42 protein-coding genes (1 of these 42 cut by a window edge) are annotated in these 46,374 nt (G+C 67.6%); 30 read left to right on the plus strand and 12 right to left on the minus strand.

Going from position 1 to position 46,374, the window contains the following annotated elements:
• Nucleotides 1–623 carry the 3' portion of a TIGR04063 family PEP-CTERM/XrtA system glycosyltransferase gene (locus tag ACFX59_RS12030; protein ID WP_387432501.1) on the plus strand. It extends 592 nt beyond the left edge of the window, so only the last 623 of its 1,215 coding nucleotides appear in the window; its start codon lies beyond the left edge, outside the window; the stop codon is at nucleotides 621–623.
• On the plus strand, nucleotides 620–1,294 hold the full coding sequence (locus tag ACFX59_RS12035; protein WP_309693151.1) for a hypothetical protein: 675 nt from the start codon (nucleotides 620–622) through the stop codon (nucleotides 1,292–1,294). The genes ACFX59_RS12030 and ACFX59_RS12035 overlap by 4 nt, the downstream gene beginning before the upstream one ends.
• 349 nt (nucleotides 1,295–1,643) lie before the next feature.
• Here ACFX59_RS12035 and acnA read toward each other — a convergent pair whose 3' ends face one another.
• On the minus strand, nucleotides 1,644–4,331 hold the full coding sequence (gene acnA / locus ACFX59_RS12040; RefSeq protein WP_387432503.1) for an aconitate hydratase AcnA: 2,688 nt from the start codon (nucleotides 4,329–4,331) through the stop codon (nucleotides 1,644–1,646).
• 393 nt (nucleotides 4,332–4,724) lie between these two features.
• Here acnA and ACFX59_RS12045 point away from each other — a divergent pair, with 393 nt between their 5' ends.
• From ACFX59_RS12045 to ACFX59_RS12070, 6 genes are all read left to right on the plus strand, one after another.
• Nucleotides 4,725–4,922, plus strand: coding sequence for a hypothetical protein (locus ACFX59_RS12045; protein WP_307103224.1), 198 nt, complete (start codon nucleotides 4,725–4,727; stop codon nucleotides 4,920–4,922).
• Nucleotides 4,923–5,074: 152 nt separating this feature from the next.
• On the plus strand, nucleotides 5,075–5,620 hold the full coding sequence (locus tag ACFX59_RS12050) for a helix-turn-helix transcriptional regulator (RefSeq protein ID WP_309698954.1): 546 nt from the start codon (nucleotides 5,075–5,077) through the stop codon (nucleotides 5,618–5,620).
• Nucleotides 5,621–5,673: 53 nt separating this feature from the next.
• Nucleotides 5,674–6,021, plus strand: a complete 348-nt coding sequence (locus ACFX59_RS12055) for a hypothetical protein (protein ID WP_307103229.1) — start codon at nucleotides 5,674–5,676, stop codon at nucleotides 6,019–6,021.
• 50 nt (nucleotides 6,022–6,071) lie between these two features.
• On the plus strand, nucleotides 6,072–6,542 hold the full coding sequence (locus ACFX59_RS12060) for a hypothetical protein (RefSeq protein ID WP_354296373.1): 471 nt from the start codon (nucleotides 6,072–6,074) through the stop codon (nucleotides 6,540–6,542).
• Nucleotides 6,532–6,990 carry a hypothetical protein gene (locus ACFX59_RS12065; protein WP_387432505.1) on the plus strand — a complete coding sequence of 153 codons (459 nt, stop codon included), beginning with the start codon at nucleotides 6,532–6,534 and terminating at the stop codon, nucleotides 6,988–6,990. The genes ACFX59_RS12060 and ACFX59_RS12065 overlap by 11 nt, the downstream gene beginning before the upstream one ends.
• A 77-nt stretch (nucleotides 6,991–7,067) precedes the next feature.
• Nucleotides 7,068–7,427 (plus strand): phasin family protein, encoded by a 360-nt coding sequence (locus ACFX59_RS12070; protein ID WP_307103235.1) that lies wholly within the window; start codon nucleotides 7,068–7,070, stop codon nucleotides 7,425–7,427.
• Between the two features lie 49 nt (nucleotides 7,428–7,476).
• Here the strand turns inward: ACFX59_RS12070 and ACFX59_RS12075 are convergent, their stop codons facing one another.
• From ACFX59_RS12075 to ACFX59_RS12085, 3 genes are read right to left on the minus strand one after another with little or no spacing between them, the layout of a single operon-like run.
• Nucleotides 7,477–9,048, minus strand: coding sequence for an efflux transporter outer membrane subunit (locus ACFX59_RS12075; RefSeq protein ID WP_387432507.1), 1,572 nt, complete (start codon nucleotides 9,046–9,048; stop codon nucleotides 7,477–7,479).
• Entirely contained in the window at nucleotides 9,048–12,275 is a 3,228-nt protein-coding gene (locus ACFX59_RS12080) for an efflux RND transporter permease subunit (RefSeq protein ID WP_387432509.1), read from the minus strand. Before ACFX59_RS12080 ends, ACFX59_RS12075 begins: the two co-directional genes overlap by 1 nt.
• 7 nt (nucleotides 12,276–12,282) lie before the next feature.
• Nucleotides 12,283–13,485, minus strand: a complete 1,203-nt coding sequence (locus ACFX59_RS12085) for an efflux RND transporter periplasmic adaptor subunit (protein WP_309693168.1) — start codon at nucleotides 13,483–13,485, stop codon at nucleotides 12,283–12,285.
• Nucleotides 13,486–13,736: 251 nt separating this feature from the next.
• Between ACFX59_RS12085 and rpiA the strand changes: the two genes are divergently transcribed.
• The 7 genes from rpiA (at nucleotide 13,737) to ACFX59_RS12120 (ending at nucleotide 20,823) form a co-directional block, all read left to right on the plus strand.
• A complete protein-coding gene (rpiA, locus tag ACFX59_RS12090) occupies nucleotides 13,737–14,408 on the plus strand; it encodes a ribose-5-phosphate isomerase RpiA (RefSeq protein WP_387432510.1) in 672 nt (223 codons plus the stop codon).
• A gap of 75 nt (nucleotides 14,409–14,483) precedes the next feature.
• Nucleotides 14,484–16,571 (plus strand): transketolase, encoded by a 2,088-nt coding sequence (gene tkt / locus ACFX59_RS12095; protein ID WP_387432512.1) that lies wholly within the window; start codon nucleotides 14,484–14,486, stop codon nucleotides 16,569–16,571.
• A complete protein-coding gene (gene tal, locus ACFX59_RS12100; protein ID WP_387432513.1) occupies nucleotides 16,571–17,695 on the plus strand; it encodes a transaldolase in 1,125 nt (374 codons plus the stop codon). The genes tkt and tal overlap by 1 nt, the downstream gene beginning before the upstream one ends.
• A 77-nt stretch (nucleotides 17,696–17,772) precedes the next feature.
• Nucleotides 17,773–18,756: a phosphogluconate dehydrogenase (NAD(+)-dependent, decarboxylating) gene (gnd, locus tag ACFX59_RS12105; RefSeq protein ID WP_307103249.1), complete on the plus strand. Its 984-nt coding sequence runs from the start codon at nucleotides 17,773–17,775 to the stop codon at nucleotides 18,754–18,756.
• Entirely contained in the window at nucleotides 18,753–19,574 is an 822-nt protein-coding gene (locus tag ACFX59_RS12110; protein WP_387432515.1) for a Cof-type HAD-IIB family hydrolase, read from the plus strand. The genes gnd and ACFX59_RS12110 overlap by 4 nt, the downstream gene beginning before the upstream one ends.
• Nucleotides 19,571–20,317 carry an HAD-IIB family hydrolase gene (locus tag ACFX59_RS12115; RefSeq protein ID WP_387432516.1) on the plus strand — a complete coding sequence of 249 codons (747 nt, stop codon included), beginning with the start codon at nucleotides 19,571–19,573 and terminating at the stop codon, nucleotides 20,315–20,317. Before ACFX59_RS12110 ends, ACFX59_RS12115 begins: the two co-directional genes overlap by 4 nt.
• A 167-nt stretch (nucleotides 20,318–20,484) precedes the next feature.
• Complete coding sequence (locus ACFX59_RS12120; RefSeq protein ID WP_387432517.1) at nucleotides 20,485–20,823, plus strand: hypothetical protein; 339 nt, start codon at nucleotides 20,485–20,487, stop codon at nucleotides 20,821–20,823.
• Nucleotides 20,824–20,999: 176 nt separating this feature from the next.
• On the opposite strand, the gene ACFX59_RS12125 is transcribed toward ACFX59_RS12120, so the two are convergent.
• The gene (locus ACFX59_RS12125; protein ID WP_387432519.1) at nucleotides 21,000–23,186 is read right to left on the minus strand and encodes a histidine kinase dimerization/phosphoacceptor domain -containing protein; all 2,187 of its coding nucleotides are present in this window, start codon (nucleotides 23,184–23,186) and stop codon (nucleotides 21,000–21,002) included.
• A gap of 147 nt (nucleotides 23,187–23,333) precedes the next feature.
• Here ACFX59_RS12125 and ACFX59_RS12130 point away from each other — a divergent pair, with 147 nt between their 5' ends.
• Both ACFX59_RS12130 and ACFX59_RS12135 read left to right on the plus strand, forming a co-directional pair.
• Entirely contained in the window at nucleotides 23,334–24,500 is a 1,167-nt protein-coding gene (locus ACFX59_RS12130; protein WP_387432520.1) for an acyl-CoA dehydrogenase family protein, read from the plus strand.
• Nucleotides 24,501–24,636: 136 nt separating this feature from the next.
• Nucleotides 24,637–26,235, plus strand: a complete 1,599-nt coding sequence (locus ACFX59_RS12135; RefSeq protein WP_387432521.1) for a carboxyl transferase domain-containing protein — start codon at nucleotides 24,637–24,639, stop codon at nucleotides 26,233–26,235.
• An 80-nt stretch (nucleotides 26,236–26,315) separates the two neighbouring features.
• Here ACFX59_RS12135 and ACFX59_RS12140 read toward each other — a convergent pair whose 3' ends face one another.
• Nucleotides 26,316–26,732 (minus strand): endonuclease domain-containing protein, encoded by a 417-nt coding sequence (locus ACFX59_RS12140; RefSeq protein WP_387432522.1) that lies wholly within the window; start codon nucleotides 26,730–26,732, stop codon nucleotides 26,316–26,318.
• Between the two features lie 69 nt (nucleotides 26,733–26,801).
• Between ACFX59_RS12140 and ACFX59_RS12145 the strand changes: the two genes are divergently transcribed.
• Both ACFX59_RS12145 and ACFX59_RS12150 read left to right on the plus strand, forming a co-directional pair.
• The gene (locus ACFX59_RS12145; RefSeq protein ID WP_387432523.1) at nucleotides 26,802–28,655 is read left to right on the plus strand and encodes an acetyl/propionyl/methylcrotonyl-CoA carboxylase subunit alpha; all 1,854 of its coding nucleotides are present in this window, start codon (nucleotides 26,802–26,804) and stop codon (nucleotides 28,653–28,655) included.
• Nucleotides 28,652–29,101: a MaoC family dehydratase gene (locus tag ACFX59_RS12150; RefSeq protein ID WP_387432524.1), complete on the plus strand. Its 450-nt coding sequence runs from the start codon at nucleotides 28,652–28,654 to the stop codon at nucleotides 29,099–29,101. The genes ACFX59_RS12145 and ACFX59_RS12150 overlap by 4 nt, the downstream gene beginning before the upstream one ends.
• A gap of 17 nt (nucleotides 29,102–29,118) precedes the next feature.
• Here the strand turns inward: ACFX59_RS12150 and ACFX59_RS12155 are convergent, their stop codons facing one another.
• Nucleotides 29,119–31,167 carry a TonB-dependent receptor gene (locus ACFX59_RS12155; protein WP_387432525.1) on the minus strand — a complete coding sequence of 683 codons (2,049 nt, stop codon included), beginning with the start codon at nucleotides 31,165–31,167 and terminating at the stop codon, nucleotides 29,119–29,121.
• Nucleotides 31,168–31,435: 268 nt separating this feature from the next.
• Here ACFX59_RS12155 and ccmC point away from each other — a divergent pair, with 268 nt between their 5' ends.
• From ccmC to ACFX59_RS12185, 6 genes are all read left to right on the plus strand, one after another.
• Nucleotides 31,436–32,161, plus strand: a complete 726-nt coding sequence (gene ccmC, locus ACFX59_RS12160) for a heme ABC transporter permease CcmC (RefSeq protein WP_387432526.1) — start codon at nucleotides 31,436–31,438, stop codon at nucleotides 32,159–32,161.
• Nucleotides 32,162–32,258: 97 nt separating this feature from the next.
• A complete protein-coding gene (ccmE, locus tag ACFX59_RS12165; RefSeq protein WP_387432527.1) occupies nucleotides 32,259–32,693 on the plus strand; it encodes a cytochrome c maturation protein CcmE in 435 nt (144 codons plus the stop codon).
• Nucleotides 32,690–34,624, plus strand: a complete 1,935-nt coding sequence (locus tag ACFX59_RS12170; protein ID WP_387432528.1) for a heme lyase CcmF/NrfE family subunit — start codon at nucleotides 32,690–32,692, stop codon at nucleotides 34,622–34,624. The genes ccmE and ACFX59_RS12170 overlap by 4 nt, the downstream gene beginning before the upstream one ends.
• Nucleotides 34,621–35,148: a redoxin family protein gene (locus ACFX59_RS12175; RefSeq protein WP_387432529.1), complete on the plus strand. Its 528-nt coding sequence runs from the start codon at nucleotides 34,621–34,623 to the stop codon at nucleotides 35,146–35,148. The genes ACFX59_RS12170 and ACFX59_RS12175 overlap by 4 nt, the downstream gene beginning before the upstream one ends.
• Nucleotides 35,145–35,519: a cytochrome c-type biogenesis protein gene (locus tag ACFX59_RS12180; protein ID WP_387432531.1), complete on the plus strand. Its 375-nt coding sequence runs from the start codon at nucleotides 35,145–35,147 to the stop codon at nucleotides 35,517–35,519. The genes ACFX59_RS12175 and ACFX59_RS12180 overlap by 4 nt, the downstream gene beginning before the upstream one ends.
• A complete protein-coding gene (locus tag ACFX59_RS12185) occupies nucleotides 35,519–36,145 on the plus strand; it encodes a tetratricopeptide repeat protein (RefSeq protein WP_387432533.1) in 627 nt (208 codons plus the stop codon). The genes ACFX59_RS12180 and ACFX59_RS12185 overlap by 1 nt, the downstream gene beginning before the upstream one ends.
• Nucleotides 36,146–36,160: 15 nt before the next feature.
• Here ACFX59_RS12185 and ACFX59_RS12190 read toward each other — a convergent pair whose 3' ends face one another.
• A complete protein-coding gene (locus ACFX59_RS12190; RefSeq protein WP_309698910.1) occupies nucleotides 36,161–36,373 on the minus strand; it encodes a DUF3072 domain-containing protein in 213 nt (70 codons plus the stop codon).
• 250 nt (nucleotides 36,374–36,623) lie between these two features.
• Nucleotides 36,624–37,730, minus strand: a complete 1,107-nt coding sequence (gene ald, locus ACFX59_RS12195; RefSeq protein ID WP_219020561.1) for an alanine dehydrogenase — start codon at nucleotides 37,728–37,730, stop codon at nucleotides 36,624–36,626.
• A 129-nt stretch (nucleotides 37,731–37,859) separates the two neighbouring features.
• On the opposite strand from ald, the gene ACFX59_RS12200 reads away from it, so the two are divergent.
• The 3 genes from ACFX59_RS12200 to ACFX59_RS12210 all read left to right on the plus strand — a co-directional run bounded on the left by ACFX59_RS12200 (nucleotide 37,860) and on the right by ACFX59_RS12210 (nucleotide 41,457).
• Nucleotides 37,860–38,303, plus strand: a complete 444-nt coding sequence (locus tag ACFX59_RS12200; protein ID WP_307103285.1) for an Lrp/AsnC family transcriptional regulator — start codon at nucleotides 37,860–37,862, stop codon at nucleotides 38,301–38,303.
• Between the two features lie 350 nt (nucleotides 38,304–38,653).
• Nucleotides 38,654–40,327 (plus strand): amidohydrolase, encoded by a 1,674-nt coding sequence (locus ACFX59_RS12205; RefSeq protein ID WP_387432535.1) that lies wholly within the window; start codon nucleotides 38,654–38,656, stop codon nucleotides 40,325–40,327.
• Between the two features lie 65 nt (nucleotides 40,328–40,392).
• Nucleotides 40,393–41,457 carry a choice-of-anchor A family protein gene (locus tag ACFX59_RS12210; protein ID WP_387432537.1) on the plus strand — a complete coding sequence of 355 codons (1,065 nt, stop codon included), beginning with the start codon at nucleotides 40,393–40,395 and terminating at the stop codon, nucleotides 41,455–41,457.
• 436 nt (nucleotides 41,458–41,893) lie between these two features.
• Here the strand turns inward: ACFX59_RS12210 and ctrA are convergent, their stop codons facing one another.
• The 3 genes from ctrA to ACFX59_RS12225 all read right to left on the minus strand — a co-directional run bounded on the left by ctrA (nucleotide 41,894) and on the right by ACFX59_RS12225 (nucleotide 44,710).
• Nucleotides 41,894–42,595, minus strand: a complete 702-nt coding sequence (gene ctrA / locus ACFX59_RS12215) for a response regulator transcription factor CtrA (RefSeq protein ID WP_307103291.1) — start codon at nucleotides 42,593–42,595, stop codon at nucleotides 41,894–41,896.
• A 100-nt stretch (nucleotides 42,596–42,695) separates the two neighbouring features.
• The gene (locus ACFX59_RS12220) at nucleotides 42,696–43,790 is read right to left on the minus strand and encodes an AI-2E family transporter (RefSeq protein WP_387432538.1); all 1,095 of its coding nucleotides are present in this window, start codon (nucleotides 43,788–43,790) and stop codon (nucleotides 42,696–42,698) included.
• Nucleotides 43,787–44,710: a LysR family transcriptional regulator gene (locus ACFX59_RS12225; RefSeq protein WP_387432539.1), complete on the minus strand. Its 924-nt coding sequence runs from the start codon at nucleotides 44,708–44,710 to the stop codon at nucleotides 43,787–43,789. The genes ACFX59_RS12220 and ACFX59_RS12225 overlap by 4 nt, the downstream gene beginning before the upstream one ends.
• 138 nt (nucleotides 44,711–44,848) lie before the next feature.
• On the opposite strand from ACFX59_RS12225, the gene ACFX59_RS12230 reads away from it, so the two are divergent.
• Together ACFX59_RS12230 and wrbA are read left to right on the plus strand one after the other, a co-directional pair.
• A complete protein-coding gene (locus tag ACFX59_RS12230) occupies nucleotides 44,849–45,580 on the plus strand; it encodes a pirin family protein (RefSeq protein ID WP_307103297.1) in 732 nt (243 codons plus the stop codon).
• Between the two features lie 27 nt (nucleotides 45,581–45,607).
• Nucleotides 45,608–46,210, plus strand: coding sequence for an NAD(P)H:quinone oxidoreductase (gene wrbA, locus ACFX59_RS12235; protein ID WP_307103299.1), 603 nt, complete (start codon nucleotides 45,608–45,610; stop codon nucleotides 46,208–46,210).
• Nucleotides 46,211–46,374: the final 164 nt, after the last annotated feature.

Consider the following 46,374-nt stretch of genomic DNA (forward strand, 5'->3'; position numbering starts at 1 on the left):
CGCCCGCGCGCGATGATGCATTGGCGCGCGAGCTGGGACTGGACGATGCGGAGGTCATCGGCTTCATCGGCAGCTTCTATGATTATGAGGGGCTGGACGACCTGATCGCCGCCATGCCCCGTCTGGTCGCGGCGCGGCCCCGCGCGCGGCTGCTGCTGGTCGGCGGCGGTCCGATGGAGGCGGCCTTGCGCGCACAGGCGCAGGCCTCGCCTGTGGCGTCGGCGATCCGCTTCATCGGGCGGGTGCCGCATCAGGCGGTCGAGCGCTATTACGGGCTGGTCGATATCCTCGCCTATCCGCGCAAGAAGATGCGGCTGACCGATCTTGTCACGCCGCTGAAACCGCTGGAGGCCATGGCGCAGCGGCGGCTGGTCGCGGCGTCCGATGTCGGCGGGCATCGCGAACTGATCCGCGACGGCGAGACGGGGACGCTGTTCCCGCCCGACGATCCGGTCGCGCTGGCCGACGCGCTGGCGGACCTGCTGTCGAATCGCGGGATATGGGAGGCGCGGCGCGATGCGGGGCGATATTTTGTTGAAACCGAACGCGATTGGGCCTCGAATATCCGCCGTTACGAACCTGTTTACCGAAACCTGCTAGGCAAGGCGCCGATCGGATCATGACCTTCACCGCGACGCCTTCCCCCTATCGCTTCGTGCCCGCGCTGGTCGGCGGGGCGTTCGGCGTGCTGCTCGCCTTCATCCTGCTGGTCGCGCCGGTCTGGCGCCTGGAAATGCTGGTCGCGCAGCTGGGGCTGGCCGACATCTTCTCCGCCGCGCAACCGCCCTTGGGCGTCAAGGCGCGGCTGTTGCTGGCGTTCGGGATCGGCGCGGGCGGCGGGGCCGTCCTGTGGGCCGCGACCTATCTTCTCTGGGGTCCGGGCGGGCTGCTGGCCCGGCGCGCCAAGGCCGAGGATGCCGAGGACGAGGATTATGTCCCCAGCGTCCGCCGCTCCGACCGGCACCCCGATGCGCCGCCGCGTCGCCCGCTGCTCGCCGCCGAACTGGGCGCACCGCCGCCCCCGCCGGAGGACGAGGACATGCCGGACATAGAACGGACGCTTCCAGCCGATCTCGACATGCCGCTGGCCGCGTTCGATCCGGACGCGATCCGCGCCGTCCCGCGCGAACCGGTCCGCGCCGAACCCGAACCCATGCCGATCCCCGCGATGCGCGAGCCCATTGCCGAGGAACGCGGCGGCGCGCTGCCGCTTCGCGGGGACGAGTCGATCGAGGCGATGCTGGAACGGCTGGAGCGCGAAACCGCGCTGCGCAAGGCGCACCGGCAGGGATAGGGCGCTTCGGGTCGAGTCGAACCGGGGGCTCCGGCCTAAAAAGTATTTGGTTCGCGCAGAGGCGTGGAGGGCGCAGAGGCGTCGCCGCCTGGGGACGCGTTGCCCCTCTCTCCTCATGGAGAAAGGCGCGATTTTTCAAGATCCTGTCTCTGCGTTCTCCGCGCCTCTGCGCGAACCCCATTTTGCCTTGAGGCTCCCCCACGACGCGCAACGCTCACGCGAACAGATGACGGGTAAAGCGTAGACCCGGCCACCGCGAACAAGCAAACGCCCGCCCGGACAAATCCGGACGGGCGTCTGATGCCATCGGCAAGAGGAGCGGGCCACCGGCCCGCCCCCGACGGGCGGATTAGGCCGCCAGCTTACGCAGCACGTACTGCAGGATGCCGCCGTTCAGGAAATATTCCAGCTCGTTGACGGTATCGATGCGGCACTTGGTCAGGAAGGTCTCGGTCGAGCCGTCCTTGCGGGTCAGGATCACCTCGACATCCTGACGCGGACGGATCGCCGCCACGTTCTGGATGGTGAAGCTCTCGGTGCCGTCCAGCTTCAGCGTCTCGCGGGTCACGCCCTCGGCGAACTGAAGCGGCAGGACGCCCATGCCGACCAGGTTCGAACGGTGGATACGCTCGAAGCTCTCGGTGATGACCGCGCGGACGCCGAGCAGGTTGGTGCCCTTCGCCGCCCAGTCGCGCGACGAGCCGGTGCCATATTCCTTGCCCGCGATGATGACGAGCGGCGTGCCGTCGGCCTTGTGACGCATCGCGGCGTCATAGATCGGCATCACTTCGCCGTCATACTGGGTCATGCCGCCTTCGACGCCCGGCACCATCTCGTTCTTGATGCGGATATTGGCGAAGGTGCCGCGCATCATCACGTCATGGTTGCCGCGACGCGCGCCATAGGAGTTGAAGTCCTTCTTGGCGACCTGATGCTCCTGCAGGAAGATGCCTGCCGGGCTGTCGGCCTTGATCGAACCGGCCGGGCTGATGTGGTCGGTCGTGATCGAGTCGCCCAGGATGGCGAGCGGCTTGGCCTCGATGATGTCGGTGACGGGCTTCGGCGTCATCTCCATGCCCTCGAAATAGGGCGGGTTGGCGACATAGGTCGATGCGGCGGGCCAGCTATAGGTGTCCGAGCCGGTCACCTCGATCGCCGACCACTTGGCGTCGCCCGCATAGACGTTGCCGTAGCGCGAACGGAACATCTCGTCGTCGATGTTCGCATCCATCAGGCTGCGGACTTCGTCGTTCGAGGGCCAGATGTCCTTGAGGTAGACGTCCTGGCCGTCCTTGCCCTGGCCGATCGGCGTCTCGCGCATGTCCTGCGTGACGGTGCCCTTCAGCGCATAGGCCACCACGAGCGGCGGCGAGGCGAGGAAGTTGGCGCGCACGTCGGGCGACACGCGGCCCTCGAAGTTGCGGTTGCCCGACAGGACCGAGGCGGCGACGATGTCGTTGCCGTTGATCGCCTTCGAGATCGGCTCGGCGAGCGGACCCGAATTGCCGATGCAGGTGGTGCAGCCATAGCCGACCAGGTTGAAGCCGATCGCGTCGAGATCGGCGGTCAGGCCCGCCTTGTCGAGATAATCGGTGACGACCTGGCTACCGGGAGCGAGCGAGGTCTTGACCCAGGGCTTGGGCTTCAGGCCCAGCGCGTTCGCCTTGCGGGCGACCAGGCCGGCGGCGACCAGCACGCTCGGGTTCGAGGTGTTGGTGCAGCTGGTGATCGCGGCGATCACGACGTCGCCGTCGCCAATGTCATGGCCACGATCGTCGACCGAGACGCGCTTGGCCTCGTCCTTCTTGTACACCTTGGCGAGGTCGGCGTTGAACACGTCGTCGACTTCGGTGAGGACGACCTTGTCCTGCGGACGCTTCGGACCCGCCAGCGACGGCACGACCGTCGACATGTCGAGTTCCAGCGTGTCGGTGAAGACGGGGTCGGCGGCATCGTCATGACGCCAGAAGCCGTTCGCCTTGGCATAAGCCTCGACCAGCGCGACATTCTCGTCCGAACGCGCGGTCAGGCGCATATAGTCGAGCGTCTTGTCGTCCACGGGGAAGAAGCCGCAGGTCGCGCCATATTCGGGCGCCATGTTGGCGATCGTCGCACGGTCGGCGAGCGTCATCGACGACAGGCCGGGGCCGTAGAACTCGACGAAGCGGCCGACCACGCCCTTGGCGCGCAGCATCTGGGTGATGGTCAGCACCAGGTCGGTGGCGGTGATGCCTTCCTGGAGCTTGCCGGTCAGCTTGAAGCCGACGACTTCGGGGATCAGCATCGACACGGGCTGGCCGAGCATCGCGGCTTCCGCCTCGATCCCGCCGACGCCCCAGCCGAGCACGCCCAGGCCGTTGATCATCGTGGTGTGGCTGTCGGTGCCGACCAGCGTGTCCGGGTACGCGATCGCGGCCGAGCCGGTCGCATGCTCGCCGGTCTCGGTCGAGGACCAGATGGCCTGGCCGATATATTCCAGGTTCACCTGGTGGCAGATGCCGGTGCCCGGCGGCACGACCGAGAAATTATCGAGCGCCTTCGAGCCCCACTTCAGGAACTCATAGCGTTCCATGTTGCGCTGGTATTCGAGGTCGACATTGTCCTCGAACGCCTGCGGCGTGCCGAACTCGTCCACCATGACCGAGTGGTCGATGACGAGGTGGACGGGGACCTGAGGATTGATCTTGGCCGCATCGCCGCCCAGCTTGGTGATCGCGTCGCGCATCGCGGCGAGGTCGACCACGCAAGGCACGCCGGTGAAGTCCTGCATCAGCACGCGGGCCGGGCGATACTGGATCTCGCGGTCCGAACGCTGGGTCTTCTGCCAGTCGACGATCGCCTGGATATCCTCGCGCGTGACGGTTGTGCCGTCCTCGAAGCGCAGCAGATTCTCCAGCAGCACCTTCATCGAGAAGGGCAGGCGGCTGATGTCGCCGAGCTGCTCGGATGCCTTGGCGAGGCTGAAATAATCATAGGTCTTGCCGTCGACGTTCAGCGTCGAGCGGGTCTTCAGGCTGTCCTGGCCTATCGCAGTCATGGGCGTCCCTTCTTGGTCGAGCCGAGCACGCCCGGGGGACACGGCAGCATGCAGCCGCGAGCAGGCGCGCCGGGAATAAATCCGGTAGACGCCAGCGGCCTTAGCAATGGCGGGGCCGACAGGGAAGGGTGTCAAGTTGCGGAAACGCCGTCGTCCCGCCCTTTCCCGCGATGCCCTTTCCCGCAACCATCGCAACCGGCGGTCTTGTCGTGGAAAATCCGTGGAACAGCTGTGCCGAATGACGGGTTGAGCCGTCATGGATGGAGTTCGGATAATGCACGGCCTGATCGTTTCACGATTCCCCGTATCGGATAGGGGGCACGAAGCGGTAACGGCGCGTTCGCCATTGTCCGCGATGCGCGGCGACGCGCGTACCGATGGTGGATGGCGGTGATGGCGAAGGACACGCCCCAATCGCCCCGCCGACCCGACCCGATCGTCGCGGTCGGCCTGCTCACCCAGCGCGACCTCGACGTGCTGGGGTCGGGCTTCCGGCGGTCCTTCCCGGTCCAGGAGGACACGGCGTTTGACGATCTGTTGAAGGCGCTCGATTCGATCGAGGGGATCGCGTCCTCGACCCGGCGCGAGTGAGGCCGACGGAGGCCGATCCAAATCCTTAAATATTCGTGTCCTGGCCAAATCGGTCGCCAAATCGGACAAGGAGTGTCTTGGCGAGGCACCACTCTCGCGGCTAGGGCGTGGAACGCACGCGGGCGATCCGCCCGGCGTGGCCGGAAAAAGTGATGACCCCCGAACGTTTCGCCCTGTTGACCCGCCGCCATCGCGAATGTCTGCGCGGGGTGAAGGCCTTGAAAGGGTCCAAGGAAATCGCCGCCGAGCTGGGGCTCGGGAAATCCACCGTCGACAGCTATCTGACCGAGGCCGTTCGCCTGCTGGGCGCGCGCAATCGCCGCGACGCGGCCATCGCCCTGGCCGATTTCGAGGCCCATGAAAATGACCAAGTCCCTGAAATCGAAGCAGAACCTACCCCGCATAAAATCATACCCGATTCTGCGGGGCTAGTTTCCGAACCGACGCCCATGCCACTTCCGATGGCACCGGATGGGAGTACGGTCGGCGGGGCGGTGCAGGGCGGCCATGTCCACGCATCGCCCCGCTTGTCTCTCCCGGTCCGGCGTCAGGGCCAGGCCCGCAACGACATGACCATGGCCGAAAGGCTGCTGTGGATCCCCACGATCGCCGTCGCGCTCGCCATCGGCTTCGGCATGCTGGCGACGGGACTCGATGTGATGACCCGGGTCATCGGGCGGCTGTCGCACCTTGGCTGACGGCAATGTGCCATGCCGCCGGGAGCGGGCATGGTCGAAATCGGGGGCAAGCGATGATGACCGAACATGAATCGGCACTTCAGGTGACCGAGCTGCTGTGGAAGCTGGAAAACGATCTCGACGCGGCCTTCGCGACGGCGGGCGCATTGGCGATGGCCCTGCCGCGGGCACGGGCCGAAGCGAAGCTGTCGGCGGTCGTCGGCCAGCACGCCTTCGAGATGCTGGGCCAGGCGATGATGGCGATCGGCCAGGCGCGCGGCCATACGGTGCAGAGCCACCGCATCCTCGAAAAGGTCGGCAAGACGATCGGCTTCGACGCCGACGAATATGGCGACAATCGGCCCAAGCCGCCCGAAGTCACCGGCACGGTGTCGCCGATGCCGCTGCGCGCCGCGGCCTGACCCGACAGGCACGGCGTGTCCGACCCATCATCCAGGCAGCGGGGCACGCCGTGACTCACGTCTATGTCTTCAACTTCCTGCAAGGGCTGGTCTGCCTCTATGCGCTGACGCTGGGGGGATGGCCCGAACGCACCACCGCCGTGATCCTGCTGTGCGCCTCGATCGCGACGGTGGTGTTGCCCTTCGATCCGTCGACCAGCTTTCACCGGGTCGAGGCGCTGGAGCTGGGCATCGACCTGGCGTTGATGATGGGGCTGACCGGCGTGGCGTTGCTGGCCAACCGGTTCTGGCCGCTATGGCTGGCCGCGTTCCACCTGCTGGCGGTGGGGATTCACGGGGTCAAGGGCTTTGACCCGGCGCTGATGCCGTGGATGTATGCGGCGGCGGGCGGCAAGCTGGCCTATCCCATGCTCGTCCTGCTGGGGATGGGGGTACTGCGCCATCGCATCCGGCTGGCGCGCTATGGCACCGATCCCGACTGGACCCTGCCATGGCGGGGCGGCGAGCGGCATGGAGCCTGAATTTCGCCTGCTGCACTGGCCCGAGGCGGATCGCGCGAGCTTCCAGCATTTCGTAGAGGTCATGGCGGACGTGCAGACTCGTATCGCGGCCATTTCGGGGACGCCCGGCGGCGGTGTGCCGGTGCCGCGTGCGCCGCGCGTGCCGACCCCGCGGGAATGCGCGCGGATGATCCTGAACCAGCGGATCGAGCTGCGCCGGATCGCGGGGCCCTGTGCCGACATGTTCGGTGACCCGGCCTGGGAGATCATCATCGCGCTGTTCGAGACGGGCGAGCCGCTGCCCGACGAGGCGCTGCTGAACGCCATCGGCCTGCCGCCGGAGGGTCTGACCGGCCCCCGCTGGATCGCGCTGCTCGTCCAGCGCGGCTGGGTCGAGCGCCACGAGGACGGATTGACGCTGGGCGCGCCCGCCGAGGCGATGTTGACCCGGTATTTCGCAGGGTTCTGAGCGCGACCGGGCGGGGTGAAACTCCTGACGCGGCCAAGGGTTCAAGGGACACGGGCAAAGACAAGGAGACGGACGAGATGGCCGAGGATAATGGCGGCGGCGCGGGTGCGATCGGTGGCGACATGGGCACCGGCGCCTTTGCCGACCGGGTGAAGGGCGCGGGCGAGGCAATGCAGGCGACCGGCCAGAAGATGGCCGAGGGCGGATCGCAGGTCACGCTCAAGATGCTGGAACAGGCCGAAACCAACACGCGCGAGGCTTTCGCCGCGATGCGCTCGGCGGCCTCGGCCAAGGATTTGGGCGACGTGATGCGCATCCAGACCGAGTTCCTGCGCGAACAGGGCAATCGCTCGATGGCGCAGGCGCGCGAGATCGGCGAGCTGATCGTCCAGTTCGGTCGCGACGCCGTCGGCGCGGCGCGCGGGTCCGGCAATTAAATCCTGACGGCATCCCGCCCGGCGCGAGAGGCGGCCGGGCGGGATCGCCTCAGCCGGCGGGGCTGACCGGCACCGGGCCGTTGGCCGTCGCCTCCAGCAGCGAGTCGCCGCCCAGCACGCGGTAGAGGGTGACGCGGTTGCTCGCCGCCGTCAGCTGGGTCGCGATCACCGTGCGCTGTGCCGAATAGAGCGAGCGCTGCGCATCCAGTGTGTTCAGGAAGGGCGTGATCCCGCCGCGATAGCTGGCTTCGGTCAGGCGATAGGTGTCGGCCGCCGCCGTCAGGAAGCGGCGATTGGCCCCCAGCTGGTCGGCGATGGTCCCCTGCCGGGCCAGCGCATCGGCGGTTTCCTGGAACGCGGTCTGGATCGTCTTTTCATAGGTCGCCAGCGCGGCGTCGCGCTGTGCCTCCGAATAGCGGACCCCGGCGACGCCCGCGCCCGCCTGGAAGATCGGATAGCTGACCGACGGCGCGACCGAATAGTTGAAGCTGCCGCCCGAGAAGAGCGAGGACAGCGCGGTGCTGGCAAAGCCGACCAGCCCGGTTAGCGAGATACGCGGGAACAGCGCCGCGCGCGCCGCGCCGATCTGGCCATTGGTCGCGCGCAGCTGATATTCGGCCTGCACCACATCGGGGCGGCGCAGCAGGATGCCCGAGTCGAGCCCGGCGGGCAGGGTGGCGATGGTGGGGGCGGCCTCCTCAATCGACGCAGGCAGCAGGCTGGTCTCGATCGGCGCGCCGACCAGCAGTTGCAGCGCGTTGACGTCCTGCGCCACGGCGGTCTTCTGCTGCGCGAGATCGGCCTGCGCGGTGGCGAGCACTTGTTCGGCCTGCCGCAGGTCGGTGCGCGGCGCGATGCCGCCCTCCAGCCGGGCGCGGGTCAGCGTGACGCTGCGCTCGGCACTGGCGGCGGTCTGCTGCGCGATGGCGAGCAGGCTCTGGTCCGCGCCATAGTTCAGCCAGGCATCGGCGATGTCGCCGACCAGCGTCAGCCGGGTCGCCCGCGCCCCCGCCTCGGTCGCGAAATAGCGGTCGAGCGCCGCGCCGGTCAGCGACCGCACGCGCCCGAACAGGTCCAGCTCGAACGCGGTCGTGCCTAGATTGACCGACCAGGCGCTGCCATTGCCGCCCGAGCCGGTGACGATCGAGCCGCCGGTGCCCCCGGTTCCCACACCCGTCCCGGTTCCGCCGGTGCCGACACCGCCCGTGCCCGTTCCGCCAGTTCCGGTTCCGGTGCCGCCATTGCCGACCGCCTGGCTCGCCGCGCCGCCCGATCCGCGATCGGTATAGCTGTAGCGGCCGGTCGCATCGACCTGCGGCAACAGGCTGGCGCGCTGGATGCGATATTGCGCCCGCGTCGCGGCGATGTTGGCGGCCGCCACGCGCAGGTCGCGATTGTTCGCCAGCGCCTGAGCGATCAGCCGTTGCAGCCGCGCGTCGCGGAAGATGTCGCTATAGCGCACGCTGGGCAGCGCCGCCTCCGACTGGCGGAGATAGGCATCGCCGACCGGCCAGGAGGCCGGCACTGGCAAGGCGGGCTGGACATATTTGGGCGCCATCGAACAGCCCGACAGGGCGGTGGCGGCCAGCAGGATCGCGGGCAGGGGGGATGGAATACGCATCAGGCCTTCTCCGCGCCTTCGGTGGCGGCGGGACGATGCCCCGCGCCATGCTCGCTCGTCGGACGCCCACGCAGACGGGCCAGGCCGTTGCGCACCGACCGGCGGACCAGCACGAAGAAGAGCGGGATATAGAAGATCGCGAGCACGGTCGCCGTCAGCATGCCCCCGATCACCGCCGTGCCGATCGCGATCCGGCTGTTCGCGCCCGCGCCGGTCGAGATGGCAAGCGGCAGCACGCCGAAGATGAAGGCGAAGCTGGTCATCAGGATCGGCCGCAGGCGGATCTTGGCCGCCTCCAGCGCGGCGTCGATGATCCGCTTGCCCTGTTTCTCCGCCTGCTCGGCGAACTCGATCATCAGAATGGCGTTCTTGGCCGCCAGCCCCATCGTCGTCAGCAGGCCGATCTGGAGATAGACGTCGTTGGTCAGCCCGCGCAACGTCACGAAGGCGACCGCGCCGATCAGGCCCAGCGGGATGACCAGCAGCACCGCGAACGGGATCGACCAGCTTTCATAGAGCGCGGCCAGGCACAGGAAGACGACCAGGATCGACAGCCCGTACAGGATCGGCGCCTGCCCGCCCGACAGCCGTTCCTGATAGGACAGCCCCGCCCAGGCGACCGAGGTGCCGGGAATGTCCGCCGCCAGTTCGGTCATCCGCTGCATCGCGTCGCCCGAGCTGTAGCCCGGCGCGGCCGATCCCTGGAATTCATAGGAAGGGATGCCGTTGAACCGCGACAGGGTGGTCGGCGCCACGCCCCAGTTGATCGTCGAGAAGGACGAGAAGGGCGCCATCTGCCCGCTCGACCCGCGGACGAACCATTGCTTCAGGTCCTCGGGCTCGGCACGGTATGGCGCGTCGCCCTGGACATAGACTCGCTTCACGCGGCCCCGGTCGATGAAGTCGTTGACATATTGTCCGCCCCAGGCGGTCGACAGCGTGCTGTTCACCTGCTGCTGCGAGAGGCCGAGCGCGGACAGCTTCTGCTGGTCGAGGTCGACGCGCAGCGTGGCGATGTCGGGCAGCTCGGTCAGGCGGACCGAGGCCAGCTTGGGATCGGCATTGGCCTTGGCGAGCAGTTCGTCGCGCACCGCCTCGAACTTCTCCAGCGGCATGCCGGAGGTGTTCTGCAACTCCATGGTGAAGCCGTCCGACTGGCCCAGGCCGCGCACGGCGGGGGGGACCAGCGCGAAGACCTGCGCGTCGCGCAAGCCCCGGAACGCGGCGGAGGCGCGGCCGGTGATCGCATCGGCGCTGTTTTCCTTGCCCTTGCGTTCGGCCCAGTCGACGAAGTTGATGAAGCCCTGGCCGGTATTCTGGCCGCTGGTGCCGCCACCGCCACCGCCCGCGACCGAGAACAGCACCTGGACGTTCTTGCCCTCATGCTGCGCGAAATATTGCTCGACGCGGCGCTGGATCTCCATGGTGCGGTTCTGCGTCGCACCGGCGGGCAGGCGGAACTGGACGATGGCCGCGCCCTGGTCCTCGGTCGGCAGGAAGCCGGTGGGCAGGCGCAGGAACAGGATCGCCAGCAGCGCGACGACGCCGACATAGATCAGCAGGAACAGCCATTTGCGGTCGACCACGGTGCGCACGGCCGAAACATATTTCTCGACCGTCCAGTCGAAGCGGCGGTTGAACCCGTCCTTCGCACGTTGGAGCCCATGCGCCACGCGCGGGAATTTGCGGTCGAGCCAGGCGCCGTCCTCGCCCTCCTTCGCCTTCTGCTTGAGCAGCGTCGCGGTCAGCGCGGGCGACAGGATGATCGCGACCGCCACCGACAGGATCATCGCCGAGACGATGGTGATCGAGAACTGGCGATAGATGACGCCGGTCGACCCGCCGAAGAACGCCATCGGCAGGAACACCGCCGACAGGACCAGCGCGATGGCGACCAGTGCGACGGTGATCTCGCGCATCGACTCGATCGTCGCCTCGCGCGGGGTCATGTCGGGATTTTCCTCGAGCAGACGCTCGACATTCTCCACGACGACGATCGCGTCGTCGACCAGCAGACCGATTGCCAGCACCAGCCCGAACAGGGTCAGCGTGTTGATCGAGAAGCCCGCCATATAGAAGATGGCGAAGGTGCCCAGCAGCACCACCGGCACCGCGATCGTCGGGACCAGGGTCGCGCGCCAGCTTTGCAGGAAGACGAACATGACGATGACGACGAGGATGATCGCCTCGATCAGCGTCTTGACCACCTCGTCGATCGACAGCTTGATGAAGGCGGTGGTGTCGTTGGCATAGGCGACCTTCAGGCCCGGCGGAAAGCCCTTGGCGACGCGGGTGATCTCGGCCTTGACCAGCTCGGCGGTCTTCAGCGCGTCGGCGCCCGGTGCCATCAGCACGGCGATACCGGCGCCGGGATGCTGGTTGATCCGGCTGACCGCGGCATAGCTTTCCGCGCCCAGCTCGATCCGTGCCACGTCGGACAGCTTGACGGTCGCGCCGTTGTTCAGCGTCTTGACGATGATCTCGCGGAACTGCTCGGGCGTCTGGAGGCGCGACTGCGAGGTTACGGTGGCGTTGAGCATCTGGGTCGAGGCGGACGGCGTGCCGCCGACCTCGCCCGCTGCGACCTCAGTATTCTGGTTCTGGATCGCGGTGGTCACGTCCGAGGGCATCAGCTGGTACGAGGCCAGCTTTTCCGGATTCAGCCAGATGCGCATCGCATATTGCGATCCGAACACGTTGGTGTCGCCGACACCCTGGATACGGCCCAGCGGGTCCTGGAGATTGGAGACGAGATAGTCGGAGACGTCCTGGTTCGTCATCCGGTTCGTCTCGTCATAGACGCCCGCGATCAACAGGAAGTCGGGGTTCGACTTGCGGACGACCAGCCCCTGTTGCTGCACCTGTTGCGGCAGGCGCGCGACCGCCTGCTGGACCTGGTTCTGGACCTGGACCTGCGCGATGTCGGGGTCGGTGCCCTTGGCGAAGGTGGCGGTGATCGACACCGAGCCGCGGCTGGACGAAGAGGACTGGAAATAGAGCAGCCCGTCGATGCCGGTCAGCTGCTGTTCGATGACCTGGGTGACCGAGTTCTGCAGCGTCTGCGCCGAGGCGCCGGGGAATGTGGCGCGGATCGACACCTGGGGCGGGGCGACGTCGGGATATTGCGCGATGGGCAGGCCCATGATCGCGCCGACGCCCGCCAGCATGACGATGATGGCAAGGACCCAGGCGAAGATGGGACGATCGATGAAGACGCGGCTGAGCATGGTCCGGTCAGCCCGCCTTGCCCTTGGCGGCCTGCATCGTCTTCATCTGTTCGGGCGAGGGGGGCTGGACCTTTTGCGGGCTGTTGGCGGGCACCGCGCGCACGCTCTGGCCGTCGCGCAGATTGGACAGGCCCTGGGTGATGATGCGATCGCCCGGCTTCAGTCCATCGGTGACCACCCAGAAGCTGCCCTGCGTGCGTTCGGCCTTCACCGTCTTCTGCTGCACCTTGTCGTTCGGTCCGACGACGAACAGCGTCGCATTGCCCTTCGCGTCGCGCGACACCGCCTGCTGGGGGACCAGATAGGCGCTGGTGTCGATCGCCTGCGCGAACCGCGCGCGGACGAACATGCCGGGCAGCAGCAGCCCCTGCGGATTGGGGAAGCGCGCGCGCAGCGTCACGGTGCCGGTCTGCGGATCGACCACCGCTTCGGCGAATTCGACCGTGCCGACCTGCCCGTAATCGGTGCCGTCCTCCAGCCGCAGCCGGACCTGCGCGCTGGCGGGGATCAGGCCGTCGCGCGCCGACAGGCTGCGCCGCAGCGACAACAGGTCGCTCGCCGATTGCTGGATATCGACGAAGATCGGGTCGAGCCGCTGGATCTGCGCCAGCGGATCGGTCTGGTTCGAGCTGACCAGCGCGCCGACGGTGAACAGCGAGCGGCCGATCCGCCCGCTGATCGGCGCGGGGACGGTGGTGAATTGCAGGTTCACCCGCGCCGTCTCCAGCGCGGCGCGGGTCTGCGCGACCTGGGCCGCGGCCTGGCGCGCGCTGGCCTGGGCGTTGGTATAGTCCTGCTTCGAGATCGCCTCGATCTGCGCCAGCGGGCGATAGCGTTCGGCCTGGATCCGGGTCGCCTCGGCATTGGCCTGCGCGCTTTGCAGGTTCGCAGCGGCCTGGTTGGCGGCGGCGCGATAGAGGCGCGGATCGATCTCGTAGAGCGGCTGGCCGCGCTTGACGAGCGCGCCCTCGGTGAACAGGCGGCGGCGGATGATGCCGGTCACCTGCGGCCGGACGTCGGAGCTTTCAAAGGCGCTGGTCCGCGCGGCCAGTTCGGTCACGATCGGGGCGTTGGTCGGCTGCACGGTCACGAAGCCGACGGTCGGCGTCGCCTGCGCGCCATTGCGTCCCTTGGCGGCGCCACCCGCTTCCTTCCCGCCGCATCCCGACAGCGTCAGCAGTGCGACGGCCATGGCCGTACCGGCGAGCATGCCGTGCCCGCGAAAACCTGCAAAGTTCAATTCGTCCACCTGCCTGAAAAGTCCGGCCGCGCGCCCGGCATGCGCGAAAATGCGCGACCGGGACGAAACGTTGCTGAGCGCCAACAAATTGCACGCGGCGGGTCCAAAAAGGCAAGCGATGATGGCCTAATCCTCCTGCCTTAATTGTCGCAAATTGTCGCGCTGCGGCAAAACCGCGCCGGGTGGGGAGCCTTTGCGTTTCTCAAGCATTTTCAAACGACATGACCGATCGCGATGCCGATAAGCGCCTGGCCGCTGCCGCAGCGGTCGATGAGGTTTGCGACAACATGCTCGTCGGACTGGGAACGGGATCGACGGCCGCCCACGCCATCGCCGCGCTGGCCGCCCGAAAGCTGAGGATCGACGCCGTCGCCACCTCCGAGGCGAGCGCCGCGCTGGCGACGTCACTGGGGATTCGGGTGCGCGATTTCGCCACGGTCTCGCGCGTCGACCTGGCGATCGACGGCGCGGATGCGATCGATGCGCGGCTGCGCGCGGTCAAGGGCGCGGGTGGCGCGATGCTGCGCGAAAAGGTCGTGGCGGCGTCCGCCGGCCGGATGATCGTGATCGCCGACGGGTCGAAACGCGTGGCACGTCTGGGCGGCGCGCCGCTGCCGGTCGAGATACTGCCCTTTGCGGCGGCCTTTGCGGCGTCGCGGCTGGCGCAACTGTTCGTCCGCTGTGTCGAGCGACAGGATTACCGGACCGACAATGGCAATATCGTCATCGACGGCCATGGCTGGGACGACGCGGCCCCGCATGCGCTGGCGGACGCGCTGATGGCGATCCCCGGCGTCGTCGGGCATGGCCTGTTCCTCAGCGAAATCGATGCCGCCTATATTGCCGACGACGGAATCGTTACCCGGCTGGAACGGGGGCGGAACCCGCGCTAAGGCCGGTGACGCATGGCAACCAGGATCGTTCGCGCCCGCGTGCGGTCACATATACGAAGGATGAGGCCAGATTCCATGACCGATGCCACCACCAACGCCGTGGCCGACACCCATCTGCATGAAGATGGGTCGATCGAGCGCCTGACCATCGACACGATCCGTACCCTGTCGATGGACGCGGTGCAGCAGGCCAATTCGGGCCACCCCGGCACGCCGATGGCGCTGGCCCCGGTCGGACATACCATCTGGTCCAAATTCCTGCGCTATGACCCCGCCCATGCCGACTGGCCCAATCGCGACCGTTTCGTGCTGTCGGTCGGCCATGCCTCGATGCTGCTCTACTCGCTGATCCACCTCGCGGGGATCGAGGAGATCGACGCGGACGGCAACAAGTCGGGCAAGCCCGCACTGAGCCTGGAGGACCTGAAGGGCTTCCGCCAGCTCAACTCCAGGACGCCGGGCCATCCCGAATATCGCCACACCACCGGCGTCGAGACCACGACCGGCCCGCTGGGCGCGGGTTGCGGCAATTCGGTCGGCATGGCGATCGCCGAGCGCTGGCTGGCCGCGCATTTCAACCGCGAGGGTTTCCCGATCTTCGACCATGACGTGTACGTCGTGTGCGGCGACGGCGACATGATGGAGGGCGTGGCGTCCGAGGCGGCCTCGACCGCCGGGCACCTCAAGCTGTCCAACCTGTGCTGGATCTACGATTCGAACCAGATCTCGATCGAGGGCGGCACCGACATCGCGTTCAACGAGGATGTGGGCAAGCGGTTCGAGGCCTATGGCTGGAACGTGCTGCACGTCGATGACGCCAATGACGTCGCCGCGCTGACCGCCGCGCTCGACACCTTCAAGGCGACCACCGACAAGCCGACCTTCATCGTCGTGAAGTCGGTGATCGGCTATGGCAGCCCCAAGGCGGGCAGCGAGAAGGCGCATGGCGAGCCGCTGGGCGAGGATGCGATCCGCGCGACCAAGAAGGCCTATGGCTGGCCCGAGGATGCCAAGTTCCTGGTCCCCGACGGCGTGCGCGAGGCCTTCCAGGGTGCGATCGAGGCACGCGGCAAGCCGCTGCGCGACGAATGGGTCGCGATGACCGATCGCTACCGCGCCGCATATCCCGAACTCGCCGCCGAACTCGACGCGATGCTCGCCGACAAGCTCCCCGAGGGCTGGGACAGCGACATTCCGGTGTTCGAGGCGGATGCCAAGGGCATTGCCAGCCGCGACTCGGGCGGCAAGGTGCAGAACGCCATCGCCGCCAAGGTGCCGTGGCTGATCGGCGGCTCGGCCGACCTCGCGCCCTCGACCAAGACGCTCATCAAGGATGGCGGTTCGTTCCAGCCGGGCAGCTATGAGGGGCGCAATTTCCACTTCGGCGTGCGCGAGCATTCGATGGGCGCGATCGTCGACGGCATGGCGCTGTCGCACCTGCGCTCCTATGGCGCGACCTTCCTGGTCTTCTCCGACTATATGCGCGCGCCGATCCGCCTCGCCGCGATCATGGAGATCGGTGCGGTGTTCGTCTTCACGCACGACTCGATCGGCGTGGGCGAGGACGGCCCGACCCACCAGCCGATCGAGCATCTGGCGACGCTGCGTGCGATCCCCGGCCTCGACACCATCCGCCCCGGCGATGCGAACGAAGTGGCCGAGGCATGGCGCTGCGCCGTCGAGTCGGCCAGCCACCCGACCGCGCTGATCTTCTCGCGCCAGGCGCTCCCCACCCTCGACCGCGGCAAATATGCGCCTGCCTCGGGCGTGAAGAAGGGCGGCTATGTCCTTGCGGATTGCGACGGCACACCCGACATCATCCTCATCGCAACGGGGTCGGAACTGTCGCTGGTGACGGACGCCTATGAGACGCTGAAGGCCGATGGCATCAAGGCGCGCGTCGTCTCGCTGCCCAGCTGGTATCGCTTCGAGCTGCAGGATGCGGCCTATAAGGAAAGCGTCCTGCCGAAGGGCGTGACCAAGCGTCTGGCGGTCGAGCAGGCCGGGTCGATAGGCTGGGACCGCTATGTCGGGTTCGAGGGTCGCACGATCACCATGTCGACCTTCGGGGCTTCGGCGCCGCTCGCCAAGTTGCAGGACAAATATGGCTTCACCCACGACAATGTCGTGAAGGTGGCCCGCGAAATGCTGGAGACCAAGTGATGAGCAAGCTGTCGGAACTGGGTGCAAAAGGCTGCGCCCCCTGGCTCGATTTCGTCGATCGCAAGTTCCTCGAGGCGAAGGGCTTGGAAAAGCTCGTCGCCGAGGACGGGCTGACCGGCGTCACCTCCAACCCGTCGATCTTCGAAAAGGCGATGGGGCATGGCGACGCCTATGACGGCACGCTGGCGGCGTTCGACAAGGAGAACCCCGGCGCGGCGACCATCGACCGTTACGAGCATCTGGCGATCCAGGACATCAAGGCGGCGGCGGAAACGCTGAAGCCCGTCTATGATCGTCTCGACGCCAAGGACGGCTATGTCAGCCTGGAAGTGTCGCCGTACATCGCCGACGACACCGACGCGACCATCGCCGAGGCCGAAAAGCTGTGGCACGCGGTCGACCGTCCGAACCTGATGATCAAGATCCCCGGCACCGATGCGGGCGCGCCCGCCATCTCGGCGACGATCGCCAAGGGGATCAACGTCAACGTCACGCTGCTCTTCTCTCAGGCCGCCTATATCAAGGTGGCCGAGGCCTATGCGGCCGGGCTGGAAGAGCGGGTCAAGGCCGGGCAGCCGATCGACCGGATCGCCAGCGTCGCCAGCTTCTTCATCAGCCGCATCGATTCGGCGATCGACAAGAAGATCGACGAGCGCGTCGCCGCCGGTGACGCGGAAGCCGAGGCGCTGAAGGCCGTGCGCGGCAAGGTCGCGATCGCCAATGCCAAGCTGGCCTATCAATGGTATCTGGACTTCCTGAAGTCCGACCGCTGGCAGGCGCTGGCCGCCAAGGGCGCGCAGCCGCAGCGGCTGCTCTGGGCCTCGACCGGGACCAAGGACCCGTCCTTCCCCGACACGCTCTATATCGACACGCTGATCGGGCCGGACACGGTCAACACCATGCCGCCCAAGACGATGGACGCCTTCCGCGACCATGGCACGGTGGCTGAGACGCTGACGGCCGACATCGATGAAGCCAAGCATGTTCTCGCCGAGGCCGAGCGGCTGGGCCTGGACCTGGACGGCGTGACCGGCACGCTGGTCGCGGAGGGGGTGGCCTCCTTCGTCAAGGCGTTCGACGATCTGCTCGGCGCGATCGGGCAGAAGCAGCCCGCGACGGCCTGATCCGACAGGCCCCCTTCCCAGGACGGGAAGGGGGCCTTTCACTTTCTAACGACATCAAGAACATAATGGAGTTCCGCATGAAGATCGGTCTGGTCGGCCTTGGCCGCATGGGTGGCAATATCGCACGCCGCCTGATGCAGGCTGGGCATCAGGTGGTGGCCTGGGATCGCAGCGAAGAGGCGGTGCAGACGCTCGCCAAGGACGGCGCCGAGGCGGCCACGGGTCTTGAGGACATGGCCACCAAGCTCGCCGACAAGGCGATCTGGTGGGTGATGCTGCCCGCAGGCGGCCCGACCGAGGACACGATCGCGGAAATCGCCAAGCTGGCCAAGGACGGCGACGTCGTGATCGACGGCGGCAACAGCTTCTACAAGGACGACATTCGCCGCGCCAAGTCGCTGGCCGAACAGGGCATCCATTATGTCGATGTCGGCACCTCGGGCGGCGTCTGGGGCCTGGAACGCGGCTATTGCATGATGATCGGCGGCGACAAGGAAACGGTCGACCATCTCGACCCGATCTTCGACGCGCTGGCGCCGGGGCTGGGCGATATCGTCCGCACGCCGGGCCGCATCGCCGAGAAGGTCGATCAGCGCGCCGAGAAGGGCTATATCCATGCCGGTCCCGCCGGTGCCGGTCACTTCGTCAAGATGATCCACAACGGCATCGAATATGGGCTGATGCAGGCCTATGCCGAGGGTTTCGACATCCTGAAGTCGAAGAACAGCGACAAGCTGCCCGAGGACGAGCGTTTCGACCTGAACCTGACCGACATCGCCGAAGTGTGGCGTCGCGGCAGCGTCATTTCGTCCTGGCTGCTCGACCTGACCGCGATCGCGCTGGCCAAGGACGAGATGCTGGAGCAGTTCTCGGGCCATGTCGCCGATTCGGGCGAGGGCCAGTGGACGATCGACGCGGCAATGGAGGAGAAGGTCCCGGCCAACGTCCTGACCGCCTCGCTCTTCGCGCGCTATCGCAGCCGGGTCGATCATACTTACGGCGACAAGGTGCTGTCGGCGATGCGCTTCGGCTTTGGCGGCCATACCGAAATCCCGCAATGAGCCTGCCGATCCGGCTTGTCGTGTCGGATGTCGACGGCACGCTCGTCGACCCCGACAAGAAGCTGCGCGCCGCCACCATCGCCGCCGTCAAGCGGCTGGAGGCGGCGGGCGTGGGCTTCACCATCATCAGCGCCCGGCCCCGGTCGGGGCTGGGATGGCTGGCCGACGAGCTGGCGATCGATGCGCCGATCGGCGCGTTCAACGGCGGGACCGTGTTCCGCCGCGACGGCTCGGTCGATGCGCAGTTCCGGGTGCCGGTCGCGGTCGTGAACGACGTGCTGGCGATGGCGGCGGACAATCCCGTCGCCATCTGGGTCTTCGCCGACGATCGCTGGTATGCCAGCAGCGATGAAGGCGTTCATGTCGAGCATGAGCGCAAGGCGTCGGCACAGGAGCCGGTGATCACGCAGGACTTTGCCGCGCTGGTCGACAAGGTCGACAAGATCACTTTGGTCAGCGACGACGCCGATCTGCTGCGTGGCCTGCACGAAAAGGCGAATGCGGCGCATGGGGCCGAGGCGACGATTGCCCAGTCGCAGACCTATTATCTCGACGTGACGGCGCTGGCCGCGAACAAGGGCGACGGCGTGGCGACACTCGCCAGGGCCTTTGGAGTTCCCCTCGAACAGGTCGCAGTATTGGGCGATCAGGCCAATGATCTTCCCATGTTGACACGCGCCGGGTTGCCGATCGTGATGGCCAATGCGCCGGACGCTGTTAAGGAACAGATATCGGTACACACCCGTTCCAACGCGGACGATGGCGTGGCCTATGCCATCGATACCTTCATCATGCCCAGAATCGGAGTGTCTTCATGAAGCAACTGGTTGCGTTCGACCTCGACGGTACGCTGGCCGAAAGCAAACAGCCCCTGGGCGAGCCGATGGGGGAGGCGCTGGCCGACCTGCTCGACGTCGCGCATGTCGCGGTGATCTCGGGCGGGGACTGGCCGCAATTCGACAAGCAGGTGGCGAGCCGCCTGCCCGAGCGCGCCGACCGCACCAAGCTGTGGCTGATGCCGACGACCGGCACCAAGCTCTATACCTATCAGGACGGCAGTTGGACCCCGGTCTATGCCGAGCTGTTCGACGATGCGACCAAGGCCAAGATCCTGGAGGCGTTCGACGCCTCGCTGGAGGCGACCGGCTTCGTGCCCGAGCAGACCTGGGGCGAGCGGATCGAGGATCGCGGCAGCCAGATCACCTTCTCGGCGCTCGGCCAGCAGGCGCCGATCGACGCCAAGGAACATTGGGACCCCAAGTTCGAGAAGCGCAAGGTCATCCAGGCCGATCTCAAGCAGCGCCTGCCCGGCCTGTCGATCAACATGGGCGGCGCGACCTCGATCGACATTACCCGTGAGGGCGTCGACAAGGCGTACGGCCTTAAGAAGCTGCGCGACGCCAGCGGGATTCCCCTCGATACGATGATGTTCATCGGCGACGCGATCTTCCCTGGCGGCAACGACTATCCGGCCAAGGAACTGGGCCTCGATACCGTCCGCGTGCGCGACCCCGAAGAGACGCTGGCGGTGATCGCGGGGATCGTCGCCTGTCTGAAGTAAGCACGACCGCGTCGGAGGCGCTGCGCACGCGCACCGCCTCCGCGCATGATGCGGTCGATACGGCTTATGGCGCGTATCGGCTGGATGATCGGGACAGCTATGCGGCCTTTCTGACCGCCCATGCTCGCGCCTTGCCGGCGGTCGAAACATGGTTGCAAGGGCAGGATGTGGCGTTCCCTTGGCGGTCGCGTGGCGAGGCGCTGGCGGCGGACCTCGCAGCGCTCGGGCACGAGATGCCCCAGCCGCTGCCATTCGATCTGTCCGAGGACGAGGCGACCGGCTGGGGCGCGCTCTATGTCACCGAGGGCTCACGGCTGGGTGGCGTGATGCTGGCCCGCCAGGTGGGGGAGGACTTCCCCCGCGCCTATCTCGAATCGGGGTTCGGACCGGGCGAGTGGCGGGCCTTTCGGCATGCGCTGGACGATGCGGCGGTGGACCTCGCGTGGATCGACCGCGCCGTGGCGGCGGCGGAGCAGGTGTTCGGTCTGTATCGACGGGCGGCCTAGGGGGCTGGCGGCGGGGCGTTCCCTCCGCTCCTGCTCGATCCCCCACCTCCGTTCAGCCTGAGCGAAGTCGAAGGCCACGCCCTTTCTTTACCTCACTGTGCCTGGCAGGATGGATTCCCTTGGCCTTCGATTTCGCTCAGGCTGAACGGGGGGTGGGGGCTGGCATTATTGCCCCCTCAATCCGCGATCGGGGCGATCACGATGGCGCGCAGGCCCGGCTGGTTGTCGGCATATTCGATCGTGCCCGACAGCCGCTGCATCATCGCCGTCATCATCCGGCTGCCGAAGCCGCGCCCGTCATCGTCGTCCTGGCTGCGTCCGCGCCCTTCGTCCGCGACGACCAGGCGCAGGCGGTTGCCATATTGCTCCAGCGTGATCGTCACCGGCCCCGCCGCGCCGCCATAGGCATATTTGGTCGCGTTGATGATCAGCTCGGTCGTCACCAGCCCCAGATTGACCGCCCGGTCGGTCGGCATCAGCGCGGGCGCCAGGTCGAGACGCATCATGGAGGCCCATTCCGCCCCCAGCGACTGTTTCATGTCGCCGACCAGTTCCTCCAGATAGCGCGCCAGGTCGACCGTCTGGATCTGGTCGTCGCGGTACAGCCTGCGGTGGACCAGTGCGACCGCCGACAGCCGGGCCTGCGCCTCGGTCAGCTGCTCGCGGACCTGCGGGTCGTTGGTCGACCGCGCCTGGAGCGCCAGGAAGGACGAGACGAGCTGAAGGCTGTTCTGGACGCGGTGGTCCACCTCCTTCATCAGCACGTCCTTCTGGAGCAGGAGCGCGTCCTTGTCGTCCATCGTCCGCTGAAGCGCGGCGTTCAGTCCGCGCAGCCGGTTGTTCTGAAAGGCATCGTGCAGCGCCCGGCGCAGGCGATGCGCCGCCTCCATCTCCTCCAGCGTCCAGCGGCGCGAGCGGCCGCACACCGTCTCGCTCCAGCTGGCGAAGGAGGCGCGCGGGGTCAGCGTCTCGTCGGGCGACAGGCCGACCGACTTATGCGGATTGCCCGCCCATTCGATCTCCTCGACCTGTTCGGGACGGAACCACAACAGGGTCACGCCGCCATCGACCAGCGGCAGCACCAGCATCCCGCTGGCCGTCGCGGCGAGCGCCTTGGCGTCGGGCGACACGCTGCCCAGCTCATGCGTCGCATAAAGCTCGCCGCCGGTGCGCGTGGTCGCCCAGAGCGCCAGCTCGATCATCGCCAGTGACGGCGGGCAGACGCCATGGCTCTGCACCTTGCCGCCCTCGACCATGGCAAAGCCGGTCGCGCCCAGCATCGCCATCAGTTCGGGCATCATCCGCGCGATGGCGGTCGAAATCTCGCCCAATCCGGTGATGCGCGGCAGGATCGCATCCTCGTCCGCGCGCAGGCGCAGCCGCTCACGATAGAGCTCGGCCTCTTCCCGCGCGCGAATCTGGCGGGCCAGTCCACCCGCCAGCGCAGCGGCCGCAGCGCGCAACTCGCAGGACAGGCGACGCGGGCTGTGATGGTGGCAGGCGATCATCCCCCATAACAGCCCGTCCTTGACGATCGAGATCGAGGCGGAGGCCGCGACCCCCATATTCCTCAGATAGCGGACATGGATGGGCGACACGCTGCGCAGGCCGACATCGCTGAGGTCCACCGTCTCGAACCCGGTGGGGCGCAGCGGCGCGGGGACATAATCCACATCGGGAATGCTGCGCGTCCGATTGCGGATATACAGCGCGCGCGCCTGTTTGGGGATGTCCGAGGCGGGGAAATGGTGGTTCAGGAAGGAATGAAGCTCGGGCGTGCGGGACTCCGCCACGACCTGCCCCGAATCCTCGTCCATGAAGCGATAGAGCATGACCCGGTCGAACCCGGTCAGCGTGCGAAAAAGCGTCGCCGCCCGCTCGTAGAGCATCGGCAGATCGCCCGCCCGCTCGAAACTGGTCGCCGCCGCGTCCAGCCAGTTCAGCGGACTGCCGCCGCCCCAGGGGGTGTCCGCGATCCCCGGCTCCAGTTCGACCAGCAGCAGATGGTCGGGCGTGCGATGGACGACCGCGGTGAAGATTTCGGAAAGGCCATGGACCGGGCGCACCGCCGACACCGATCCCATGACGGAGGGCACCGCACCGACGATCTGCGCCACCTCGTCCCCGGCCAGCGCGGCGATCGGCTGGCCGAGCCATTCGGGCGCCAGTCGCTCCTCGATCGCACCGGCTCCGGCGACGACGCACAGCGTATCAGCCGCCACGACCAGCAACAGGCCGTGGGGTTGGATGGCGCCTGGAATGTGAATGGGTTCCCGATCGCAAGCCGTGATATCCTGGCCAGGGTCGGTTGCGATGGTGCGGGTGGCCATCAGGGTCGGGCTTTCCTCTCTTCCCTGCCACATGCCGGGTTACTGACCCCTTTGCAAATGGTTGAGCACGGCAATCGATCCCTTATCGCGACACCTAATCTCGTTTTGGAACAATCATTGCGCGATCGGGTAATATCCGGTTAAAGCCACGCAACGGACATCAGATCCGCTGGAGAGGACATGATCGACGATTTCGACTTCGCGCTCGGCGAGAGCGCGGACATGATTCGTGAGGCGACGCGCCGCTTCGCCACCGACCGGATCGCCCCACTGGCCGCGCGCATGGACGCGGAGGACTGGTTCCCGCGCGACATCTGGCCCGAAATGGGTGCGCTGGGTCTGCATGGCATCACGGTCGACGAAGCCGATGGCGGGCTGGGGCTGGGCTATCTGGAGCATGTCGTCGCGATCGAGGAAGTGTCGCGCGCCTCGGCATCGCTTGGCCTGTCCTATGGCGCGCATTCCAATCTGTGCGTCAACCAGATCCGCCGCTGGGGCAGCCCCGAGCAGAAGGCGAAATACCTGCCCGGCCTGATCTCTGGCGAGCATGTCGGCAGCCTGGCCATGTCGGAAGTGTCGGCCGGGTCGGACGTCGTCTCGATGAAGCTGCGGGCCGTGAAGGCCGATGGCGGCTGGGGGCTGAACGGCACCAAATTCTGGATCACCAATGCGCCCTATGCCGACACTTTGGTCGTCTATGCCAAGACGGGCGAGGGCAGCCGGGGGATCACCGCCTTCCTGATCGAGAAAGCCATGCCCGGCTTCGCGATCGGCCAGAAGATCGACAAGATGGGCATGCGCGGAAGCCCGACCGCCGAGCTGGTCTTCAACGACTGTTTCGTGTCGGACGCGCAGGTGATGGGGCCGGTGAATGGCGGCGTCGGCGTGCTGATGAGCGGGCTCGACTATGAACGCGCGGTGCTGGCGGGGATTCAGCTGGGCATCATGCAGGCGTGCCTCGACGTGGTCGTGCCCTATGTCCGCGAGCGGCGGCAGTTCGGCCGTGCGATCGGCGAGTTCCAGCTGATCCAGGCCAAGGTCGCCGACATGTATGTCGCGCTCAATTCGGCGCGGGCCTATGTCTATGCGGTGGCGCGGAGCTGCGATGCCGGACGGACGACGCGGTTCGACGCGGCGGGCGCGATCCTGCTGGCGAGCGAAAATGCGGTGAAGGTGGCGATGGAGGCGATCCAGGCGCTGGGCGGGGCGGGCTATACCAAGGACTGGCCGGTCGAACGCTTCGCGCGCGATGCCAAGCTGCTCGACATCGGGGCGGGGACCAATGAAATCCGCCGGATGCTGATCGGCCGCGAACTGATCGGCAAGCTTGAAAAGGTGGCGCAATGACGGCCGACGCATTCCTCCCCAAGCTTGCTTGGGGAGGGGGACCGCGCTCGCAGAGCGTGGTGGAGGGGCAAGCCCCTCGCCCCTCCACCACCGCTTCGCGGCGGTCCCCCTCCCCATCGAAGATGGGGAGGATGTGATGGGAGCTATTCTTTCCACACGGGTCGCTCGTAACGATGCGGCGTTCCGCGCCAACGCCGACCATAACCGCGCGCTGGCCGAACGGCTCCGTGCCGATGTAGCCAAGGCTGCTCTTGGCGGAAGTGAAACCGCCCGCGAACGCCACGTCGCGCGCGGCAAGCTGCTGCCCCGCGACCGGGTGGAACAGTTGCTCGACGCGGGCGCGCCCTTTCTCGAAATCGGTCAGCTTGCCGCCAACGGCCTTTATGACGACACGGTGCCCGGTGCGGGGGTGATTGCCGGGATCGGCCGGGTCCATGGTCGACAGGTGATGATCGTCGCCAATGACGCGACGGTGAAGGGCGGCACCTATTATCCGCTGACGGTCAAGAAGCACCTCCGCGCGCAGGAGATCGCGCTCGAGAACCGGCTGCCCTGCATCTATCTGGTCGACAGCGGCGGCGCGAACCTGCCGCACCAGGCCGAGGTGTTTCCCGACCGCGATCATTTCGGCCGCATCTTCTTCAACCAGGCGCAGATGTCGGCGGCGGGCATCCCCCAGATCGCCTGCGTCATGGGCAGCTGTACGGCGGGCGGCGCCTATGTCCCCGCCATGTCGGACGAGACCGTGATCGTGCGCGGGCAGGGGACGATCTTCCTAGCCGGGCCGCCGCTGGTGAAGGCGGCGACGGGCGAGGTCATCTCGGCCGAGGAGTTGGGCGGCGCGGACACCCATGGCCGCAAGTCGGGCGTGGTCGACCATGTCGCGCAGGATGACGACCATGCCCTGTCGATCGTCCGCGACATCGTCGCGACGCTGCCGCCGCCGACGCTGCCGGAGGTGAACCTCGCCGATGCCGACGAACCGCTTTATCCGGCCGAGGAGTTGTACGGCCTGATCCCCCAGGACGTGCGCGCACCTTATGACGTGCATGAGGTGATCGCCCGGCTGGTCGACGGATCGCGCTTCCACGAATTCAAGGCGCTGTACGGTGCCAGCCTGGTCTGCGGCTTCGCGCATATCCATGGCAAGCCGGTTGCGATCCTGGCGAATAACGGCGTGCTGTTCTCCGAGAGTGCGCAGAAGGGCGCGCATTTCATCGAGCTGGCATGCCAGCGGCGTATCCCCTTGCTGTTCCTGCAGAATATCTCCGGCTTCATGGTCGGCGGCCGTTACGAGGCGGAAGGAATCGCCAAGCATGGCGCCAAGCTGGTGACGGCGGTGGCGACCGCGCAGGTGCCCAAGATCACCGTGCTGATCGGCGGCAGCTTCGGCGCGGGCAATTACGGCATGTGCGGGCGGGCCTATTCCCCGCGCTTCCTGTTCACCTGGCCCAATGCGCGGATCAGCGTGATGGGCGGCGAACAGGCGGCGAGCGTGCTGGCGACGGTCCACCGCGATGCCGACAGCTGGACGCCGGACGAGGCGGAGGCGTTCAAGGCCCCCATCCGCCAGCGTTACGAGGACGAAGGCAATCCCTGGTATGCGACCGCGCGGCTGTGGGATGACGGGATCATCGATCCGGCGCAGACGCGCGATGTGCTGGGACTGGCGCTGGATGCGTGCCTGAACGCGCCGATCGCGGAGGCACCCCGGTTCGGGGTGTTCCGGATGTGATGGCGCGGGGATGCCCCTCCACCACCGCTTCGCGGCGCTCCGCCTCCCCATGGGAGATGGGGAGGATTGCAGACGACGACCTATTCCTCCCCAAGTTCCACTTGGGGAGGGGGACCGTCCGGAGGACGGTGGAGGGGCAGGCGATCGCAAGCCTGCGCAATGATATAAAGAACGACATGATCCAGATCGCGAAGCACGTCACGCGCCGCGATCCGCAGAACCGCCACGCCATGCTCGCCCAGAAAAGCATCCCGCCGAGCGTCCCGCTCCGGCCGGTCCCCCCGCTCATGAGCCTCGCCATCCACCTCGACCGCCAAGCGCGCCGCCGGGCAATAGAAGTCGAGCACATAGGCCCCAGCCGGATGCTGCCTGCGAAACCGCAAGCCCTCCGGCCGCTCGCGCAGAACGCGCCAGAGCAGAACCTCGGGCAGCGTCATGTCCCGCCGCAATCCCCTTGCGCGTCGCACCGTCCGGCCCGGCTTCGTCGCTATTCCCATCGCCCCTCCACCATGCTCCGCATGGTCCCCCTCCCCAAGCAGGGCTTGGGGAGGAATGAGGATTAAACCATGTTTTCTTCCCTCCTCATCGCCAATCGCGGCGAGATCGCCTGCCGCATCATTCGCACGGCGCGCGACATGGGTCTGCGCACCATCGCGGTCTATTCGGACGCCGATGCGCGGGCGCTGCACGTCCGGCTCGCCGATGAAGCCGTCGCCATCGGCCCCGCCCCCGCGCGCGAAAGCTATCTGGACGCCGACCGCATCCTCGCCGCCGCGGGCGAGAGCGGGGCGGAGGCGATCCATCCCGGTTACGGTTTCCTGTCCGAAAATGCCGAGTTCGCCGAGAAGGTGATCGCCGCCGGTCTGGTCTGGGTCGGCCCCGATCCCGACAGCATCCGCGCCATGGGCCTGAAGGACGCCGCCAAGGCGCGGATGATCGCCGCCGGGGTGCCGGTCACCCCCGGTTATCTGGGGGAGGACCAGTCGCCCGACCGCCTCGCCGCCGAGGCCGACGCGATCGGCTATCCGGTGCTCATCAAGGCGGTGGCGGGCGGCGGCGGCAAGGGGATGCGCCGGGTCGACGACCCCGCCGCCTTTGCCGAGGCGCTGGCTTCCTGTCGTCGTGAGGCGGCATCGTCATTCGGCGACGACCGGGTGCTGATCGAGAAATATATCCTCTCGCCGCGCCATATCGAGGTGCAGGTCTTCGGCGACCGCCACGGGCAGGTCGTCCATCTGTTCGAGCGCGACTGTTCGCTGCAACGCCGCCACCAGAAGGTGATCGAGGAAGCCCCCGCGCCCGGCATGGACGACGCCACCCGGCAAGCGGTCTGCGCCGCCGCGGTCCGCGCCGCGCAGGCGGTGGACTATGTGGGGGCGGGCACGATCGAGTTCATCGCGGACGCCTCCGAAGGGCTGCGCGCCGACCGGGTGTGGTTCATGGAGATGAACACCCGCCTTCAGGTCGAGCATCCCGTGACCGAGGCGATCACCGGCGTCGATCTGGTCGAATGGCAGCTGCGCGTCGCGGCGGGGGAGCCCTTGCCGATGACGCAAGGCGATCTGTCGATCCAGGGTCATGCCATCGAGGCGCGGCTCTATGCCGAGGACCCGGCCAAGGGCTTCCTGCCCGCGATCGGCACGCTGGAGGTGTTCGACCTGGGCGACGACCCGGCGATCCGCATCGACACCGGCGTCGAGCAAGGCGCGGAGATCACCCCCTGGTACGACCCGATGATCGCCAAGATCATCGCGCATGGCGACACCCGCGAGGAGGCGCGCGAGGCGCTGGCCGATGCGCTGGACGGGGCGGTGATCTGGCCGGTGCGCACCAATGCGGGGTTCCTGGTCCAGACGCTCGACCATGTCGATTTCGCGGGCGGCCGGGTCGATACCGGCCTGATCGCGCGCGAGGGCGAGGCATTGATGCCGCCGCCCGAACCGTCCGAGGAAGCGCTGGCCGAAGCCGCCGCCGCGCTGATCGGGCAGGACGATCTGACCGGCTTCCGCCTCAATGCCGCGCCCCGGCGAAGCGCGCGCTTCCTGCTCGACGGGCGGCCGATCACCGTCGATTTCAGCGACGCGGGCGATGTGCCCCCGGCGTCGAGCGATCAGGTGCTGATCTCGGAGGGCGGGCAAAGCTGGTCCTTCACCCGCTGGCGCGCCGATGGGCTGGCGGCGGGCGGGGCGGGAGATGGCGCGATCCTGTCGCCCATGCCCGGCCGGATCATCGCGGTGGCCGTGACCGAGGGACAGGCAGTGACGGCGGGCCAGCCGCTCGTCACGCTGGAGGCGATGAAGATGGAGCATGTCCTGACCGCGCCCTTCGACGGCATCGTCACCGACCTGAAGGCCCAGACCGGCGGGCAGGTGGCGGAGGGCATTGCGCTGGTCCGCATCGTCGCGGAGGATGCGGCATGAGCGGGCGTTTCTTCGAGGACTGGACCATCGGCGACCGGATCGACCATCCGATCCGCCGCACCGTGACCGAGACGGACAATCTCCTCTTCTCGACCATGACGCACAATCCGCAACCGCTGCACATCGATGCGGAAGCCGCGCGGGCCAGCGAGTTCGGGCAGATTCTCGTCAACGGCACCTTCACCTTCTCGCTGATGGTCGGGTTGTCGGTGGGGGAGACGACGCTGGGGACGCTGGTCGCCAATCTCGGCTATGACGAACTGGTCATGCCCGCGCCGGTCTTCCTGGGCGACACGCTGCGCGCGACGAGTGAGGTGACGGCGCTTCGGGAGAGCAAGTCGCGGCCGGGCGCGGGGCTGGTGACGTTCCGGCACGAGGCGCGGAACCAGCGCGACGAGGTGGTGTGCCGGTGCCTGCGGACGGCGCTGGTGAAGAAACGGGGATAGGGGCGAAGGCCAAGGGATTACAACCGCGTCCGAACCCCGATCCACAAGGTGCGCGGCGTCGCCCGCTCGATCAGCCCCGCGCCGCTATACGCCGCCTCGACCCGCGCATCGGCCAGGTTTTCCGCCCGCGCCTCGATCAGCCAGCCGCGCGTGACCGGCACCGCCGCATAGGCGTCCAGCGTCGTCGTGGGGGCCAACGACCGGGCATTCTGGTCGTCCTCGAACTGGCGCCCGACATGCCGCACCGTCCCGCTGAGCGCCGCGCCGCGATGCGCGACCGCCAGCGTCGCCGAGAGCTGGTCGCACGGCGTCTGGGCCGGACGCAGGCCATCCAGCGGCGCGGCAAGCCCCGATGCCTCGACCCTGGCATCGACGTGCGACCAGGAGGCGCGGGCGCTGACCGGCCCCGCCTGGGCATTGGCCTCCAGCTCGAAGCCTGCCGACCGGATCGCGTCAAGATTCTGCCGCATCCGGTACACGCCGTTCGCCGCGACGAAGCCGACGCCGGGGAAGGTCCCCGGCCCGCGGCCCATCGTCACATTGGCGATCGCATCGGTCAGCCGGTTGAGGAAATAGGTTCCCGACAGGCGCACGCCCGCGAGCGGCGTCAGGTCGAACCCGCCCTCGATACCCTCGACATGCTCGGGGTTCAGCGCGGCATTGGCGGCGGTGGCGTCGGCACCCGCCCGGAACGGCCGGTAGAGTTCGTTGAGCGTCGGCAGGCGCCAGCCGCGATAGGCCGCCGCACGCAGCGTCACGGGCTCGACCGGCCGCAGCGCCACGCCCAGCCGCCCGGTGAACTCCTGCCCCGAACGGTCGGGAAAATCCCTGTCGGTCAGCACCGCGCCGGTCGCCAGCGCATTCTCGTCCAGCCGCCCGTTGCGGATGCGCCAGTCGTCCACCCGCGCGGCGGCGGTGAGGGTCAGCGCGCCCGCCTCGACGCTGCCATCGGCGAACAGCCCCATGGTCCGCGTCGCACCGCCCGCCCCCCGCCGCCGGGTGGGGAGGCCCGCGACATAGGTGTAAAGCTCCTGCGTCCGTCCGCTGGTATCGCGAATGTCCCCGCCCAGCCGCAGCGTCACGGCCTCACCCAGCGGCGGGGAGACCTCCACCCGGCCGCCCAGCCCGGTGGCGGGGACATTATACTGGTCGAGCGTCAGCGTCGCCGCGGTCCGCGCGGCGTTCACGCTGGCATAGCGCGAGGCGAATTGCCGCGTCTGGACATAGCCGAGCGCCGACCAGCCCCAGGCGCCGCGTCCGACCAGCCGGACGCTGGCATCCGCCCCGTCCGATCGATTGTCGGTAAAGTCGGTGCCCCGATCGCGCGCATCGTGAAACGCCGCCAGCGTCATCTGCAACTCGGTGGAGGGCGCGATCCCGACGACGCCGCGCGCCGCCCCCGAATATTGCTCATATGGGGCGGGGCGGTCGACCGGCCCCCGCTGGCCCTCAATGATGGGGGTAAAGCCGTCGCCGCGCGCATAGGCCCCCGATAATGTCAGGAACCCATCGCCCCGCACCAGCGACGCCGTCCCTTGCGCATCGACCGAATCCCGACTGCCATAGGACAGCGCCACATCGAGCGGGGACAGCTGGTCGGGGGTGGCGCTGTCCATCTCGATCGTGCCCGCCAGCGCGCCGGGGCCCCAATATCCCGACCCGCCGCCGCGCGTGACCCGGATGCGCCCCAGCCGCCCGGTGGCATAGGCCGGGAACACCACCCAGCCGCCGAACGGATCGGCCTGCGGCACCCCGTCGAGGACGAGGAGCGCCCGGCTGGAGGCATTGCCGCCCAGCCCGCGCAGCGTGATGCCCTGCGACGTCGGATGCGCCGAGCGGCTGTCCGATCGGCGGAACTGCTGGAGCCCCGCGACATCGGCCAGCACATTCTCCAGCCGCTGCGACGCGTTCTGCATGATCCGGTCGCGGTCGATCGTCACCACATCCAGCGCGCGGTCGCCCGGCTGGTCGCTCAGGCCCCGGCCGGTGACGATGATGTCGGGTTCGGTGGTTTGCGCGGGGAGGGTGGTGGGGGCGAGCGCGAGGGCGAGCAGAAGAACGGGCATGGTGAAGTGATGGTCCCCTTTGCTCCCCTTGATAGGGATGTTGCGATGGGAAGACGAATCAGGGCGGGAAGAGGTCCCGACTTCCATGAGTCTCACGCCCCTCCCGCAGGCGGGAGGGGATGGGGGAGGGCAAGCCACGGGCGACGCACTCTGTGAGACACCATGCCCTCCCCAAACCCCTCCCGCCTGCGGGAGGGGCTTAAGATGGAATGGGTTGGCCGGAAACACGGATGACGCGCCGGAAAAACCCGCTTACAGTCCCGTCATCGTGGCCACTCTGCACACCCTTGCGAACCCCGCGCGCTTCCTGAAGATCGCCCGTCCGCTCACCGGGATTTTCCTGGGGCTGGGCGTCGTGCTGATCGCGATCGCGGTCTGGGCGGGGCTGGCGGTGACGCCGCCCGATTATCTTCAGGGCGAGACGGTGCGCATCCTCTATATCCATGTCCCCGCCGCCTGGCTGGGCATGGGCGGGTGGAGCGGGATCGCGGTGGCCAGCCTGTCGCTGCTGGTCTGGCGGCATCCGCTGGCGCAAGTCGCCGCGCGCGCCATCGCCTGGCCGGGTGCGGTGTTCGCGGGGCTGTGCCTGGCGACCGGGTCGATCTGGGGGCGGCCGACCTGGGGGACGTGGTGGCAATGGGACGGGCGGCTGACCTCAATGCTGCTGCTGCTGTTCGTCTATCTGGGCTATATCGCATTGGCGCGCGCCGATGCCGATCGCGGCGGGGACGGGCGGATTCCGGCGCTGTACGGGCTGGCGGGCACTGCGCTGCTGCCGGTGATCCGGTACTCGGTGGTGTGGTGGAACACGCTGCACCAGGGCCAGTCGATCGGGCTGACCGGCTCCAGCATCGACCGCTCGCTGCTCTGGCCGCTGCCCATCGCGCTGGGCGGCTTCACCTTCCTGTTCGCGGCCATCGTGCTGATGCGGATGCGGACCCTGCTCGCCCGGGCCAAGGCCGAGGCGCGGATGCGGCGGATGGCGCGGGCATGAGCCAGTGGAGCTTCGTCGCGGCGGCCTATGCGGTCATGCTGGGGGGCGCAGGCGCGCTGACGCTGGTCAGCTATCTGGCGATGAAGCGCGCCGAGAAATGACGCCCAAATCGCAACGTCTCACGCTGGTGCTGCTGGCGCTGGCCGCGATCGTCGCGGCGGTGCTGCTCGCCATGTCGGCGATGAAGGACCAGGCGGCGTTCTTCTACACCCCCTCCGACGCGCAGAGGCAGGGCCTGCCGCTGGGCAAGGCGGTGCGGCTGGGCGGGATGGTCGAGGCGGGGTCGGTCCGCCGTGCGCCCGACGGGGTGACGGTCCGCTTCGTCGTGACCGACGGCAAGGCGACGACGCCCGTGACCTTTGCGGGCATCACTCCCGACCTGTTCCGCGAGAAATCGGGCGTGGTGGCCGAGGGGCAGTTCCAGCCCGATGGCCGCTTCGTCGCGACCAATTTGCTCGCCAAGCATGACGAGAAATATATGCCCCCCGGAATGGCGGGCAAGCTCCACGAGAGCCGGAGCCTGAAGCCGTGATCGCGGAAAGCGGCCTCGCCGCGCTCTGGCTCGCCGCGATGCTGGCGGGGTTGCAGCTGCTGCTCGGCGTCCTCGCGCTGCGACGCAAGGATGCGGCGGGCGAGCAGGCGATGGCGGCGATCGGGCCGGTGGCGATCGTGCAGGGCGCGCTGGTCGCCATCGCCATGGCAGCGCTGATCGCGGTGTTCGTCGGCACCGACCTGTCGGTCAAGCTGGTCGCCGAGAACAGCCATTCGGCCAAGCCCTGGATCTACAAATTCGCCGGCGCCTGGGGCAATCACGAAGGCTCGATGCTGCTCTGGGTCACGATCCTGGGCGCGGGCGGTGCGCTGGTCGCGTGGAAGGAACGCGCGCTCGACCGGGCGACGCATGTCGCGACGCTGGCCGCGCAGGGGGCGATCGCGCTGGGTTTCTACGCCTTCCTGCTGTTCGCCTCCAACCCGTTCGCGCGGTTGAACCCGGCGGCGGTCGAGGGGCAGGGGCTCAACCCGCTGTTGCAGGACCCCGGCCTCGCCTTTCACCCGCCGACGCTTTACGCGGGCTATGTCGGGCTGTCGGTCGCCTTTTCCTTTGCGGTCGGCGCGCTGGTCACTGGGCAAGTGGGGCCAGTCTTCGCGCGCGCGATGCGGCCCTGGGTGCTGGGCGCCTGGGTGCTGCTGACCATCGGGATCACCGCAGGGTCCTACTGGGCCTATTACGAGTTGGGCTGGGGCGGCTGGTGGTTCTGGGACCCGGTCGAGAATGCCTCGCTGATGCCGTGGCTGGCGGCGACCGCGCTGCTCCATTCGGTCAATGTGCTGGCGGCGCGTGACGGGCTTCGCGCCTGGACGGTGATGCTGGCGGTGGTCGCCTTCTCCATGTCGATGATCGGCACCTTCCTGGTCCGGTCGGGCATATTGACCAGCGTCCATGCCTTTGCCGTCGATCCCCGGCGCGGGGCGTTCATCCTGGGGTTGCTGGGTCTTTATATCGGCGGGGCGCTGGCGCTGTTCGGGGCGCGGATCGGGCAGGTGCGCGCGGGCCGCAGCTTCGCCTTTGTCAGCCGCGAGGGCGGGCTGGTCGTCAACAACCTGTTGCTGTCGGTGATCCTGGGCATCGTGCTGATCGGCACGCTCTATCCGCTGGTCGCGGCGGGGTTCGGGGTGCGGCTGTCGGTCGGGCCGCCCTTCTTCCAGGCCGCCGCCGGGCCGATCGCGCTGGCGCTGGTCGCCGTCATGGCGGTCGGGCCTGCCCTGCGCTGGCGGAGCGACGTGGCGGAGGCGGTGCTGATCCGCATGTTGTGGCCGATGGTCGCGGCGGCGGGGACCTTTGCGCTGTTGCTGACGCTGGCGGGGAGCATGAGCATCCTGTCGCTGCTCGGCCTGTCCTTCGGCATCGGGCTGATCGTCGCCAGCGTCCTGCCGGTCACCCGGCGCAACTGGCGGCGCACGCCCTTGCCGATCTGGGGCATGGTCGTCGCGCATGTCGGTATGGGGGTGAGCATGGTCGGCATGGCGTGCGACAGCGCCTTCACCGCCGAGCGGCTGGTCGCGCTCTATCCGGGGCAGGCGACCATCGTCGGACCTTGGCGGGTACAGCTGGACCGCATCTATCCCAATGTCGGGCCGAACTGGTCGGCGCTGGAGGCGCGGCTGATCGCGACGCGCGACGGCGACGGTGCCACGCTGCGCCCGCAACAGCGCTTCTTCACCGACCCGCCGACCACCACCAGCGAGAGCGCGATCGCGACCCGCTGGGACGGACAGCTCTATACCGTGCTGGGGCAGCAGGATGCGGCAACCGGCCGCTGGCAGTTGCGGCTGTGGTGGAAGCCGTTCGTGACGCTGATCTGGCTGGGCGGCGTGCTGATCGCGCTGGGCGGCGCGCTGGCGCTGTTCGGGCGCTGGTTCAAGGGGTGGCAGCAGCGGCGGCGCGAGGCGCTCTGGGGATGAAGCGCTGGCTGATCTGGGTGCCGCTGGCGGGTTTTGCGATCCTGTTCGTCGTGGTGGCGAGCGGGCTGATGCGGCCGTCCGACACCACCGTCCGTTCGACCCTGGTCGACAAGCCGCTGCCGGACTTTCGGCTCGACCCGATGGTGCTGGGCAAGCCGGGGCTGGCGAGCGCCGATTTCGGCAAGGGTCAGCCGCGCCTGCTCAATGTCTTTGCCAGCTGGTGCATCCCCTGCATCGCCGAGGCGCCGCAACTGATGGCGCTGAAGGCGAAGGGCGTGCCGATCGACGCGATCGCGATCCATGACAAGGGCCCGGCCATCGCCGATTTCCTGCGCCGCAACGGCGATCCCTATGCCGCGATCGGCGACGATGCGCATAGCCGGGTGCAGATGTCGCTCGGCTCGTCGGGCGTGCCGGAGACGTTCCTGATCGACGCGCGGGGCCGGATCGTGCGGCAATATATCGGGGATATCCGCGCCGATCAGGTCGACCGGATCGTCCGCGACGTGGCGGCGGCGCGATGAGCCTGTTCCTCGCCTTGGCGCTGAGCGGCGCGGCCGTGGTCGATTACGGCAACACCCAGCTGGCCGATCCCCGCGCCGAGGCGCAGGCGCGCGCGCTGATGGGCGAATTGCGCTGTGTCGTGTGCCAGGGCCAGTCGATCGCCGACAGCGATGCCGACATGGCCGCCGACATGCGCGCGCTGGTCCGCCAGCGTATCGCGAAGGGGGAAAGCCCGGCGGCGATCCGCCGGTGGCTGATCGAGCGGTATGGCGATTATGTCAGCTACGACCCGCCGCTGTCCGGGGCGACCGTGCTCCTGTGGGCGACGCCCCTGCTGTTGCTGGTCGCCGGGGCGTGGATCGCGCGCGGCAGTTTTCGGAGGCGGCGCTGATGGGTTGGCTGGCGCTTCTGGTGCTGATGGGCGGCGCGCTGGCGCTGGCGTGGCGGTTGGGCCTGCCTCGGCCGCTCTGGACGATGCTGGGCGCGGCGCTGGCGCTGGGCGGGGTGGGCTATGCCTGGCAGGGGCGGCCGATGCTGGCGGCGAGCGCGCCCGCGCCCCGGCCCGACCCGCTGCTCGACAATGACGCACTGGTCGAGCTGCGCGGCCAGCTGATGGGGCGTTATGGCGGCGAGGCGGCGATGTTCACCGCTGCCGACGCGCTGGCGCGCTCGGGCGACAAGCGGACCGCGGTGCGGATCATGCTTGCCGCGGTGGGGGGGAACCCGCGCAGCGTTCCCTATTGGACCGAACTGGGCAATGTCCTGTTCGCGCATGATGGTTATCAGATGTCGCCCGCCGCACGCTTCGCCTTCCGCCGCGCGCGTACGCTGGGGCCTGGCGACCCGGCCCCCTTCTTCTTTGAGGGGCTGGCCTGGATGCGGGCGGGGGACTTTGCCAAGGCGCGTGTCCGGTGGCGACGCGCTTTGGCGCTGACCCCCGCCGATGCACCTTATCGCGACGCCATCGCGCAGCGGGTCATGCTGCTCGACCAAGCGATGACGATGATGGGGCAATGATGGGGCAATAGGGGCTTATTTGCCCCGGCCTGTCTTCTCCTGAAGCGCGTCGATCCGCTTGGAGGCGTCGGCCTTGCTCAACGTGTCGTCAAAGTCTTCGCCCGCCTCTTCGGACAGCGTCTTCAGGTAACTGGCCTGCGCGCCGGTCATCGGCTCGTCGCCGGTGGTCCAGTCATCGGGGTCCTTCTCGGCATTGGAGAAGGGTTCGGATTTGGGATTGTCGGTCATGGGTTGATCCTTTCGACGGGATCAACGGCGACGTTCTGTTTGCGTTCCGCTTGGCTGCGTTCACGCGAAGGGACTGGTCGACTTTGTGGCCGAAGGCGGAACGTGCGCTTCGACTTCGCTCAGCGTGAACGGAGCGGGGGAGGCGATAATTGCAAAGCGCCCGTTCCGACTGAGCGAAGTCGAAGGCCCCGGACCAGCCTTGCGGCCAGGTCCGGGGCGTGCGCTTCGACTTCGCTCAGCGCGAACGGCTTTAGCCCGCCCAGGCCTCGAACGGCAGGTCCAGCGCCTCGGCGACCGCCGCGTGGCGGATCTTGCCGCCCGAGACGTTCAGGCCGTTCGCCAGATGCGCGTCGGCCTTCATCGCGGCCTCGGCGCCCATGTTCGCCAGCTTGACCGCGAAGGGCAGGGTGGCGTTGTTCAGCGCGAAGGTCGAGGTGCGGGCGACCGCGCCGGGCATGTTGGCGACGCAGTAATGGATCACGCCGTCGACCTCGAACACCGGGTCCTGATGGGTGGTGGCATGGCTGGTCTCGAAGCAGCCGCCCTGGTCGATCGCGATGTCGACCATCACCGATCCGCGCTTCATCGTCTTCAGCATGTCGCGGGTGACCAGCTTGGGCGCCGCCGCACCGGGGACCAGCACCGCGCCGATGACGAGGTGCGCATTCTTCACCGCCGCCGCGATCGCCGCCTTGGAGGCATAGGCGGTCTTGATCTGGCTGGAGAAGAACATGTCCAGCTCGGCCAGACGGTCGTTGTTGATGTCATAGATGGTGACGTCGGCGCGCAGGCCGACCGCCATCTGCGCGGCGTTCACGCCCGAGACGCCGCCGCCCAGGATCGCGACCTTGGCCGGGGCCACGCCGGGCACGCCGCCGAGCAGGATGCCGCGGCCGCCCTGCTGCTTTTCCAGATAATGCGCGCCGACCTGCACCGCCATACGGCCCGCGACTTCCGACATCGGCTTCAGGAGCGGCACGCCGCCGCGCGGGGAGGTGACCGTCTCATAGGCGATGCAGGTCGCGCCCGACTTCATCAGGCCCTCGGCCTGCGGTTTGTCGGCGGCGAGGTGGAGATAGGTGAACAGCACATGGTGCGGGCGCAGCATCGCGACCTCGACCGCCTGCGGCTCCTTGACCTTCACGATCATCTCGGCCTGGTCGAACACCTCGGCCGCGGTGGCGACGATGCGCGCGCCCGCGTCGACATAGTCTTGGTCCTCGAAATCGATGCCGCTGCCGGCCTTGGTCTCGACGATGACCTCGTGACCGGCCGCGACCAGCTCGGCGACCGAGGGCGGGGTCAGGCCGACGCGATATTCGTGGTTCTTGATTTCCTTGGGGACACCGACGCGCATGACGAACTCTCCTGAAAAGGCGTTGTCCCGATAATAGCGCCGATCAGGCGGGAGAGGTGTGCAAAGCCGTCCCGGAGGATCGTATAAAATGGGATTTCCTTGCGTGCAGGGCGGGTGTAGCGGGATGGAATGTCCGACGCGATCGACCGCCGCATCCTGGCCCAGCTGGCCCGCGATTCCGACCTGACCAGCGCTGCGCTGGGGGAAAAGGTCGGACTGTCCGCCAGCGCGGCGCATCGCCGGGTGGCGCAGTTGCGGGAAAGCGGGGTGATCTGCGGCTATCGCGCGATCCTGAGCCATGAGGCGCGGGGGCGGCCCTCCACGGTGATGGTCAATGTCACGCTCAAGGACCAGCGCCAGGATACCATGGCCGCGTTCGAGCGCGAGATCCTGCGCTGTCCCGAGATCGTCGAATGTTTCCTGATGAGCGGCGAGGCGGACTACATGATCCAGGTCGAGGTCCGCCGCGACGACAGCTATGAGCGTATCCACCGCGAGACGCTGGCGCGATTGCCGGGGGTGACGCGGCTGGCCTCGCACTTCGTGATCCGCGAGGTGGTGCGGCGGTCCTAGGGTGGATCGACGTTCAGCGATGCCTTCCATTCCCTCGCCCCTCGCCCCTCGCCCCTCGCAGAGGGGAGAGGGTTGCGCAGACTTGGCCTTTGCGAGAGCAAAGGCTTAGTCGGAGCTGGGTGAGGGGTGGGCGCTCGCTTTGCGAGCGCGCGAGCCTACAGGCTCGCTCAACCCCTCACCCAAGCTGCGCTAGCCAGCAGGCTGGCAAGCTTCGCTAACCCTTTCCCCTGTCCAGGGGAGAGGGAAGAAGACGCAATCTTGAATGCCGACCCGCCCTAAAAATCCTCCCCGTGCCGGGCAGGATCGAACCGTGCTTCCCACCCCTCTAATCTCCCGATAGGGATCGGCCCATGGCACAGTTTGCTTTCACGTCCCCCATCCTCCGCGCCGCGCTTGCGACCTTGGCGATCGCGCTGACCCCCGCCGCCGCCTTTGCCGATGGGCTGGTCGACAATGTCACGGGGCTGACGCTGGGCAAGGACGGCAAGGTGGTGCGCTTCACCGGCCTGCTGATGAGCCCGGACGGCAAGGTGACGAAGCTGTTGTCGGCCAAGGACAAGCGCCCCGAAAAGCTCGACTGGCGCGCCGACATGAAGGGGCGGGTGCTGATCCCCGGCTTCGTCGATTCGCATGGCCATGTGATGGGGCTGGGCTTTCGCCTGCTCGAACTCGATCTCGCCCCCACCAAGTCGCTGGACGAGGCCAAGGCGCGGATTGCGGCCTATGCGGCGGCCAATCCCGATCGCAAATGGGTGATGGGCGGCGGCTGGAACCAGGAAGCCTGGGGGCTGGGCCGCTTCCCCACCGCCGCCGATCTCGACGCGGTGGTGCCCGACCGCGCGGTCATCATGGAGCGCGCCGACGGCCATGCGCTCTGGGCCAACAGCGCGGCGATGAAGGCGGCGGGGATCACCGCCAAGACCGTCTCGCCCCCCGGCGGTCGGATCGAGAAGGTCGGCGGCCAGCCATCGGGCGTGTTCGTCGACGCGGCGATGGCGCTGATCCAGAAGGTGGTGCCGCAGCCGCTCGCCAAGGATCGCAACGCCGCTTTCCTGAAGGCGCAGAACGACCTGTTGTCGCATGGCATCACCGCCACCGCCGACATGGGCACGACGCTGGACGAATGGATGACCTATCGCCGGATGGGCGATGCGGGCAATCTGCGCGTCCGTATCATGAGCTATGGCGGCGGGATCGAGGACACGGTGCGGATCGGCGGCACCGGGCCGACCCAGTGGCTGTACAACAACCGGCTGCGGCTGGTCGGGGTCAAGCTGTACGGCGACGGCGCTCTGGGATCGCGCGGGGCCTGGCTGAAACAGCCCTATGCCGATGCGCCGGGCCAGACGGGGCTCAGCTTCATGACCGACGACGTCATCCGCAACCTGATGAGCCGCGCGGCGATGGACAAATATCAGGTCGCGGTCCACGCGATCGGCGACAAGGCCAATGCGCAGGTGCTCGACGCGATCGACGAGCTGGCCGAGACCTATAAGGGCGACCGGCGCTGGCGGATCGAGCATGCGCAGGTGGTCGATCCCGCCGACCTGCCGCGCTTCGGCCGCCACGGCATCATCGCCTCGATGCAGCCGGTGCACGAGACCAGCGACCGCCAGATGGCCGAGGCGCGGCTGGGCCCGGCGCGGCTGTCGGGGGCCTATGCGTGGAATACCATGCTGAAGAACGGCGCGACCCTGGTCTTCGGGTCCGACTATCCGGTCGAGAGCCCCGATCCCTTTGCGGGTTGGGCGGCGGCGATCACCCGGCAGGGGGCGGACGGCCAGCCCTATGGCGGGTGGCAGCCGCAGGAGATCATCGGGCGTGAGGCGGCATGGCGCGCCTTCACCATGGACGGCGCCTATGCGGGCTTTGCCGAGGACCTGTTCGGGCGGCTGGGCGTGGGCCAGCAGGCGGACTTCGTGATCGTCGATCGCAACCCGCTGGACGCCAACCCCAGCGAGCTGCGCGCGACCCAGGTCGAGGAGACGTGGATCGGCGGTCAGAAGGTGTGGGAGCGGCGCTGATCCATCCCGGATCGGGACGCGGATCGATAATGATTTGGCAGGGCTTCGGGGCGTATCCTGGGCGCATGAAACATCGTCTGCTCGTCGCGGGCCTGGTCCTGGCCGCCCTCCCATCGCTTGCGGTCGCGTCGCCGGTCGTGGGGATCGATGCGCTCAAGCAGTGGAATCTGATCGTGCTGGGCGACCTGACCTCCAGTTCGGAGGTGGAGGGGCGGACCTTTGTGGGCGGCAATCTCAGCGGCAATTCGTCCAACTACCAGATCCGCACGGTGGCCGCGTCCGACTATGCGCTGCCCGGCCTGACCGTGGTCGGCGACGTGCTGGGTGGCACCAAGAACCTGAACAACGGGTCGGGGGCGCTGGTCGGCGGCAATGTCCAGAGCGGCTTCAACCTGAACGGCGGCATCCAGACGGTGAAGGTCGGCGGCCTCCTGTCCAATACCAACATCAACCAGAATATCGTCCAGGCGGGGCTGGGCACCAGCGATCCCGGCTTCGTCGCGGGTCTGAACCAGCAGAAGACGCTGCTGGCGAGCAGCATGACCGATCTGTCGAACAGCTATGCCGGGCTGGCGGCGACCGGGCAGGTGGCGATCAGCGGCAACCGCGCGACCTTCAACGCGGTGGTGGGCGCCAATGGCGTGGGCGTCTTCAACCTGACCGCCGCCGACCTCTCGCGCTTCGGCGAGATCGCGTTCAACACCAATGGCGCCGATACGGTGATCGTCAATGTCAGCGGATCGTCGATCCGGCTGGACGACAATTTCCTGGGCGGCGCGACGGGGCTGGGCGAGCATGTCATCTGGAACTTCCCCGACGCGACCAGCCTGGAGCTGACGACCGCGTGGAAGGGCTCGGTCCTGGCGCCCAAGGCGGCGGCGGTGACGGGCAATTATATCGAGGGCTCGGCCGTGTTCGGCAGCCTGATCCAGAACGGCGAATTCCATCTGGGCACCTATATCGGCACCTATTCGCCGCCCGCACCCAATCCGCCGAGCAGTTCGGGCGGCGGGACGGGCAGCAGCGGCGGATCGCCCGCGCCGGTGCCCGAGCCCGCCAGCCTGTTGCTGATGGCCGGGGGGCTGGGCCTGTTGGCGATGGTGATGCGGAGGCGGCGCGCATCGGCCTGACGGCGGGTGCGTCGCGTGGCCTTAGGGCCGATCGCCATTCAGCAATGCCTTTCTGTCCCTCGCCCCTTGCAGAGGGGAGAGGGTTGCGCAGACTTGGCCTTTGCGAAAGCAAAGGCTTAGTCGGAGCTGGGTGAGGGGTGGGCGCTCGCTTGGCGAGCGCGCGAGCCCTTGGGCTCGCTCAACCCCTCACCCAAGCTGCGCTAGCCAGCAGGCTGGCAAGCTTCGCTAACCCTCTCCCCTGTCCAGGGGAGAGGGAAGAAGACACAATCCTAAATGTCGATCCGACCTGGACTGCGCTCAGGCCGAACGGTGGTTTGATACATCCCCTCACGCCGCTCAGCCTGAGCGAAGTCGAAGGCCACGCGACACCCGGGCAACGAAAAAGGCCGGTCCGCCCCCGCGAACCGGCCTTTTTGCATTTCCAAAACCGGGGCGATCAGGCGACGGCGGCCTGTTCGCCCTCGTCGGGCTCGCGCAGCACATAGCCGCGGCCCCAGACCGTCTCGATATAATTCTCGCCCTCGCAGGCCAGGCTCAGCTTCTTGCGCAGCTTGCAGATGAAGACGTCGATGATCTTCAGCTCGGGCTCGTCCATGCCGCCATAGAGATGGTTCAGGAACATCTCCTTGGTCAGCGTCGTGCCCTTGCGGAGCGACAGCAGCTCCAGCATCGCATATTCCTTGCCGGTCAGGTGGACGCGCGCGCTGTCGACCTCGACCGTCTTGGCGTCGAGATTGACCGCCAGCTTGCCGGTGCGGATGATCGACTGCGAATGGCCCTTGGAGCGGCGGACCACGGCGTGGATGCGCGCGATCAGTTCCTCGCGGTGGAACGGCTTGGTGACGTAATCGTCCGCGCCGAAGCCGAAGCTGCGCACCTTCGAGTCCATCTCGTTGATGCCGGACAGGATCAGGACCGGGGTCGAGACACGGGCGACGCGCAGCCGCTTCAGCACGTCATAGCCATGCATGTCGGGCAGGTTCAGATCGAGCAGGATGATGTCGTAATCATACAGCTTGCCGAGATCGAGGCCTTCTTCGCCCAGATCGGTGGTATAGACGTTGAAGCCTTCGCTGCCGAGCATGAGCTCGATCGCCTTGGCGGTCGTCGGTTCGTCCTCGATCAGCAATACGCGCATCGATTGTCCCCATTCGCGGAAATGTCGCCCCCTGTGCCCCGGCGACTGGTATTCTAAACATTAACCAATGCTGCAGTGAACGTAAAAGGTTAATTCGGTCCTAACCCGGAACATTGTCGTCGGGTTTCAGCCTGGCACCAGGGCCGAGCAGCGTCTGGTGTTCGACGCGCGGAATATCCTCGCCCAGCACTTCGCGCAGATACAGGCTGCGGATCAGGGTGAAGGCGACGATCAGCAGCGCGGCGGAGAAGAACAACCCGAACAGGCCGAAGATCGTGCCGATGCCGATGATCGCGAACAGCGTGACCGCCGGGGGGATGGCGACCACGCGGCTGGTGACGAAGGGGGTGATCGCATTGGTCTGGACCAGCCGGACGACCGCGAAGGTGATGAGCGTGCCGATGATCGCGCCGTTGCCGCCCTGCGCGGCCAGCCCCAGCGCGGGCAGCATCGCGGCGATCGGCCCGACATAGGGCACGAACTCGCTAAGGCCGGTCAGCAGCCCCAGCGCGGCGGCGGAGGGCACGCCCGCAATGGCGAGCCCTCCGCCGACCAGCACCCCCATCGTCGTCATCTGGATCAGCTGCGCGCGCAGCCACAGGCGCAGCGTCGACCCCGTGTCGAACAGCGCGTCCTCGATTGCCGACCGCATCGAGCGGGGCACGAGCAGCAGGAAGCCGCGCTCATAGATTTTGGGATCGGCGGCGAAGAACAGCGCGCCGACCAGCAGGAGCAGGCAGTTGAGCACGAACTCCCCCGCGCCCGACACGATGCCGCCAATATCCTGCGCGACGCGACTGCCCGCATAGGCGGCGCGCACCGCATCGACGACCTTGGCCCCGACCGGCGACTGCGACGCCCAGGCGGCGAGCTGGTCGATCAGGATGGGCAGTTGCGTGACCAGCGTGTTGAGCTGCTGGCGAAAGGCGACGCCGAACAGCCAGGCCAGGAACCCCAGCACCGCCAGCACGGTGGCGACCGACAGGGTCAGCGATCGCTTCGGCCCGATCGGCAGGTGGTCGGCATAGAGGTCGGCGATCGCATGGATGACGATCGCCCCCAGCACCGATCCGAAGGCGAGGATCAGCAGGTCGCCCGCGCGGAACAGGGCGGCGGTGATGCCCAGGACCAGCAGGGTCAGGACGATGCGGCGTATGAAGCGCGCATCGCTGTCGTCGGGGCGCAGCCGGTTCATCGCACCGCCTCCCGTTCGCGCGCCACGGTACAGGGATCGCGCACCGTATCGGCCAGCCAGGCGATCAGCGCCTCGACGCGGGCGGGGCGCAAGGGGCTGGGCGGGGTCAGCAGATGCAGCCCGATCGGCGGCGGGGTCCAGTCCTCCAGGATCGGCACGACGCGCCCGCTGACCATGTGCGGCCCGATGATGAAGCCCGGCAGCCGCGCGATGCCCAGCCCGGCGACCACCGAGGGGACCAGCGCATCGCCGCTATTGGCGGTCAGCGGACCCTGCGGTCGCACCGACACCTCGGCCCCGCCGGGATGGCGGAAACGCCAGGGGCCGGTGACGTTGGAATAGCTGAGCAGCCGATGCTCGCCCAGTTCGTTGGGATGGCGCGGCGTGCCATGTTCGGCCAGATAGCCGGGCGAGGCGACGACATGGGTCGAGATGCCGCACAGCCGCCGGGCGCGCAGCGAACTGTCGGGCAGGTCGGCGATGCGCAGCGCGATGTCATAGCCCTCCGCGACGATATCGACCTTGGCGTCGGACAGGCTCAGTTCGATCTCGATCCCCGGATGCCGCGCCAGGAAGTCGGCGATGACCGGCGCGATGTTGGTGACGCCGAACGACATCGGCGCGGCCAGCCGGATGCGGCCCGCCGGCGCGCTGGCGGCGTCGCGCGCGGCCTCCTCGGCGGCGCGCGCCTCGGCCAGGATGCGCGAGGCATGCTCGGCCAGCGGCTTGCCCGCTTCGGTCAGCGCCAGGCGGCGCGAGGTGCGGTGGAACAGCGACTGGTTGAGCTGCGCCTCCAGCCGGGTGATCGCCTTGGACACGGTCGCCTTGGACAGCCCGATCGCATCGGCGGCGGCGCTGAACGAACGATGCTCGACCACGGCGGCGAAGATCGCCCAGGCCTCCAGATCCGGCAGACGCATCGCTTTCCCTTGCCCCTTCGCGCGACCATCGGCGATCGGCTCCGCGTTACAATGAACGTGGAAACGATCGGTTTCCAGCGTTTCCGTTTACGCGATCCTATTCGGCCCTATCTTGTGAGCATCCAAGGGAGAAATTCCATGACTGCCATTACTGCCGAGAAGGGCATCGACCGTCGCAGTTTCGAAAGCCTGGGCCATGCCAATCATGGCTGGCTGGACGCGCGGCATCATTTTTCCTTCGCCAGCTATTATGATCCAGCCCGCATGGGCTGGGGCGCGATCCGGGTGTGGAACGACGACGTCATCGCGCCCAATGCCGGTTTCCCGCCGCATCCCCATGCCGACATGGAGATCATCACCTATGTCCGCACCGGCGCGATCACCCATCAGGATTCGATGGGCAATGTCGGCCGTACCGCGGCGGGCGACGTGCAGGTGATGAGCGCCGGGTCGGGTGTCCGCCACGCCGAATATAATCTCGAGAACGAGCCGACGACGCTCTTCCAGATCTGGGTCGAGCCGCGCAGCCGTGGCGGCCAGCCCAGCTGGGGCGCCAAGCCCTTTCCCAAGGGTGAGCGGTCGGGTCGGTTCGTGACGCTGGCGAGCGGCTTCGACGATGACGGCGACGCGCTGCGCATCCGCGCCGATGCCCGCGTGCTGGCCGCGACGCTGCGCGCCGGGGAAAGCGTCGAGCACCGGGTGGGCGCGGGGCGTCACGCCTATCTCGTCCCCGCCACCGGACGGATCGAAATCGACGGTGTGCCGTTCGCGGCACGCGATGGTGCGGCGCTGTCGGGCGATGCGGAAGGCCGGACGGTGACGATCACCGCCATCGAGGATGCCGAGATCGTTCTGGTCGATTCCGAATAATTCCATTTACCCAAGGGAGTATTTCACATGGCGAAGGTTCTGGTCCTTTATTACTCGTCCTATGGCCATATCGAGCAGATGGCCGACGCCATCGCCGAGGGCGCTCGCTCGGCCGGTGCCGAGGTGGACATCCGCCGCGTCGCCGAGACCGCCCCGGCCGAAGTGGTCGCCGCGGCGCACTTCAAGACCGATACCGCGCACCCCGAGATCGAGGGTCCCGACGCGCTGACCCATTATGACGCGATCATCGTCGGGACGCCCACCCGCTATGGCCGGATGGCCAGCCAGATGGCGGCCTTCTGGGACACGACCGGCGGCGTGTGGATGCGCGGCGGCCTGGTCGGCAAGGTCGGCGGCGCCTTCACCTCGACCGCCAGCCAGCATGGCGGGCAGGAGACGACCCTGTTCTCGGTCCTGACCAACCTGATCCACCACGGCATGACCATCGTCGGCCTGGATTATGGGTTCCAGGGGCAGATGGGCGTCAAGGAAGTCCATGGCGGCACGCCCTATGGTGCCTCCACGCTGGCGGATGGCGACGGTAGCCGCCAGCCCAGCCAGGTCGATCTGGACGGCGCCCGCTATCAGGGCAAGCGTATCGCCGAAACGGCGGCCAAGCTGTTCGGTTGATTCCAGGGGGGATCGCCATTCAGCGATGCCTTTCCCTCCCTCGCCCCTCGCAGAGGGGAGAGGGTTGCGCAGACTTGGTCTTTGCATAGCAAAGGCTTAGTCGGAGCTGGGTGAGGGGTGGGCGCTCGCGAAGCGAGCGCGCGAGCCTTTGGGCTCGCTCAACC

This window comes from Sphingomonas sp. NCPPB 2930 (assembly GCF_042867205.1).
Taxonomy (GTDB): Bacteria; Pseudomonadota; Alphaproteobacteria; order Sphingomonadales; family Sphingomonadaceae; genus Sphingomonas.

Excerpts from the sequence above, each read along its gene's own strand:
- ACFX59_RS12115 (WP_387432516.1), top strand. The coding sequence starts at position 19,571 with ATGAAGCAACTGGTTGCGTTCGACCTCGACGGTACGCTGGCCGAAAGC.
- ACFX59_RS12035 (WP_309693151.1), top strand. The coding sequence starts at position 620 with ATGACCTTCACCGCGACGCCTTCCCCCTATCGCTTCGTGCCCGCGCTG.
- ctrA (WP_307103291.1), bottom strand. The coding sequence starts at position 42,595 with ATGCGCGTATTGCTGATCGAGGACGAACCGACGACCGCCAAGGCGATC.
- ACFX59_RS12130 (WP_387432520.1), top strand. The coding sequence starts at position 23,334 with ATGATCGACGATTTCGACTTCGCGCTCGGCGAGAGCGCGGACATGATT.
- ACFX59_RS12190 (WP_309698910.1), bottom strand. The coding sequence starts at position 36,373 with ATGACCGACAATCCCAAATCCGAACCCTTCTCCAATGCCGAGAAGGAC.
- ACFX59_RS12230 (WP_307103297.1), top strand. The coding sequence starts at position 44,849 with ATGACTGCCATTACTGCCGAGAAGGGCATCGACCGTCGCAGTTTCGAA.
- ACFX59_RS12070 (WP_307103235.1), top strand. The coding sequence starts at position 7,068 with ATGGCCGAGGATAATGGCGGCGGCGCGGGTGCGATCGGTGGCGACATG.
- ACFX59_RS12075 (WP_387432507.1), bottom strand. The coding sequence starts at position 9,048 with ATGCGTATTCCATCCCCCCTGCCCGCGATCCTGCTGGCCGCCACCGCC.
- ACFX59_RS12175 (WP_387432529.1), top strand. The coding sequence starts at position 34,621 with ATGAAGCGCTGGCTGATCTGGGTGCCGCTGGCGGGTTTTGCGATCCTG.
- ACFX59_RS12185 (WP_387432533.1), top strand. The coding sequence starts at position 35,519 with ATGGGTTGGCTGGCGCTTCTGGTGCTGATGGGCGGCGCGCTGGCGCTG.
- ACFX59_RS12205 (WP_387432535.1), top strand. The coding sequence starts at position 38,654 with ATGGCACAGTTTGCTTTCACGTCCCCCATCCTCCGCGCCGCGCTTGCG.
- ACFX59_RS12085 (WP_309693168.1), bottom strand. The coding sequence starts at position 13,485 with ATGCTCGCCGGTACGGCCATGGCCGTCGCACTGCTGACGCTGTCGGGA.
- acnA (WP_387432503.1), bottom strand. The coding sequence starts at position 4,331 with ATGACTGCGATAGGCCAGGACAGCCTGAAGACCCGCTCGACGCTGAAC.
- ACFX59_RS12055 (WP_307103229.1), top strand. The coding sequence starts at position 5,674 with ATGATGACCGAACATGAATCGGCACTTCAGGTGACCGAGCTGCTGTGG.
- ACFX59_RS12155 (WP_387432525.1), bottom strand. The coding sequence starts at position 31,167 with ATGCCCGTTCTTCTGCTCGCCCTCGCGCTCGCCCCCACCACCCTCCCC.
- ACFX59_RS12135 (WP_387432521.1), top strand. The coding sequence starts at position 24,637 with ATGGGAGCTATTCTTTCCACACGGGTCGCTCGTAACGATGCGGCGTTC.
- ACFX59_RS12145 (WP_387432523.1), top strand. The coding sequence starts at position 26,802 with ATGTTTTCTTCCCTCCTCATCGCCAATCGCGGCGAGATCGCCTGCCGC.
- ACFX59_RS12065 (WP_387432505.1), top strand. The coding sequence starts at position 6,532 with ATGGAGCCTGAATTTCGCCTGCTGCACTGGCCCGAGGCGGATCGCGCG.
- ACFX59_RS12050 (WP_309698954.1), top strand. The coding sequence starts at position 5,075 with ATGACCCCCGAACGTTTCGCCCTGTTGACCCGCCGCCATCGCGAATGT.
- ACFX59_RS12225 (WP_387432539.1), bottom strand. The coding sequence starts at position 44,710 with ATGCGTCTGCCGGATCTGGAGGCCTGGGCGATCTTCGCCGCCGTGGTC.
- ACFX59_RS12110 (WP_387432515.1), top strand. The coding sequence starts at position 18,753 with ATGAGCCTGCCGATCCGGCTTGTCGTGTCGGATGTCGACGGCACGCTC.
- rpiA (WP_387432510.1), top strand. The coding sequence starts at position 13,737 with ATGACCGATCGCGATGCCGATAAGCGCCTGGCCGCTGCCGCAGCGGTC.
- ACFX59_RS12220 (WP_387432538.1), bottom strand. The coding sequence starts at position 43,790 with ATGAACCGGCTGCGCCCCGACGACAGCGATGCGCGCTTCATACGCCGC.
- ACFX59_RS12210 (WP_387432537.1), top strand. The coding sequence starts at position 40,393 with ATGAAACATCGTCTGCTCGTCGCGGGCCTGGTCCTGGCCGCCCTCCCA.
- ACFX59_RS12140 (WP_387432522.1), bottom strand. The coding sequence starts at position 26,732 with ATGGGAATAGCGACGAAGCCGGGCCGGACGGTGCGACGCGCAAGGGGA.
- wrbA (WP_307103299.1), top strand. The coding sequence starts at position 45,608 with ATGGCGAAGGTTCTGGTCCTTTATTACTCGTCCTATGGCCATATCGAG.
- gnd (WP_307103249.1), top strand. The coding sequence starts at position 17,773 with ATGAAGATCGGTCTGGTCGGCCTTGGCCGCATGGGTGGCAATATCGCA.
- ACFX59_RS12200 (WP_307103285.1), top strand. The coding sequence starts at position 37,860 with ATGTCCGACGCGATCGACCGCCGCATCCTGGCCCAGCTGGCCCGCGAT.
- ACFX59_RS12080 (WP_387432509.1), bottom strand. The coding sequence starts at position 12,275 with ATGCTCAGCCGCGTCTTCATCGATCGTCCCATCTTCGCCTGGGTCCTT.
- ACFX59_RS12045 (WP_307103224.1), top strand. The coding sequence starts at position 4,725 with ATGGCGAAGGACACGCCCCAATCGCCCCGCCGACCCGACCCGATCGTC.
- ccmE (WP_387432527.1), top strand. The coding sequence starts at position 32,259 with ATGACGCCCAAATCGCAACGTCTCACGCTGGTGCTGCTGGCGCTGGCC.
- tkt (WP_387432512.1), top strand. The coding sequence starts at position 14,484 with ATGACCGATGCCACCACCAACGCCGTGGCCGACACCCATCTGCATGAA.
- ald (WP_219020561.1), bottom strand. The coding sequence starts at position 37,730 with ATGCGCGTCGGTGTCCCCAAGGAAATCAAGAACCACGAATATCGCGTC.
- ACFX59_RS12180 (WP_387432531.1), top strand. The coding sequence starts at position 35,145 with ATGAGCCTGTTCCTCGCCTTGGCGCTGAGCGGCGCGGCCGTGGTCGAT.
- ACFX59_RS12125 (WP_387432519.1), bottom strand. The coding sequence starts at position 23,186 with ATGTGGCAGGGAAGAGAGGAAAGCCCGACCCTGATGGCCACCCGCACC.
- tal (WP_387432513.1), top strand. The coding sequence starts at position 16,571 with ATGAGCAAGCTGTCGGAACTGGGTGCAAAAGGCTGCGCCCCCTGGCTC.
- ACFX59_RS12150 (WP_387432524.1), top strand. The coding sequence starts at position 28,652 with ATGAGCGGGCGTTTCTTCGAGGACTGGACCATCGGCGACCGGATCGAC.